Genomic DNA, 41,403 nt, shown 5'->3' with positions numbered 1-41,403 from the left:
CGGGACGGGGGCTGACGCGACCGTTGCGCGATCTGGACCTGCAGACGCGCACTTTCGCGCGAAACCAGGAGGAGCCGACCCCGGAAATCGTGCCCACGGACGACGAGATCGGCGTGCTCGTCCACTCGACCATCGTGATGCGCGACGAGATCCGCGCGGTCCAGGCGCAGCTTCGGGTGACGGAGCGCCGTGCCGCGACGGTCGAGCTCCTCGCGGGCGTCGCCCACGAGGTGCGCAACCCGCTCTTTGGGATCACGTCGGCCGCAGCTGCCCTCGAGCAACTCCTCGCCGGGGATGCGCGGGTGGCGGTGCACCTCGAGCTGATCTCACGCCAAAGCCGCCGCCTCGCACGGATCATGGAGGAGATGCTCGTCCTGCAGCGCGTTCCCCGCCGGATCGCCAGCGCACTTCCCCTCCGTCCGGTTCTCGAATCGGCCGCCGCCGCCGTTCGTGCGCGCCTGCCGCGGCGGGAACCGAGAATCGAGGTTTCACCTTCGACCGAGGTTTCCCTGGCGGATGCCGACCCGGACAGGATCGAGAGCGTGTTCTCGAATCTCTTCGAGAACGCCATCCTCTCCTCGGATGCCCCGGTCCGAATCTGCTGCCGGGCCCGGCGTGACGAAGGCGAGGGAGTGTTCGCCGTGATCGAGGTGGAAGACGACGGTCCGGGCATCAACCCGGAGATCCACGGGCGGGTGTTCGAGCCCTTTGTCAGCTCGCGGCCGGGAGGCACGGGGATCGGGCTTGCCCTGTGTCGGCAGATCGTCGCCGAACACGGAGGTACGATCCGCATGAGTTCCCGACCCGGTTCGACGGTGTTCTCGGTTCGTCTCCCCGCCGTGTAATTTCTGCGCACTCCGGGTGTGGAGAAACTGCGCAGTGCTTTTTCGGTTCTCCCTGACGGATGAGGCATTTGAAAACAATCACTTTGGTATGAATACTTTGATAAGCGGTTCGAATGGCCCGGCCGGCGGCATGCCGGATGCTCTTCCTCCCTTCGTCGATGTTCGTGAAAACGGAGCCTTCTCCTCGCCGCCGTCCGCGGGGCTTCAGCCTCGTCGAGCTCCTAGTCGTGATTGCGATCATGGGGTTGGTGCTGGCGATCGGAATCCCGTTTTTCGCGACCGTGATGCATCGCAGCCGTGTGGACGGTCTTGCGCGGGAGGTCGACATGACCGTGCTTGCGGCGCGGCTGCAATCGATCAAGCGCGGCTCGAGCGTGGGCGTCGTCATCTCGACGGACCCTTCCGCACCCTACGGCGAATACAACGCCGCGGTGACCTTCCTGGATGCGGATTCGAACGGAGTTCTCGATACCACCACGACGCCCGCAGATGTCATCCTGCACACCGACCCGCTCGATCCTCCCGGACACCGGGTGGAGCTCCGCATCGACAATCCGAATCAGTCTTCTCCTTCCACCTCGACCGCGACTGCCTATTTCGTCTTCACGTCGTTCGGGTCGGTGGGAAGCGGCGGCGACAAGGGCGTCTACGTCCTCGACACGCACGGTAACGTCCTGCAGATCGCGGTTGGAACCGCCGCGACCGGTAAGGTCCTGCTGACCAAACTCGTGACGGGCGGGACGCCGTTGTACCAGACGCCGCCCTGGAAGTGGTACTGAGATGAACTTCCTGCCGAAGCGCCGCAGCCGAGGATTCACGCTCGTCGAAGTCATCGTGGCGATGGGCCTCATGGCCCTCGCCATGCTCGCGATCGCGCCGCTTTTCGCGAACTCGATGAAGAGTAACGCCGTCGGGTGGGATTACTCGAGCCTGAACGCGCTCGCCAAAAGGCAGCTCGAGGAGATTCTCCAGTATTCGTTCACGGACGCTCGCCTCGCGGTTCCCGCCGGCGCGACTTTCAACGGCCACGCGGGGCAGGCGTACCGGCGGCCGCTCGTCGGTCCCTACGAGCTGGTGTATGTCGTCCGCGATTTTCCGAATACCGCCATTCCCGCTCCCGGAGCGGCCCCCGACGAGGCGAACGCGGTCGATGACAGCAATGCGGCGTGGACCCTCTCGCCCGGTGTCAAGATGATCACCGTTTACGTCGCTTCCGCGCGGAGCAGCCTGTCTGGCTCGACCTACGCCGAGGGCTCCAACACGATCGCCGGTCTCTTTCCCGCCGGTTATACGGGAAAGCAGATCCGCATGACCGCATACAAGGCGCAGTGACGCGATGAGAAAATCGGGACGCATCCACGGCTTCTCGCTGGTCGAACTCATCGTCTCGCTCGCGATCGTCGTGATCGTGATCCTCGCGATGTCCACGCTGTTCGACAAGAGCAACCGCATGGCGAAGGCCGAGAATTCCGTCACGGACGCTCAGCAGAGTGCGCGGTACGGTTCGTACCAGCTCGTCCGCGAGGCGCGGATGGCGGGAGCGGGGGGAATTGCCGCCAGTGTCGCCGACGGCGGGAATTTCCGGCAGCTCGCGGTCTCGCTGAATCTCGGCTCGTCGCATTGGGGAACGAGCGCCGACTTCGATTCGAACAACGTCAATTCCGTCAACGACACCGTCTGCATCGGCGGGACATGCGGAACCGCCGGCGCACACCACGTTCGCGCAGGCACCGATCTCCTGCACGTTCGGGGCGTTCTCCTGAACTCGGTTTACGACCTCGGTTCGGGGTCCTGGGCAGGTCCCGGGGGGAGCGGCTCGACGGGAACGCTCGTCATCCAGCCGTGCACGAAGTACCAGGACGCCGCGGCCGACCCCTCGAGCCTGTGCTACCCGTACGGCACCAACGATATGTCGCTCTTCCCGATCGGTGTTCCATCGGCCTCGCAGCCGACGAACGGTCGCCTGTTCGTGATGACCGACCTCCTCGGCAATTCCGGCGTCGGGAAGATCACCGATGTCTTGCCGTCGACCGTGACTGTCGGCGCAGGAACGGGGACGAAGGTGACCCTGACGATCGACGTGGGGAGTTCGGCGTCGCCGGACACGGCGTACTGGCAGACGATCAGCCCCGGCGGCGCATTTCCGACCGGTTTGAGCACGCCGTCCCGCGGCGGGGTGCTCGACGACCGGGTCTTCTTCGTCGACGACGGCACGACGGCGGGTCAGAGCTGCACGCCCGCCAACGCGACGATCTCGCCCGGCCCCTGCCATCCCCAGCTCGCCGTAGCGGACTGGGTGGACGGCGATGCGGCCGGGACGCCGTTCTCCACGGCGACGGTGACACCGGTTGCGGACGACGTCGAGGACCTTCAGGTGGCATACGGGATGGATTTCTACGACGCCGTCGCCGGAACGGGAACGTTTACGAGTCCGGCGCCGACCCGGAACGATCCCGTCACGGGCTTGCCTCTGGGGTATCCCTCGGACGGATCGATCTCGATCACCGACCAGACCGCGTTCAACAACGCCGTGACGGCGGCTCGGGGCTCCTCGATTCCTGCGGCCGGCTCGGACGCTTCCGAGTCCGCAACGGCCGACGCCGACGAATGGATCTGGAACGTCGGGGGCGAGCCCGGCGGCGCGACGTTCAACCGCGCATCCGACCTCTCGCGCCTGAAGGCGCTCGAAGTGACGATCCTCGCGAAGGGGCAGAATCCCGATCCGCAGTACGGAGGTCCGAATGCGCTCGACTTCCCGCTCTTCGACAGCGCGGCGCTCACGGTCTCGCGGATGACGAAGAACGCGGCCCTTTCCACGGTGGCGATGCCGTACCACCGGCGCGCGGTGACGGTGCGCCTCCAGCTCCGAAACTTTGCCCTTCAATAGGAAGAAGACGATGCGAAGGTTTTCCGCTGCTGTCAGACGTCGCCGCTCCGAGCGCGGTGCCGCGTTCATCCTTTCGGTACTCGTGATGTTCATCCTGACGATCCTGGGCCTCGCCCTCCTCTTTTCGACGACGACGGAATTCCAGATCGCGGGCGCCGAAGCGACCGTCAACAAGACGTTCTACGCCGCCGACTCCGGGATCCAGTATGCGTTCCTCCAGGGGAAACACGCCGTCTACAGCGGCACGGGAACGACCAACAGTTGCGGCGGGTCGAAGTCGCAGTTCTGGTGTTTCGATCTTCCGGATCTGATGCCCGGGAGCACGACGCACACGCTCTCCGTCCAGGTCTCGCCGTATCGTCTCAACGACTTCAAGCTCGACCCCGGGAGCCAGATCAATGTCGACTCGACGCCGCTCTACGACAAGGGATACAGCCTCTCGAGCGTCGCGACGGACTCTTTCCTCAAATCGCAGAAGCAGATCACCGTCGACTTCGTGATCGGGCCGGTTCCGCTCAGCGTCGAAGACGTCGGTCAGTAAGGAGAAAGGGCGCGCCATGGCCAGATCGAGATTTCGGGTCCTCTCCACGTTCGCCGCCGCGGCTCTCCTCGCCGCCGCGAGCTCCCGCGGCGACGACCGGCAGCTCCTGATCGAGAAGAAGCCGGCGCCACCGAACGTCATGCTGATCATCTCGAACACGACGACGATGGCGAACCTGCCGGGAACGACGACGCTCGATCCCCTCGGGGGAGTGGACGGCACGAACTCGAAGATGGGGCAGGGCAAGTACGCGATCACCAAAGTCGTCGAGAACATCGCCGCGGGATGCGCGGCCGGCACCGGCGGCTGCATCAACTGGGGGCTTTCGTCGTTCTCTTACACGCGCGCGGATCTCGCCGGCGGGACGAAGCACTTCGTCTTCGAGCCGAACGCGGACGTCGCCCTGACCTATTCCGGATTCACGTTCACGATTCCGGCGCACACGAAGTTCAACTTCGGCGGCGGCACGTTCCCTTCCTCCCAGAAGAAGACGTACAGCGGCAATTCGTATTCCGTGCTCGCCTGGAGCGGCACGAACCTCACGAATGGCACCGGGACGATCACCGATCCTTCCTTGACGACGCGGACCTATTTCTATCCGTCGGCTCCGCAGACGACGAGCGACACGGCCCACCTCCCTTTCGGCGGCTCGGACGGTACGAAGAAGATACTGATCACCGGGGTTCCCTCGAGTTCGAACTCGAGCGGGGATCCCGCCGCGGAGATGACGATCGCGATCACCGGCACGAATCCTTCCGGGATCATGCCGTATTCGATCCTTCAGAGCGGGCAGTCGTTCACGGTCACTTTCACGATCGGCAGGTGCACGGGTGGGGGCAATCCGACGGCGCCGTGCGATCCGGCGAGCCTGGGAAGCGCGCAGAGTTACAACGCGACATTCGTCGTCCCGCCGGAATACTGCTCGGAGACCACATCGACGTGCGCGTTTCCGCAGATCTTCGGCTACGGCGTCGACGTCGGGCGCGAGATCGGCTGGGTTTCGGTGCCGAAGGTCGACAATAACCAGACCGTGCTCGACTGGAACGGAAACAACAGCTCGGGCAACGCCTCGGGCTGGATGCAGCAGTCGAACGTCAATCCGCAGCCGATCGTCCTGATCCCGCACGACTACCAGCCGTGGCTCCCGTACATCAGCGGTCCAAAGGGGAAACCGTCGAGCGCATCCCAGACCTACATCCAGAGCCCGAACCCCTGCATCCTGCGCGCGCTTCGACCGACGGCCTCGGTCGTCCACATCGGCTCGCCCTCCGCGACGTACACGGAGTCGGACGACTATCCGGTGTGGGACATCACCAAGACGCCGGATCACAACTACAGCAAGCTACCGAACACTATTGCCTGCGATCTCGAGAGCGACGGCTACTACCAGACCGGCGTCCACATCATCGGAAATCCGGACAGCAGCACGAACACGTCGAACTTCGTCTACCAGAACAGCAGCAACAACCGGATGATCGCGCCGATCTTCCCGACGCAGAACGGCAACGTCGCGCCGCTCCAGGGTGTCATGACCAACGTGTTCCAGTACTTCAACGGCGCGAACAAGCCGAACGTGTCCGGCACCGGCTGCGCGACCAACAGCATGGTCGACAACTTCTGCGGCGCCAAACGCATCGACGATCCACGCAAAGACTGCCGGAACGCGGCCGTGATCCTGATCACCGATTCCTACCAGGCGCAATCCGCGGTGACGCAGGCGGACGTCTCGCCGCTCGCCGCGATCAACGTCCCCGTCTACGTGGTCGGGTTCGGGATCAATTCGGGCGATCTCGGGCCCACGAACGTCTGCACGATCCCGGACGGTAACGGGGGAACGACCGGCGGGAACCGGGGGCAGTGCATCGCGCTCTGGTCCGGTGCGACGATCGTGTCGTCGGACGGCGTCACGATCGAGCGGCAGGGCTACTACACGGCGAGCAGCGCGAGCGACCTCATCGCCGCGCTCACGTCGATCGCGAATCTGCTGAACGAGGAGACTCGCGATTTCGCGACGGCGACGATTCCGTCGGTGTCGGCCACGTCCGAAGGGCTCGCGTACCTCTCCGAGTTCAATCCCCAGAACGAGCACTCGATCTGGTCCGGCCACCTGCGGGCGTTTGCCCTCGACCCGACGAGCGGTCTCGTCCAGTCAACGGGCGGCGGATACCCGCTTCTGACCGCGTACCATTTCGGGAGTGGTGCGATCGCCCCCTCGGGGAGCCTCGTCTGGGACGCGGGCAACACGGGGCAGGACACGAGACCGACCACCAACGACATCGGCGTCATCGGCCGACTGGACAGGAACAAGTTCATCGACCCGACCCAGACGTTGACCCATGGCGCCCAGTGGAGCGACACCACGAACGACCAGGCCGTGACGACGCCGAAATTCGGCCGGAATCTCTTCTTCGGCCTCAGGGCCGGCGAGGGCGGGTGCAACTCAGCCACGTACGAGTGCCTTGTGCAGATCCCGTCCGGGACGACGGGCCCGTCGAAGACCTGCACTCTCCCGATGACCGGATGCCAATCGAATTACCCGCCGACCGCGGATTCGAGCCCGTCCTGGTGGTCGATCGTTCGCGACAACAGCAATCCGGCGACGCAGACGATCTACGCGAACATCCCGAACCCGCTCGTATACCCGAGCGGGACCTCGCCCGCGGGCACGGAAGCTTCCGCAGGTCTGCCGACCTCGGATGCGGCGAGGAACCAGGCGCTCCAGAACTCGTTCTCGTTCATTCGCGGGAACCGCGACGTCGTCGTGGAGGATCTCCACATCAGCTCGACGTTCGGCAACCCCCAGACGAAAAGCTGCACTCAGCTGAACGGGTTCTCGAGCTCGCCCTGCTACTACGACCAGATCCTCGGCGACGTCTTCCACTCGAACCCGGTCATCGTGTCGTTCCCGAGCAACACGCGGCTCTTCCTGTCGGTCGATCCGGGCGCTTCGAGTCCTGGCGTGTACGGCGACCGGAACGATTCGTACCAGACGTTTTTCGCGAACTACCGGCACCGCCGGAAGGTCCTCTTTGCCGGCGCGGATGACGGATTCCTTCACGCGTTCGACGTCGGCGTCTACAACGGCGACACGTCGACGTACACCCAGGGGACGATCACGGTCTGCCCGCTCTGCAACAAGTACGATCTCGGGTCCGGGCGCGAGATTTTCGGCTATGCGCCCCGCGCGTCGGTGCGGAAGTTCTTCTATCTCGCCCACGCCACGAGCCACGACTGGACGATCGACGGCGCTCCGTCCGTCGACGACATCTACATGGACGTCGCGAGAGTCGGCGGCAATCCGCAGGGAATCGTCTCGAGTGACGCGTGCGGAAACCCGTGCGCGAACATCTCGGGAACGACCCCCGCCTGGCGCACGGTCCTCATCGGGACGGAGCGCGAAGGCGGCGTCAACACCACGCCGAACGGCGGCGGGGGATCGGTCTTCGCTCTGGACATCACGGACCCCGATGAGGCGGCACACATGAAGAACACCTGGACGGGGGTCGCGACCGGGCAGACGCCGACTCGGGGCGTGCCGGAGTGCCTCGTGACCGGCACACCGAATCCTTTCGATCCGTCGAGCGGCTCTCCGAACACCGGCTGCAACGCGCCCTACCCGCGTATTCTGTGGGAATTCCGCGACGACCAGGCGACGAGCGCGAACCCGGGGACGCCGACGGAAGGCGGCGCCGAATCGTCAGTGTGGGATCTCGGGTACACCTGGTCGAAGCCCGTCATCGGGCGCATCAAGGTGAACGACGTGGCGAGCGGCAACCACCACGACATGTTCGTGGCGATCTTTGGCGCGGGCTTCCGGCACAACACCACCACGATCGCGGGGACGAACACGTCCGGCGACACGGCCAACTATCTGTACATGCTCGACATCGAGACCGGGAAGATCCTCTACAAGAGGAACATCGGCGTCTGGTCGTCGGGTGCCAGCTCGACCGACACGACCGGCAACCTCGAGGCGGGAGTCCCGGGGGAGGCGGCGGTCGTCGACGTCAACTTCGACGGGTACCTCGACCGCATCTACTTCGGCGACACGCAGGGACGGCTCTGGAAGATCGACATGACGTCGCCCGCCGACCTCTGTTCGGCGGCCGGCACGAACTGCACCTCCGCCGACTATCGGATCGCGTCCACGCAGTGGAGCCCGTCGCTCCTCTTCGACGAGTTCCAGGACGCCGTTCCGCCGACGGGAACCGGCGTCCGACAGCCGATCTTCACGCGTCCGGCCGTCTTCCTCCTCGGTACGACCGGTTCCGGCCAGCCCCGCCTTGGTATCGCCTTCGGGACGGGAGACCGGGACAACATGCCGGCCCTCCGCGACTCGAACCCGAACTATTTCTTCGTCGTTCTCGACGATCCGAGCGCGACCTATCCGGTGTTCAAGACGCCGAGCTCGGGAAGCACGGCGTCGACGCTGACACAGGCGTCCCTGACCTCGAACGCCTGCGACCCGACCGTCGTCCCGAACGGATGCTTCAACGGAACGGGCGTCGGATACTACCTGAGTCTCCCGGTCGATACGGTCTACGGCGGGGACCAGATCGCCGAGATCATGAACGCGAATCCACTCGTCTTCTCGGGCGCGATCTTCTTCAATACGTTCCTCAACAACACCCAGCAGATCACCAACGCGGACGGCAGCGTGACGCAGGTGGGCCAGGGCGTGTGCGGCGAAGTGGGCCAGGCGCATCTCTACGAAGTGAACTATCTGACCGGCGTGAGCCTCTACACGGACGCGAACGGAAACATCGTGCCGAGCGAGGCGCCGTCCGGCGGGCAGGTCGCATCCGATCCGATCGTGTACCAGGCCCCGAACGGCGAGACGATCGTCGTTTCGGCGACCGACGATCTCAAGGTGCCGAAGGTCGGCGGCGGGGGGCTCGCGAACGTGAACATCAAGAGCTGGAAAGAGAACTAGAACCGGGTTTCTTCGATATCGAAACGGCGGCGAGCGATCGCCGCCTTTTTTTGCGCCCGGCGCGTCCCGGGGAACCCGCGCGATTGATGCAAACGCACTGCTTGTGAAAAATTTCTCGCACGCGATAAGATCGAGCACCGGGAAAAAAGGAGCGGCGAATGCAGCACAAAGTGACCGTGATCGGCGGCGGAAACGTGGGTGCGACGGCCGCCCAGCGCCTCGTCGAGCGCGAAATCGCGGACGTCTGCCTGATCGACGTGATCGAGGGCCTTCCTCAGGGAAAGTCGCTCGACATGATGGAATCGGCGCCCGTCGAGAAATTCGACGCGAAGATCAACGGATCCAACGCTTACGAGATTTCCGCCGGGTCCGACGTGATCGTCGTGACCGCGGGGCTCGCCCGCAAGCCCGGGATGTCCCGCGACGACCTCCTCCACAAGAACACCGAGATCGTCGGCGCCGTCTGCCGGGAGGCCTTCCGCCACTCGCGGGACGCCATCTTCATCGTCGTTTCCAACCCCCTCGACGCCATGTGCGAGGTCGCGATGCGCGTCACCGGCCTCCCGCGCGAGCGGGTGATCGGAATGGCCGGAATCCTCGATTCGGCGCGAATGCGCTGGTTCATCGCGGAAGCGCTGAACGTCTCCGTCGAGAACACGCACGCGTTCGTCCTGGGCGGCCACGGCGACTCGATGGTCCCGCTGCCGCGCTACTCGACGGTCGCCGGCGTCCCGATCACCGAGCTCCTCCCGAAGGAGAAGATCGACGAGATCGTCACGAGGACGCGGAACGGCGGAATCGAGATCGTCAACCTGCTGAAGTCGGGCTCGGCGTACTACGCGCCGTCCTCGGCCGTGGTCGAAATGGTCGACGCCATCCTGAAGGACAAGAAGAAGATCCTCCCGTGCGCCGTGAGGCTCGCGGGCGAATACGGCATCCGAGACCTCTTCATCGGGGTGCCGGTGAAGCTCGGCCGGAAGGGCGTCGAGAAGGTGATGGAAATCGAGCTGTCGGCCGACGAGAAGGCGGGGCTCCAGAAGTCGGCCGCGGCGGTGAAAGAGCTGTGCGACCTGCTGAAAGTATGATCGGCGGCGAGCGATGCTGACGAAGGCCGAAGAACGGAATTTCTGGCTTCACCGCATCCATTCGCTCACGGGGATCGTCCCGATCGGCGGGTTCCTCGCGTTCCACCTCTACGAGAACTATTCGGCGCTCCGCGGCGCGGAACACTACAACGAAGTCTCGCTCGCTCTGCAGCGCCTTCCCTTCGCGCTCGCCCTCGAGATCGCGGTCATCATGGTGCCGATCTTCTTCCACGGGATCTATGGCCTGTTCATCACGTCGACCGCCGCTCCCAACTACCTGTCGTACCGCCGGAACTGGATGTACACCCTCCAGCGGTTCACGGGCGTCATCCTGTTCGCGTACATCCTCTTCCACCTCTGGACCACCCGCTTCGTCAACGTCGCGCATCACGAGGACGTGAATCTCTTCGCGACGATGCAGGGGGTCGTGCACAACCCCTGGCTCCTGGCGTTCACGATCCTCGGGATCCTGTCCGCCACCTTCCATCTCGCCAACGGCATCTGGTCCTTCTCGATCGTGTGGGGGATCACGCAGTCGCCGCGCTCGCAGCGGCTGATGGAATACGTCTCCGTCGTCGTGTTCGTCGTCCTCTCGCTGATCGGCGTGCGGGCGATCTTCGCCTTCGTGTGACGAGATAATGCACGAAAACCGTAGTTCGGCAACGACGAGCAAGGCAGGAATGACCCATGGCTGAGCGTCTCGCGATCGTCGGCGGCGGACTCGCCGGGCTGATGACCGCCATCAAGGCGGCCGAGGCCGGCGTTCCGGTCGATCTCTTCTCGATCGTGCCCGTCAAGCGCTCGCACTCCGTGTGCGCGCAGGGCGGCATCAACGGCGCGGTGAACACCAAGGGGGAGGGGGACTCGCCCCAGATCCACTTCGACGACACCGTCTACGGCGGCGACTTCCTCGCCGACCAGCCGCCGGTGAAATCGATGTGCTACGCGGCCCCGCAGGTCATCAACCTGCTCGACCGGATGGGGGTGATGTTCAACCGCACTCCGGAAGGCCTCCTCGATTTCCGCCGGTTCGGCGGCACGAAGCACCACCGCACGGCCTTCGCGGGCGCGACGACGGGGCAGCAGCTCCTGTACGCCCTGGACGAGCAGGTGCGGCGGCACGAGGTCGCCGGGCTGGTGCGAAAGTTCGAATACTGGGAGTTCCTCGGTCTCGTGCGGGACGCGGACGGCAACTGCCGCGGCCTCGTCGCGCTCGACTGGGAGTCGATGAAGATCGACGCCTTCCCGGCGGGCGCCGTGATGATGGCGACCGGCGGACCCGGCATCGTCTTCGGAAAGTCGACGAATTCCGTGATCAACACCGGCTCCGCCGCGGGCGCCTGCTACCGCGAGGGGGCGTGGTACGCCAACGGCGAGTTCATCCAGGTCCACCCGACGAGCATCCCCGGCGCCGACAAGCTGCGGCTGATGTCGGAGTCCGCGCGAGGCGAAGGGGGCCGGATGTGGGTGCCGCGGACGGTCGGCGACAAGCGGGAGCCGAAGGCGATCCCGGAGAGCGAGCGCTGGTACTTCCTCGAGGAGAAATATCCCGCCTACGGAAACCTCGTGCCGCGCGACATCGCGACGCGCGAGATCTTCAAGATCTGCCTCGAAGGGAAGGGCATCGACGGGAAGCGCGAGGTCTATCTCGATCTCACCCACATTCCCCGGGAGGAGCTCGACCGCAAGCTCGGGGGGATCCTCGAGATCTACGAGAAATTCGTCGGCGTCGATCCCCGCGAGGAACCGATGAAGGTCTTTCCCGGGATGCACTACTCGATGGGCGGCCTCTGGACCACGTACGAAAAGGACGAGAAGACGGGCGGCATCGTCGAAGGGTCCGCCCGGAACCAGGCGACGAACGTGCCGGGCCTGTACGCGGCGGGAGAAGTCGATTTCGCCTACCACGGCGCGAACCGGCTCGGCGCGAACTCCCTCCTTTCGTGCATCTGGTCGGGGCGAATCGGCGGTCCCGCGATGGTCCGGTACGCCCGCGAGACCGGCGCGAAGCTTCCTTCCGCCGAGTCGGCGCTCGCCTCCGCCCGGTCGGACTGGGAGGCGCGGTTCAAGAAGCTCGCCGCGATGAACGGTCCGGAGAACCCCCACGTCCTGACCGACGAGCTCGGCGAGTGGATGACCGACAACGTCACCGTCGTCCGCCAGAACGACCGGCTCCGGCAGACGATCGACAAGATCGAGGAGCTGGCCGACCGCTGGACGCGCTGCGGTCTCACCGACTCGTCGTCGTTCGCCAACCGCGAGCTGTCGTATCTGAACCAGTTCCAGAACATGATCGACCTCGCCCGCGTGATGACGAAGGGCGCGCTGCTCCGCGACGAATCCCGCGGCGCGCACTTCAAGGTCAAGGACCTGAACGCTCCGCTCGAGGGGGACAACGCGATGCCCCGCGACGACGCGAATTTCCTGAAGACGACGATCGCGGAATACACTCCCGAAGGGCCGAAGATCTCGTACCGTCCGGTGGACGTTTCGGAGATCCCGCCGCGGCAGAGGAAGTACTGACGATGGCCGGAAGCACAGGAAGAACCGTCCGACTCCGCGTCAAGCGCCAGGCGGCGCCGAACGCTTCTCCGTTCTGGGAGGATCTCGAGGTCCCGTATCTCCCGAAGATGAACGTCCTCGCGTGCCTGATGGAATACGCGAAGAAGCCGGTCACCGTGGACGGGAAGAAGTCCTCGCCGGTCTGCTACGACTCGGCGTGCCTCGAGGAGGTCTGCGGCTCCTGCGCGATGCGGATCAACGGCGTCTCCCGCATGGGGTGCACCGCGCTCGTCGATACGCTCGAGCAGCCGATCGTGATCGAGCCGCTCGCGAAGTTCCCGGTCGTCCGCGATCTCGCGGTCGACCGCTCCCGGATGTTCGGGGCGTTGAAGCGCATCAAGGGATGGATCCCGATCGACGGGACGTACGATCTCGGGCCCGGACCCCGGATGGCGGAGAACGAGCGCGAGTGGGCCTACACGCTCTCCAAGTGCATCACGTGCGGCAACTGCCTCGACGTCTGCCCGCAGGTCAACGAGCGGTCGGATTTCATCGGCGCGGCGGCGATCTCGCAGGTCGCGCTCTTCAACGCGCACCCGACCGGGAAGATGAACGCCGCCGAGCGCCTCGAGGCGATCATGGGCGAGGGCGGCGTCAACGACTGCGGCAACGCCCAGAACTGCGTGCGCGCCTGTCCGAAGTCGATCCCGCTCACGACCTCGATCGCCGCGATGTACCGCGCGACGACGGCGCAGGCGATCAAGAACATCTTCTCGAAGTGATTCGTGCGCTCTCGCACGCGTCATCCCGCGAAGTCACTGGGCGCGGGAGCGCGAAGGATCTCATTCGTTTGAGCTGATAGGATCAACGACGATGAAAGTCCACGAGTACCAGGCCAAATCCCTGCTCCAGAAATTCGGCGTCACGATCCCGCGCGGCGAGGTCACCGACAACGCGGACGAGGTTCGCGACATCGCCAAGCGGCTCGGCGGACGCTGCGTCGTGAAGGCCCAGATCCACGCCGGCGGCCGCGGCAAGGGGGGCGGCGTGAAGGTCGCGAAGGACGCCGACGACGCCTACGCGCTCGCGAAGAGGATCCTCGGAATGACGCTGGTCACCCATCAGACGGGACCCGAGGGGAGGGAAGTCCGGAAGGTCCTGGTCGAGGAAGCGCTCGACATCGAGCGCGAGCTCTACCTCGGCATCACGCTCGATCGCGGGATCTCCCGGCCGGTCATGATGGTGTCGCGCTCCGGCGGGATGGAGATCGAGGAGGTCGCCGCCAAGGACCCGAACGCGATCGTCAAGGAGCCGCTCGACCCGTCGTTCGGCATGTTCCCTTTCCAGGCGCGCAAGCTGGCGTTCGCCCTGGGGCTCTCCGGCGAAGCCTACAAGAAGGCGCTCCAGTTCCTTCCGGCGCTCTTCCGGGCGTACGTCGAGACGGACGCCTCTCTCGCCGAGATCAACCCGCTGGTCGTCACGAAGTCGGGGAACGTCCTGGCCCTGGACGCCAAGATGAACTTCGACGACAACGCGCTCTTCCGCCACCCCGAGATCAAGGAGATGCGGGACGTCACGGAGGAGGACCCGCTCGAGGTCGAGGCGTCGAAGTTCGGGCTCAACTACATCAAGCTCGACGGCAACGTCGGGTGCATGGTCAACGGCGCGGGCCTCGCGATGGGAACGATGGACATCATCAAGCTCTACGGCGGCGAGCCGGCGAACTTCCTCGACGTGGGGGGCGGCGCTTCGGAGGAGCAGGTCAAGAACGCGTTCCGGATCATCCTCTCGGACAAGAACGTCCGCGCGGTCCTCATCAACATCTTCGGCGGCATCATGCGCTGCGACATCATCGCCAACGGCGTCGTGGCCGCGGTGAAGGAGATGGGGCTCGAGATCCCCGTCGTCGTCCGCCTCGAGGGGACGAACGTCGACGAAGGGAAGAAGATCCTGCGGGAGTCGAATCTCAAGATCACCCCGGCCGAGGACCTCGCCGACGCCGCGGAAAAGGTGACGAAGGTGGTCGCGGCATGAGCCGCGCGGGCGGGAGGGCGTAATGGCGATCTGGGTCGGAAGAGACACGAAGCTTCTCGTCCAGGGACTGACCGGCCGGGAAGGCTCGTTCCATGCGCTCGCCTGCCGCGAATACGGCACGTCGGTCGTCGCCGGGGTCACGCCCGGAAAGGGGGGCACCGTCCACGAGGGCATCCCGGTGTTCGACACCGTGGAGCAGGCGGTGGCCGCGACGGGGGCCAACGCGTCGATGATCTTCGTCCCGCCGCCTTTCGCGGCCGATGCGATCGTCGAGGCGGCCGCGGCGGGCGTCGCGCTCGTCGTCGCCATCACCGAGGGCATCCCCGTCAACGACATGATCCGCGTGAAGGACTTCCTCGCCGAGGCGAAATCGGAAGGCGGAAAGCCGGTCCGCCTGATCGGCCCGAACTGCCCGGGCATCATCACGCCGGGACAGTGCAAGATCGGGATCATGCCGGGAAGGATCCATCGGCCGGGGCGCGTGGGCGTGATCTCGCGCTCGGGCACGCTGACCTACGAGGCCGTCTATCAGCTCACGCAGCTCGGGCTCGGGCAATCGACGTGCGTCGGAATCGGCGGCGACCCGGTCAACGGCACGAATTTCATCGACGTCCTCGCCGCGTTCCGCGAGGATCCGGAAACCGACGCGGTGATCCTGATCGGCGAGATCGGGGGGATGGCCGAGGAAGAAGCGGCCTGCTGGATCGCCGGGAATCTGCGGGACAAGCCGGTGGTCGCGTTCATCGCCGGACAGACGGCGCCTCCCGGGCGCCGGATGGGCCACGCGGGCGCCATCATCTCGGGCGGTCGGGGCACCGCGGCCGACAAGATGAAGGCGCTTGAAGGGGCGGGGATCACGGTCGTGAAGAGCCCGGCGGAGCTCGGCCGGACTCTGCAGGCCCGCCTCTCGCGCTGAGCCGGCGCGGCGATGCATCGGGCCGGGCGGGCGCGTGCCGCCGGCCGGCCGCTCGACGTACGGCTTTCGGTACGCCTTCACGGCCGGCCGACGACCCGCATCCTGCCGGGCTCGCGCCTCGCCGCGCTTTCATCGGATGGTCGACTGAGGGGGCGGGTCTCCTGGCTCTCGCGCTGAGCCGGCGCGGCGATGCATCGAGCCGGGCGGGCGCGTGCCGCTGGCCGGCCGCTCGACGTACGGCTTTCGGTACGTTCGCTGCCTGTTCGGGCTAACGCATTACGCCCGTGAGGGTTAAGGATCACCGATTGTTTGGGCTAAGATCGCACGCTTTGGCGCGGTCCAGTTCGGCCCGCGAAACGGGGAAGGGCGGATCCCGCCGCGATCCGGAGAGGAGAAACCGACGTTGACCCAGCGAACCCTGACGATCGTCAAGCCCGACGCGGTGAAGGCCGGGAAGGCGGGGGCGATCCTCGCCCATCTGGAAAAGGAAGGATTCCGGCTTCTCGCCGGGAAGAAGATCACGCTCTCGCCGGCGCAGGCGCGCGCGTTCTACGCCGTTCATCAGGCGCGGCCGTTCTTCGAAGGACTCGTCCGATTCATGACCGAGGGACCGGTGTGGGTCGTCGCCCTCGAGCGCGCGGACGCCGTGACGGGTCTGCGTGGCGTGATGGGAGCGACGGATTCGAAGAAGGCGGAAGCGGGCACGATCCGGAACCTGTACGGGACGGACATCGAGCGCAACGCCATCCACGGGTCCGATTCGCCGGAGAACGCCGCCCGGGAGATCGGGTTCTTCTTCGCCGAGAGCGAGCTGCTCTAAAAGGGCGCCTCCCATGCGGTTCCGGAAGGTTCCGGTTCTCCTCGCGCTCCTCGCCGCGTCCATGCCGGCGACCGGCGGCCCCGTCCAGGACGCGCCGGTCGGCCATTTCACGGCTTCGGCGGGAACCGAGTACGTGCAGCTCCCGGTGGTCGTCCGCGACCGCAAGGGGGGCTTCGTCGACACGCTGAAGGGGGAAGACTTCCACCTGTGGGTGGACGGCAAGCCCGTCGCGATCGAATCGTTCGAGAAGAGCGACCGCGCGCCCGTATCCTTCGCGATCCTCCTCGACGTGTCGGGCTCGATGAAGGTCGCCGACAAACTCGATCGTGCCCGGGAAATGATCCAGCGCCTCGTGGAGCTGCGGCAGCCGGACGACGACTTCGCGCTCTTCACCTTCTCGGAAGACGAGGTGCGGGTCGTCGCGAAGTTCGACAAGGATCCTTCGGCTCTGCTGCGCCAGCTGTTCTTCCTGAAGCCCGTCGGGAAGACCGCTCTCTACGACGCGGTCATCCAGACGAGCAACGAGCTCCTCTCCGGAACGAACATGAAGAAGGCGATCCTCCTCTTCACCGACGGCGTCGACAATGCGAGCCAGCTCACGACGAAGGACATCGAGCGGGTGATGGAGAACGAGAGCGTGCCCGTGTACGCCATCGGCATGAAAAATGCTTCGTACACCGTCCTGAACGAGGAAGAGCGCAAGGAACTGTCTTTGTCCGCCCTCGAGCTCCTGGCGCAGGCTTCCGGGGGGCGTATGTTCCTCGTTTCCGGAGACGAAGACCTCCGGCCGATCGCCAACGCGATCGAGAACGAGCTTCGCCGGCAGTACCTGCTCGGTTTCGAGCCGTCGGGAGAAGGAGAGGTAAGATACTGGCCGATCGTGGTCACGGTCAGGGGAGGCGGCACCCGGGTTGTCCGAGCGCGCCGCGGCTATCGAGGGACCGCCCCCCGTCCGCTGGCCCTGAAACGGTGATTTCCGCATTCCGCGGAAATGCAAGGAGGGAAAAGAGATGGTGAAACTTCGATCCTGGAGCGTGGGACTGGGGGCCGCCGCGGCGCTGGCGCTCCTCCCGGCCTGCGCGACGAAGAAATACGTGTCCGGAGAAGTCGAGAAGAGCAGCGCGGCCGCGGAAAAGCACATCGCGGACGTGGAGAGCCAGGTCGAGCAGACGCAGTCGAAGGTCGGACAGCACGAGCAACGCATCACGGAGCTCGACAAGGCCACCCAGGACGCTCTGAACCGGGCCAACGAGGCGGGCAAGCTCGCGCAGGGAAAGTTCAACTACTCGGTGGTTCTTTCGGACGACAACTCGCACTTTCCGCTGAACCGGCACGAGCTCTCCGCCGAGGCCAAGCAGCAGCTCGACGAGTTCGTCGACCACCTCAAGTCGGAGGACAAGAACGTCTATCTCGAGATCCAGGGACACACGGATGCTACGGGACCCCGCGAATACAACATGCGGCTCGGCGAGGAACGCGCCGAGGCCGTGCGGCTGTACCTCAACGAAAAGGGAGTGGCCCTCAACCGGATGGCGACGATTTCCTACGGCGAAACCCAGCCCGTGGATTCCAACAAGACACGGGAAGGGCGAGCGAAGAATCGCCGGGTCGTCATCATCGTCCTGAGCTAGCCGTACGACCTCGGGGCGGTCCCGATTTTCCGGCAAAGGGGGGCGGCGCGGCCCCCCTTTCCTTTTCGGTTGGCGGGGGCGATTTCTCCGGCCTTGCGCTATCATCCGGAGCACTGGATCTCCGGCGATCCCCGCGGCCCCTTCGGCCGGCGGCGGAACCGGACCGAATCGAAGGAGGATGATGATGCGGAGGGAGTTTCGTCTCGCGGGAATCGCCGTGGCGTTCGCCGGCCTGGCATTCCTGCCGGGCTGCGCGACGAAGAAGTACGTTTCCGGAGAGGTCGAAAAGAGCAGCGCGAAGTCGGAAAAGCACATCTCGGACGTGGAATCGCAGGTCGAACAGACGCAGTCGAAGGTCAACGAGCACGAGCAGCGCCTCAACACGCTCGACAAATCGACGAAGGACGCGATCGCCCGGGCGAACGAGGCGGGAAAGCTCGCTCAGGGGAAGTTCAACTACGCGGTGGTCCTTTCCGACGACACGGCCCATTTTCCGGTCAACGGCCACGAGCTCTCTCCGGAAGCCCGGCAACAGCTCGACGACTTCGTCGAGAAGCTCAAGACCGACGACAAGAACGTCTATCTCGAGATCCAGGGACATACCGACTCGACGGGCTCCCCGGAGCGCAACATGCAGCTCGGCCAGGAGCGCGCCGACGCCGTCCGGCTGTACCTCAACCAGAAGGGCGTCGCGCTGAACCGGATGAGCACGATCTCCTACGGCGAGACCCAGCCGATCGACTCGAACAAGACGAGAGAGGGACGGTCCAAGAATCGGAGAGTCGTCATCGTCGTTCTCTCGTAGGCAGAGCTCGATCGGTTCGAGCATGGACGTCGCCGAGTCGAAGACGGTCGTGTCCCGGTAACCGTCCGCGCCGGCAAGACGACAGTAAAGCTGTCGACCGTGGACGTCGCCGAGTTGAAGCGGTCGCTTTGCGCCGCTTAACTCGGCGCCGGGCGGCAAGCGAAAGGGTATGAGCGGGCAGGGTGCGCCGCCCTCGTCGCTTTGAGCTGATCGCGCCCGTCCAGCCGTCGCAAGTCACGAGCCCCTGTACCGACTCGGCACTCGCGACCCGGGACTGGCCGCCGGTGCGGTAAGATCGATCCGTCATGGAGATTCGCAACTACTCCGAAGTTTCCGACAGCCGGCGCGTGTTCGAGATCGAGATTCCGCCGGAAGAGGTCGACCGCGCCCGCCGCGGCATCACGCGAAACTACGCGCGGCGCGCCTCGATTCCCGGTTTCCGCAAGGGGAAGGTCCCCGAATCGGTCGTCGCCCGCAAGTTCGCCGACGAGATCCGGGAGGAGCTCCTCGAGAGCCTGATCCCCGACGCGCTCGGACACGCGATCGCGGAGAAGGGAATCCAGCCCATCGGGCGCCCGCGGATCGACGATCTGAAGTTCGAGGAGGGCCAGCCCCTGGCCTTTCGGGCGAACGTGGACGTCCGTCCCCCGATCGATCCGGGCGATTACTCGGGGCTCCGAGTCGTCGACGTCGAGGTCGAGCCGAAGGCCGAGGAGATCGACGGCGCTCTCTCGCGCATCCGGGAATCGCACGCCGAATTCCTTCCGGTCGAGGGACGCCCGGCGCAGGACGGCGACTACGCGATCGCGGACATCGCGGACCGGTTCGTCGAGGTGGAGAGCCCCGTTCTCTACACGGCGGAGGGAAGCGCGATCGCGGAAGAGAAAGCCGGAGAGTGGCACCGCGACGAGAAGGTGACGCTCGAGGTCGGGCACCCGGAATCGATGCCCGAGATCAACGAGGCGCTCCGCGGCGCTTCGCCGGGAGAGACCCGCTCGTTCCGGAAGACTTTCCCGCCCGATTTCCCCAACGCGCGATACGCCGGACGGACGCTCGACTACGAGGTGACCCTCGCGGCCGTGAAGCGGAAGAAACTCCCCGAGCTCGACGACGCGTTCGCGTCGCACGTGGGAGAAGGGCTCACGCTCGAATCGCTCCGCGCGAAGATCGCCGAGAACCTGGGTGCGGAAAAGCAGGCGGCCCGGCGGCGGAAGTTCCAGCGCGAGATCCTCGACCAGCTCGTCGCGCGCATCTCGATCGCGCCTCCGGAAGCGCTGGTGGAGGCGGAGACGGAGTCGGCGCTCGAGGAATACGCGAGCTACCTGTCGGGGAACGGAATGGATCCGAAAGAGGCCGACTGGGACAAGCTCGCCCGCGATGCCCGGCCGGGAGCCGAACGGCGCGTGAAGGAATACCTGGTGCTCGACGAGATCGCCCGCCGGGAAAACCTCACGGCTTCCGACACGGAGGTCGACGCCGAGATCCGGGCGAGCGCGGCGCGGCGCGGGCTCGAGTTCGACGCGCTCCGCGGCCGGCTCGAGAAGGAAGGGCGGCTCGGCTCGGTCCGCCAGGAGATCCGGCTCCAGAAGGCGATCGGCTGGCTCATCGACCACGCGAACGTGGAGAAATAGTTCCGGGTGCGGCGATGTTGACGGATTCCGTGCACCCGTTCCGATCCGAGGAAGAAGAAGGAGGAGGTGGCTCCGTGCTCGTACCCATGGTGATCGAACAGACCAGTCGCGGCGAACGCGCCTACGACATCTACTCACGGCTGCTGAGGGACAACGTGATCATCCTCGGGACGCCGATCGACGACAACATCGCGAGCCTCGTGATCGCGCAGATGCTCTTCCTGGAAGCGGAAAACCCGGAGAAGGACATCATGCTCTACATCAACTCGCCGGGAGGGTCCGTCACCGCCGGCCTCGCGATCTACGACACGATGCAGTACGTCAAGCCGGACGTGCAGACGATCTGCATGGGACAGGCGGCGTCGATGGCCTCGGTCCTGATGGCGGCCGGCGCTGCCGGGAAGCGCCACGCCCTTCCGAACGCCCGTTTCCTCCTGCACCAGCCCTGGACCTCCGGAATGCAGGGCCAGGCTTCCGACATCGAGATCCACGCCAAGGATCTGATCCGTCTGAAGCACAAGATCAGCGAGATCTACGTGAAGCACACGGGCCAGGTGCTCGAGAAGGTCGAGCGGGACACGGACCGCGACTTCATCCTCGAGGCGGACGAAGCGAAGAAGTACGGTCTGATCGACCACGTGTTCACCTCCCGCGACGACACGGCGCTCAAGGCGGCCGGGTAGTCGCGGGGGATTGGCGCGCGGCGATGCATCGAGCCGGGCGGGCGCGTCCGGCCCGCCGGCGGGCTCAACGTACGCGCCGGTACGCCTCGCCCGCCGGCCGAGCCGGCCGCATCCCGCCGGGCTCGCGCCTCTCCGCGCTTTCGGGATGACTGAAGATTGACCCGGCAAGGATCAGCGCCGCTTCGAGCGCGAGCCGAGGCTGGCGGCGGCCCTCGCGAGTTTTCGCGACGTCTACCGAGGAATTTCCCTTGTAGAGACGGGCGTTACGATAGTCGGAGGCCCCGGTTATGGTAGGATGAGGGCCTAGCAAGAGGGGCTGGGCGGTCCTGCCGGAGGTTAAATGTCCAAGAAAACAGGGAACGGCGACGTCCTGCGCTGCTCCTTCTGCAACAAGAGCCAGCGCGACGTCAAGAAGCTCATCGCGGGGCCGACGGTCTACATCTGCGACGAATGCGTCGACATCTGCCTCGACATCATCGCCGAAGACCGGGTCCTCGAGACGACGACTCCCGAGACGAAGCTTCCGAAGCCGAAGGAAATCAAGGAGTTCCTCGATTCCTACGTGATCGGCCAGGAGCAGGCGAAGAAGAAGCTCGCGGTGGCGGTGTACAACCACTACAAGCGGATCGATTACTTCGAGCGGAATCGGAAGCTCGACGTCGAGCTCCAGAAGTCCAACATCCTCCTCATCGGGCCGACCGGAACCGGGAAGACCCTCCTCGCCCAGACGCTGGCGAAGATGCTCTCCGTTCCCTTCACGATCGTCGACGCGACCACCCTGACCGAGGCGGGATACGTCGGCGAAGACGTCGAGAACATCATCCTGAAGCTCTACCAGGTCGCGGGCTCCGACAAGGAGAAGACGGAGCGCGGAATCGTCTACATCGACGAGGTGGACAAGATCGCCCGCAAGGGGGAGAACCCGTCGATCACCCGCGACGTGTCGGGAGAGGGTGTCCAGCAGGCGCTCCTCAAGATCCTCGAGGGTACGGTCGCCAACGTCCCGCCCCAGGGAGGACGCAAGCACCCGCACCAGGAGTTCATCCAGATCGACACGACGAACATCCTCTTCATCTGCGGAGGCGCGTTCGTCGGCCTCGAGGACGTGATCGCCCGCCGCCAGACCGAGAAGACGATGGGCTTCGGCGCGAAGATCCAGACGAAGAAGGAGAAGCGCACCGGCGCGCTCCTCGAGAAGATCCACCCGGAGGATCTGATCAAGTTCGGGATGATCCCCGAGTTCGTCGGACGGCTTCCCGTCGTCGCGACGCTCTCGGAGCTCGACAAGGACGCGTTGATCGAGATCCTGAAGGAGCCGAAGAACTCGCTCGTCAAGCAGTACCAGACGATGCTCGAGTTCGAGAACGTCAGCCTGAAATTCACCGACGACGCGCTCGATGCAATCGCCGAGGAGGCGCTCGCGCGGAACGTCGGAGCCCGCGGCCTCAAGATCATCATCGAAGAGCTGATGCTCGACGTGATGTACCAGGTCCCCTCCGACGAGGAGATCGAGGAGTGCGTCGTCACCCGGGAGACGGTGAAGAACCGCACCAAGCCGATCACGATCCTCCGCAAGGCGGGGTGAGGATGGCCGAACCCTTCGAAGTGCTCCCGCTGGTTCCCCTGCGGGAGCTCGTGGTCTTTCCGTACCAGATGGCTCCGTTCGTCGTCGGCCGCGACTCGTCCATCCGCGCGCTCGAACGGGCGCTCGCGACGCCCGAGAAGCGGATCTTCCTCTCGGCGCAAAAGAATCCGAAGATCGACGAGCCGCAGGCCGCGGACATCCACGCGATCGGCGTCGTCGCGCAGGTCCTGCAGTCGCAGAAGCTCCCGAACGGCCACATCAAGGTGATGGTCGAAGGGCTCCGGCGCGGCGCGATCCGTTCGTTCGTCTTCGAGCGCGAGGCCTACTTCGTCGAGGTCGGGGCGGTGCCCGTCAAGACCGCGGTCTCGGACGACCTGCGCGACTACATGGGGAAGGTGCTCACGACCTTCGAGCAGTATGCGCGGCTCTCCCACCACCTCGCGTTCGACGGCATCGCGGCCCAGCTGAAGATCGACGATCCGGACCGCTTCGCCGACACGCTGGCCGCCCATCTGAACGTCACGACGGCGGAGAAGCAGGAGCTCCTCGAGCTCGCCAAGCCCTCCGAGCGCCTGGCCCGCCTCTCCGACCTGCTGGAAGCCGAGATCGAGAAGATCAACCTCGAGCGCCGGATCAACAACAAGGTCAAGAAGCAGATGGAGAAGGCGCAGCGCGAGTATTACCTGAACGAGAAGATCAAGGCGATCCATCAGGAGCTCGGACGCGGCGACGACCGGACCGACGAAAACGGGGAGCTCAAGAAGAAGATCGAAGAAGCCGAGATGCCGAAGGAAGTCGCCGAGAAGGCGATGGCCGAGCTCAAGCGCCTCGAGGCGATGCCGGGCGTCTCGGCCGAGGCGACGGTCTCCCGCAACTACATCGACTGGCTGATCTCGGTGCCGTGGAAGAAGTACGCGAAGGAGTCGAAGGACATCGCCCACGCCGAGAAGGTCCTGAACGACGACCACTACGGCCTCGAGAAGATCAAGGAACGCATCCTCGAATTCCTCGCCGTCCGCCAGCTTTCGAAGAAGGCGCGCGGCTCGATCATCTGCTTCGTCGGGCCTCCGGGCGTGGGAAAGACGTCGCTCGCGCGGTCGATCGCGAAGTCGATGAACCGCCCGTTCGTGCGGTTGTCGCTCGGCGGCGTGCGCGACGAGGCGGAGATCCGCGGCCATCGGCGGACCTACATCGGGGCGTTCCCCGGACAGATCATCCAGATGATGAAGAAGGCGGGCGTCGTCAATCCCGTCTTTCTCCTCGACGAGGTCGACAAGATGTCGATGGATTTCCGCGGCGACCCGTCGTCGGCGCTCCTCGAGGTCCTCGACCCGGAGCAGAACCACGCCTTCGTGGACCACTATCTCGACGTCGAATACGACCTGTCGAAGGTCATGTTCATCGCGACCGCGAACGTCGCGCACCCGATCCCGGCGGCCCTGAAGGACCGGATGGAACTCCTGGCGCTCTCCGGGTACACGCACCAGGAGAAGATGGAGATCGCGAAGCGTTTCCTCGTGCCGAAGCAGCTCGAGGAGCACGGCCTCGAGCCGAATGCGGTCGCGCTTCCCGACGAGACGATCCTCGCGATCATCTCCGAGCACACGCGCGAAGCGGGAGTCCGGAACCTCGAGCGCGAGATCGCGAGCATCTGCCGGAAGGTCGCCCGAAAGGTCGTCGCCGGCCAGGTGGCGCCTCCCGTGACGGTGACGCCGGAAGACGTCAAGGAGTATCTCGGCAAGCCCAAGTTCCGCAGCCGCAAGAAGGGCGAAGTCTCCGAAGTCGGCATGGCGACGGGTCTCGCGTGGACGGAAGTCGGCGGGGAGATCCTGACGATCGAGACCAGCCTCCTCAAGGGCAAGGGCGCGCTCACGCTCACCGGCTCGCTCGGCGACGTGATGCAGGAATCCGCCCGCGCCGCCGTCTCGTACGTCCGCAGCCGCGCCGAGATATACGACGCCGACCCCGACTTCCACGAGAAGAAGGACATCCACATCCACGTTCCGGAGGGCGCGATCCCGAAGGACGGCCCCTCGGCGGGCATCGCTCTCGCGACGTCGCTCTTTTCCGCCGTCACCCGGATTCCGGTCCTCAAAGACGTCGCCATGACGGGGGAGATCACGCTGCGCGGGAAGGTCCTGCCGGTCGGCGGAATCAAGGACAAGGTCCTCGCGGCGTTTCGGGCGGGCATCCGGACGATCGTGCTGCCGGCCGAGAACGAGAAGGACCTCGAGGAGATCCCGAAGGAAGTCCGGGAGGCGATCGAAGTGCATCCCGTCGAGAACATGGACGAGGTGATCAAGGTCGCGCTCGACCACGCCGCCGCGCCGGCGCCGAAGCCGCCGGAGGTGGAGGGGACCGCGCTTCCGCCGCCCGGATTGCCCCACTAGCGGGTTCGGCGACACGGGTCGTCGAGCGGGTCCTCCGGCCTGCCGCCGCCCTCGACGTCGTTTGCTTTCGACTCGTCCGCGAAATTCGTCCCGAGGAGCCGCAAGTCACGATCCCGTCACCCGAGGTGTTCGATCGCCATCGATCCTGGAAGCCGCCGCCGATGAAACGCCCGGACTCCGCCGGGGCCGGCACCCTCCTCGCCGCCGTCCACCGGCCGGAGGACTGGCCCGCGCGGATGGCGCCGTCGGTCGCCTTCGGCGGGCGGAGCAACGTCGGGAAATCGACCCTCCTGAACCGGCTGATCGGCGCCTCCGCGGCCCGGACGTCGAAGACGCCGGGGCGGACGCAGGGGATCTATCTCTATGATTCCGGAGAAGGGTGGATCGCGGCGGATCTGCCTGGCTTCGGTTTTGCAAAAGCGTCCCGCGAAGCCCGGTCCGCCTGGAGCGAGCTCGCCGGGTCCTTTTTCCATGAACATCCGCCCCACTTGACGGTGCAATTGATCGACCCTAAAATACCCACTTCCGACTACGATCTCGAATTTCGGGATTACCTCCACGATCTGCGGATCGCTTCGGTCGTCGTCGCGACGAAAGCCGACCGGTTGAGTCAGTCGGACCGGTCCCGATCCCGAAAGCAGATGGAGAGCGATTTCGGCCCGCTCCTGTTCGTCTCCGCCAAAACCGGTGAAGGGATCGAGATCTTGAAAAAGCAGATTCGACAAGCGCTCGCGGATCGCGGGCGAGAATGAGGAAGGAATGGCAAGGCGTTCAAAGAATGGTACGGATTCTCCGGTCGATACCCTCGAGCCGCCCGTGATGCCGGAAGACCCGGCGGTCGAGGAAGGCGCGGCGGCGGAGCCCGAGGCGGGCGACACCCTCGACATCCGAAGCCTCCACGAGATGAACATGGCGCAGCTGACGAAGATCGCGCGGGATCTCGAGGTCGAGAATCCCGCGGGCATGCGCAAGCAGGACCTGATCTTCAAGATCCTGCAGGTCCAGACCGAGCGCAAGGGTCTGATCTTTTCCGAGGGAGTGCTCGAGTGCCTCCCCGACGGGTTCGGCTTCCTCCGCGCGCCCGAATACAACTACCTCCCCGGTCCCGACGACATCTACGTTTCGCCGTCGCAGATTCGCAAGTTCGACCTGCGCACCGGCGACACGGTTTCGGGCCAGATCCGGCCCCCCAAGGAAGGGGAGCGCTATTTCGCCCTGATCAAGGTCGAGGCGGTCAACTTCGAGCACCCCGACGTCGCCCGCGAGAAGATCTTCTTCGACAATCTGACGCCTCTCTACCCGCAGGAGCGGATCAAGCTCGAGGTGCCGACGAATCTCTCGTCGCGCGTCCTCGACATCATCTGCCCGATCGGCAAGGGGCAGCGCGGCCTGATCGTCGCTCCGCCCCGGACCGGCAAGACGATGCTCCTGCAGTCCCTCGCCAATTCGATCTCGACGAACCACCCGGAGGTCACGCTCATCGTGCTTCTCATCGACGAGCGGCCCGAGGAAGTCACCGACATGCAGCGGACCGTCAAGGGCGAGGTCATCTCCTCGACGTTCGACGAACCCGCCCAGCGTCACGTCCAGGTCGCCGAGATGGTGATCGAGAAGGCGAAGCGCCTCGTCGAGCACAAGCGGGACGTCGTGATCCTCCTCGATTCGATCACGCGCCTCGCCCGCGCCTACAACACGATCGTCCCGCCGTCGGGCAAGGTGCTGTCGGGCGGCGTCGATTCGAATGCGCTGCAGCGGCCGAAGCGGTTCTTCGGCGCCGCGCGGAACATCGAGGAGGGCGGTTCGCTGACGATCATGGCGACGGCCCTGATCGACACGGGCTCCCGAATGGACGACGTGATCTTCGAGGAGTTCAAGGGAACGGGCAACATGGAAGTCCACCTCGACCGGAAGCTTTCCGACAAGCGCGTCTTCCCGGCGATCGATCTCAACAAGTCGGGCACGCGAAAGGAAGAGCTGCTCCTCGAGAAGAACGAGCTCAACCGCGTCTGGGTGCTTCGCAAGGTGCTGACGCCGCTCTCGACGGTCGAAGCGATGGAGCTCCTGATCGACAAGCTGGACAAGACGAAGACGAACGCGGACTTTCTGAACATGATGTCCCAGGGGTAAGGGGAGCGGGCGCGGACGATACATCGAGCGAATACGGGCGCGTGCAGCCCGCCCGCGGGCGCGACGTACGCGCCGGTACGCCTTGCCCGCGGGCCGGACCGCCCGCATCCCGTCTCGCTCGCGTCTCGCCGCGCCTCGAGGCCGGTGAATCGAAATCCGAATCCCACCGCGCCTGCCGCTCGCGACTCGGGACTTTCCGATTCGTGACCGGCGCGTAGCGCCGATGCGCATTTCCGTCGTCGATTTCCTGAACGCCCGCCCTCTCACATGGGGGCTGCTGACGAACGCTCCCGCCGGCGTCGAGGTCTCGCGCGACATGCCGTCCGTCTGCGCGGACAAGCTCCGCGACGGCCGGGCGGATGCCGGGCTCATCCCGTCGATCGAGTATCGGAGGATCCCGGATCTCGTCCGTGTCGAAGGCCTGGGCATCGCGGCCGAGTCCGAGGTCCGTTCGGTGCTCCTCGTCTCGAAGGTTTCGAGAGAGAAGATCCGGCGGCTGAAGCTCGATCCCGCCTCGCGCACCTCCGCGGCCCTCGTCCGGATCCTGCTCAAACGGCGTTACGGGATCGTCCCGGAGATCGTCCCGGGAGACGCCGACGCCGAGCTCGTGATCGGGGACCCGGCGCTGAAGGCGAGCCAGGTCGGGCGCGTCGTCGTCGATCTCGCCGCCGAATGGCGGACCCTGACCGGTTTTCCGTTCGTGTTCGCCTTCTGGGCGGTGCGTCGGGAGGCGTGGTCGCCGGCGCTGGAGAACGTGCTGCGGGAATCGCACCGGGCCTCGGAGGCCGGATTCGACGCGATGGTCGACGCGGAGGTGGCCGACGCCCGGGCGGCAGGGAACGAAGCGCTTTCGCGCGCGATGATCGAAGACTACCTTCGCCATTGCCTCCACTACGGGCTCACCTCCGCGGACGTGGCGGGGCTCGACCGCTTCTACGAGCTCGCCCGGGAGGACCGCGTTCTCTGACCGGCTCCGCCGTATGGCATCATCTTCGCTGAACGCCGTTTCGGGAGGATCGCATGCGCTGGATGGGAGGACGGGAAAGCGACGAGGTCGAGGACCAACGCGGGATCGGTCCGGTGCACATCGCCGGGGGAGGAATCGGCGTCGTCGTCATCGCGATCGTGATCGGCCTGCTCACGGGGCACAACCCTCTCCAGATCCTGCAGCTCCTCACGTCGTCTTCGCCGGCGCAGGCGCCTGCGAGCCGCGCCGCGGAGCCCGGGCCGGGAGGGGCCCCCGTCGCCGAGGACCAGGACACGAAATTCGTGCGCGTGATCCTCGCCGACACCGAGGACACCTGGACGCAGGTCTTCCGGGAGCACGGCCGGCAGTACCGTCTCCCGAAGCTCGTTCTCTTCGACGGCGAGGTCGATTCCGCCTGCGGGATGACGTCCGCGGCGGTCGGCCCGTTCTACTGTCCCCGCGACGCGAAGGTGTATCTCGACCTCTCGTTCTTCCGGGAGCTCGCGCAGCGCTTCGGCGCGCCCGGCGATTTCGCCCGCGCGTACGTCATCGCGCACGAGGTCGGCCACCATGTGCAGAACCTGCTCGGCCTCATGCCGGAGGGACAGGGCCGGAACGCGTCGATCGCCGTCGAGCTCCAGGCGGACTGCTTCGCCGGGGTCTGGGGGAACCGCGGCGCCCGGCGCGGGCTCCTCGAGCCGGGAGACGCCGAGGCGGGACTCCGCGCCGCCGCCGCGATCGGAGACGACCGCCTTCAGCGAATGTCGACCGGGCGCGTGCAGCCGGAGTCGTGGACGCACGGTTCGTCGGCGCAGCGCACCGAGGCGCTGAAGCGCGGCCTCGATTCGGGAGACCCGGGCGTCTGCCGGATGACGGGAGCGGGCGTCTTCTAGCCGGGGCGGGTCAGCGCGGCCCGCGGAAGACGGGCGTCGGCGCGGCGAACCGTTCGGGGGCGAGGAGCGACTTGGGCATTCGCCACAGCGCGCCCTCCGCGCCCGTCACCGCGACGAAGTAGACGTCTTCGCCGGCCTGCGTGAAATCCGCGACGAGATTCCAGGCCGCTCCCGCGTGAGCATCGGGCACCTTCCACGTCCCCGGGGACGTTCCGTCGGTCCGCCAGATGCCGGTTCCGGAGCCGTCGTCGGCGGAGAAGAGAACGAGGTCGGCGATCTTCGCGAAGGAGGAAGGGTTCGATCCCGATGCGCCGGGGACGACGTCCGCCAGCATCCTCGTCGTTTCCGGGGTGCCTTCCGTGACCCACGGCTCGCGTCCGTGGACGCCGTCGTCGGCGACGAAGAGGATCGAGTTGCCGAGAGCCGCCGACCACCAGGCCGCGACCGAAGAAACGCGGGAGGTCCCCGCGGCGGTCCCGTCGGTCGTCCAGAGCTCGTCCTGGCCGTCGTTCTCGGCGTTCGAAGAAAAGAAGTAGGCGCGGTCGCCCGCGGACGGAGCCCAACCGACCGATTGGGGGAAATAGACCTGGTCGAATACCTCCGTCCCGGCCGCGGTCCCGTCGCTCCGCCAGAAATTCTGGCCCGCGAGATATCCGAGGAGAAGGAGCGTATCGCCGGCGCGGGCGAAGCTGCTCTCGCCATACCGGCTGATTCCCGTTCTCACCGGAGTGGTTCCCTCGGGAGTCCCGTCCGTGCGCCAGAGGTCCACGCGCAGGTCGGGCTGGACGAGGCTGAAGTAGGTGAACCCGCCGAGGGGAGCCGAATCGATTCGCCAGACTCCCGCATACCCGAACGCGCGGAGGAGCGTCGTCGTCGCCGCGGTCCCGGCGGTCGACCAGAGCTCGAATCCGCTGCCGCCGCGATCCACGCTGAGCAGGGCTCCGGAGGGGGCCGGCGACGCCCATGGGATTCCGCTCCCGGCCGGGAATTCCCATCCCGGAATCGGGCCGGTTCCCGCGGCGGTCCCGTCGCTCGTCCAGAACGCGAACGAGCCGTCGTGGCGCCCGACCGTGAACAGCAGGCGATCTCCCGCCGCGAGGAGGATCGTCACGAACGGCGCGTCGGCGGGATCGACGTCCGGTCCCGAGAAATCGGCGACGATCCGCGGCGTCGAATCGCCGTGCGACACGGCGAGGAGCCGCGGCGCCAGCCATTTCGGAACCTCTCCGAGATCGTCGACACCCGGGGGAGCGGCGGTCCGCGGCGAGAAGAACAGGGTCCCGCCGGCCGCGGTCATCGGCAGCGAACCGTCGGCTCCGGCGATCCGCGTCGCGGCCTGGAACGAGAAATCCGGGGCGGCGATCCGGCGCGGAGAAGCTCCGGCGACGACGGCGCCGGCCAGCACGATTCCCGGGATCATCCAGTTCCGCCGGGACGGTCTCATGGAAACCCTCCGGACGATGAGTATCTTCCGGATCCGTCGCGACCCGCTATCGCCATATTGATCAGAAGAGCGATATGAGCGTTTCCCCCTTCAGCCGGAGAGCCGGTTGCAGCGCCCTCCGCTCGAACCCGGCGATCCACCGCCGTTCGGGCGGAGCCAGGCGCAGCCTCAGGGCCTCTCCGGCGGGCATCGGCGGGGGAGGGCCCGCCGCACCGAGGATCTCCGCCCACGCGGCGGGTCGCATCGACCGCCGGATGTGGATTGGATCCATACCGTACCAGCGCAAGCGGGGTTCGACGATCGCGGCGCCCGCTCCGGAGGCGAGGCGGCGGAGCCCCGCGTCGACCTCCTCGACGGCGCGGACCGCCGCCCTCCGGGAGACCCGCGAGCCGGGATAGAAGATCGTCCGGAACAAGAGGAATTCGGCCGCGGCGACGCGCCGGATGCGGTCCACCGGGGCGGCGACGACCCGGAGGGCGGCGCCCCCCCGTGCGAGCCGCGCGAGGCATTCGGCGACCCAGCCGAGGATGGTCTCGGCGGTCTCGCCGTAGAGGATGTCGTTGCCGACGTCCATCACGACGGCCGAAGTCGCGCCTCCCCCCGCCGCGAGTGCCTCCCAGAGCCCGCACTCGAGGATCCCCGGAAGACAGCGGAACGGGATGCAGCTTCGCGTGCCGTAGGAGCGCCCGTGTCCGAAGGCGCCGAAGATCTCGAGGTCCGGACCGATCGCCGCGCGGGCCGATTCGACGACGACCGGGAGCCCGCGTCGGACGTTGCTCGCGCCGAGCAGCACGAGCCGCGCCGTCACTCGAGGTTCATCCGCCGGAGAATCGCGAGGAACCGGGGGTGGGAACGCAGGGCGTCGAACCGCGGGTGGACCTTCAGCCAGACCAGCGGCGGGTCGTGCTCGGCGTAGGCGAGCTCGAGCCAGGAGAGGGCCTCCTCGGGCTCTCCGAGCCTCGCGTAGATCGAGGCGATTCCCCACGGCGACGTGAACCGCTCCGCTCTCCGCCGTTGAAGCTGGTCGAGGATGGCGAGCGCCTCCTCCCGGTTGCCGGCGACGGCGAGCGCGTTGGCCCGCCCGACGGACGCGTCGGCCGCGGTGGCTCCCGACAGCCGGATCGCGGCCTCGTATTCGCGGATCGCCTCGTCGATCTCTCCCGAGAACTCGAGCGCCCGCGCGAGGTCGCTGTGGCCGGCCTGGAAATCGGGGTCCATCTCGAGCGACTTCCGGTAGAACTCGATCGACTCCCGGTAACGCCGGGCGTAGAACAGGGCGTCCCCGACCGCCGTGTGGATGATGAGCGAGAGGGGATCGAGATCGAGCGCCCGGCGGACCTCCTCCAGCGCCTCCTCGCCGCGGCCCAATCCCGACAGGAACTGCCCGTACCAGCGATGTCCGGTCGCGTAGCTGGGGTTCAGCCGCAGGGATTCCCGGAACGAAGCCTCGGCGGCCGGCCAGTCCCAGTCGTGCAGCCAGTGGACGTAGGCGAGCGACGCGTGGGCGTCGGCGAGCCGCGGGTCGATCTCGAGGGCCCGGAGGGCGGCGGCCCTTGCTTTCGGAAACGCCTGATCCGGGGCCGTGATCTTCATGCTGCCCATGATCCCGTAGGCGTCGGCCATCCCGCCCCAGGCGAGCGCGTACGCGGGATCGATCTCGATCGCGCGCTCGTACAGCTCGATCGCGCTCTTGACACCCTCGGTCGTCCACTTGTTCCAGAAGTAGCGGCCCTTCAGGTACGCCTGGTACGCCTGCGCGTTGCGCGTCGGGGCCTTCGCGACGCGCCGCCGCTCCGCGCCGGAGAGCTTGAAGCGAAGGTGATCGCAGATCTCCCGCGCGATCTCGTCCTGGACCTCCAGCAGGTCCGCCATCGGCCGGTCGTACGCTTCGCCCCAGATCCGGAATCCGGTCTGCGCGTCGACGAGCTCCGCCTGCACGCGCAGCCTTTCGGCGGTTCCGGTGAGCTTGCCCGTGAGCACCGCGCGGACCCCCAGCGCCCGTCCCGCCTCGAGCGGGTCGCGCCCGCGGAAGCGGGAGACCGTCGAGAGCGCCATCACCTGGAGCTTCGGGAGCTCCGACAGGCCGTGGATGATCGATTCGGTGACGCCGTCGGTCAGGTATTCGTGTGCGGGGTCGCCCCCCACGTTGATCAGGGGGAGGACGGCGACCGAGTCGATCGCCTTCCGCCGGACTCGCGACGCCGAGGAACGCGTCCGCAGAGTGGGAGCGGCGGGCACGGCGAGGTCGCGAAGCTGAAGGGAGAGATCGTGGGCGGAGGAGAGGCGGCGCTCGGGGTCCTTCTCGAGGCAGCGGCGGACGATCCGGGCGAGCCCGGGAGGCGTGCCGTCGGGAATCCCGGACAGGTCCGGGGGGCCGGGCGCGAGGATCGCCGAGAGAGCGGCGACCGTGCCTCCGGGAAACGCCGGGCGGCCCGCGAGCATCTCGTAAAGCAGGGCGCCGAACGCGAAGAGGTCGGTCCGCGCATCCGTCGGAGCGCCCCGAGCCTGCTCCGGCGACATGTAGCCGACGGTCCCGAGAATCGCGCCGGCGCCGGTGGGAGACGTGCGCGTCGGCGCGGAAGAGGGCGTCGAGGTCACGCGTTCGGCTTCGATGCGGGCGAGCCCGAAATCGAGGATCTTGACGAGCCCGCCGGGAGCGATCATGACGTTCTCGGGCTTCAGGTCCCGATGGACGATCCCGGCGGCGTGGGCCCGGGCGAGGCCGGCGGCGATCTGCGCGGCGATCGCGGCGGACTCCGCGGGGGGGAAGGCACCGCGCGAGATCCGTTCGCGGATCGACTCTCCCTCGACGAGCTCCATCGCGATGAACGCGATTCCCCCCTCGTTTCCGATGTCGTGGATCGTGACGATGTTCGGGTGATTCAGGCGGGAGGCCATCCGGGCCTCTTCCTCGAAGCGCCGCATCCGCTCCGGCTGCTCGGCGAACGCCGCGGGGAGGATCTTCAGGGCGATCTCGCGCCCGAGGCGCACGTCGCGCGCCCGATAGACCTCGCCCATCCCCCCGGCTCCGAGGAGAGCCGAGACCTCGTAGGGGCCGAACCGGGTTCCCGGGGCGAGCGCCACGGGAACGAGTTTATCGCTCGTCGGAGCACGGGCGCCCGCCCCTCGTTTTTCCCTTGACACCGGGGATGTGATCAATAAAAATTCGTGTTGGTGAATACTTATTCGATCGGCGCCACGATGCGCCGCCGCGACGAGATGCTCCGGATCATCCGGGAAGCGACGATCCGCTCCCAGGACGAGCTGCAGCGCCTCCTCCGCCACCGCGGATATCCGGCGGCCCAGCCGACCGTCTCCCGCGATCTTCGCGAGCTCGGGGTCGCCAAGGGCCCAGCCGGCTACGTGCTCCCGGTCGCCGCCGCGCGGGCCGAGGCGTCCTCGCCGTCCGCGGCGGAGGAGCCGGCGCGCCCGGAAAGACGGGAGGAGAAGCTCAGCCGCGTCGTCCGCGAGTTCGTCCTCCGGGTCGAGACGGCCTCGTCGCTCGTCGTTCTCCGGACGCCGCCGGCGGACGCGTCGCCGGTGGCCCGCGCCCTCGACGAGGCGGCTCTGCCCGAGGTGGTCGGGACGGTCTCGGGCGACGACACGATTTTCCTGGCAACCCGCTCGGCGGCTGCCGCGGCCCGCCTCACCCATCGTCTGCGGTCCCTGATCTCGACCGACGCCAAGCCTCGAATCCGGTCGGCGCAGCCGCGCCGATCGAAGCGTTCCTGAACCGGCGTTCCTCGAAAGGATGCCGGATTGAAAGAGCTGCAGGGCAAACGTGTATCGATCGTCGGGGCGACCGGCTACGCCGGGGGGGAGCTCGCGGCGATTCTCGCCCGCCATCGGGGCGTCCGGTGGGGCGGCATCTTCTCGGGCGCCGGCGGCGGCGCCGTGCCGTTCGGAGGCCTCCATCCGGCGCTCGCGGGCGCGCCGGGGCCGGACGCGGCGCCGTTCACGGTCGACGCGCTCCTCGCGGGCGAACCCGACTTCGTGTTTCTCGCCACGCCCCACGAAATTTCCGCGGAAGTCGTTCCGGAGATCCTCGACCGTCTGCCGGGCGTCCGGGTGGTGGATCTGTCGGGCGCCTTTCGTCTCCCGGCCGCCGAGTACCCCCGCTGGTACGGTTTCGCGCACCCGGTCCCCGGCCTGCTGCCGGGTGCGGTCTACGGCCTGACGGAATGGTGCGATGGCGAGCTCGAGACGGCCCGGCTCGTCGCGAACCCCGGGTGCTATGCGACGTCCGCTCTTCTCGCTCTCAAACCGGTTCTCCGCTTTCTCGACCGCGCCCAGCCCGTCGTCTGCGACAGCAAGAGCGGCGTTTCGGGGGCCGGCAAGAAGGCCGACTTCGCCTGGTCGTTCACGGAGCTCTTCGGAAACGCGAAGGCCTACGCCGCGGGAACGCACCGCCACGAACCGGAAATCCGGAGGCACCTCGGCACCGAGCCGGTCGATCTCTGTTTCGTTCCGCACCTGCTCCCGGTCCCCCGCGGAATCCTCTCGACGCTCCACCTGGGCTTTGCCGGGGAGACGTCGGCCGAGGAGCTCGCCGCCGCTTTCGGCGCCGCGTACGCCCGCAGCCGCTTCGTGCGGGTCCTGCCGGCGGGGGAGCTTCCGGAGCTGAAGGCGGTCGTCGGAACGCCCCGCGCCGAGATCGGCTTCGCCGTCTTCGCGGGGGGCCGGCGCGGCGTCGTGGTCAGCGTTCTCGACAACCTGCTGAAGGGCGCCGCGTCGCAGGCGGTTCAGAACTTCAACCGGATGGCGGGATTTCCCGAAGAGGAGGGACTGGCATGAACGTCGGGGAACGTCCGTGGGTCGTCAAGCTCGGTGGCAGCCTGCTCGAGAACGCGGCCCTTCGCCGCCGAGCGATCGGCGCGGTCGCGCGCGCGTGGGAAGCGGGGACACCCGTCGTCGTCGTGCACGGCGGGGGAAAGAAGATCGACGAGCACCTTTCGGCCCTGGGACTGACGCGGAGCGTCCATCGCGGCCTGCGGGTCACCGGTCCCGCCACGCTGGAGGCGGTCGTCGCCGTCCTCGCCGGAATCGTCAACAAGGGTCTCGTCGACGAGCTCCGCTCGCTCGGCATCGCGGCCGCGGGTCTTTCCGGCGTGGATGGGGGAACGCTCGTGGCGGAGCTCCATCCGCCGGTCGACGGCGTCGAGCTGGGCCTCGTCGGAACCGCGCCGCGGGCGTGGCCGGGCGCGCTCCGGGCGCTGCTGGATGCGGGACTCCTGCCGGTCCTCGCTCCGCTGGCCGCCGGCCGCGAAGGAGGGATCCTGAACCTGAACGCCGACACGGCTGCGGCCGCCGTTGCGGCGGCTCTGGGCTCGGCGCGTCTCATCTTCTTCACGGACGTCGAAGGAGTGCGCGACGGATCCGGGCGGACGCTGCCGCGTCTCACGGCGGCCGCCGCGCAGCAGCTGCTGGTCTCCGGAGCCGCCTCGGGGGGGATGAGGCCGAAGCTCGCGGCCGCGCTCGACGCGATCGCCCAGGGAGTCGAAGAGATCGTGATCGCCGGTCCGGACCGGCATGCCGACGTCCTCGACGGACGGACGGGAGGGACTTCTCTTGTCGCGGCCTGACGCCGTGCAGCCGGAGCCGCCTGACGCCGCCGCGGCCGCGTCGGACTCCGCGGAAGCGCCCGCCGAGGTCGAGGCCCGCGATCGCGGGTTCGTGCTGGGAACGTACGCTCGTACTCCGTTTCATCCGCGGTCGGGGCGGGGCGCCCGGCTCGTCGACGCCGCCGGAAAGGAATACTGGGATCTCCTGGCCGGGATCGCGGTCAACGCTCTGGGCTCGCGCCATCCGAGGCTCGTCCGCGCTCTCGCGGAAGGCTCGCGCGGCGTCTGGCATCTCTCGAATCTCTACTACCACCCGGCGCAGGGGTTGCTCGCCGAGCGTCTCGTGCGCGCGTCGGGCCTCTCGAAGGCGTTCTTCTGCAACAGCGGCACCGAAGCCATCGAAGCCGCGCTGAAGCTCGCCCGCCTCGCCAACCCCGGCCGCGCCGGGGTCGTCGCCGTCGAGGAAAGCTTCCACGGGCGAACCTTCGGCGCGCTCTCCGTGACCGGTCACGAGGATTACCGGCGGCCGTTCGTTCCCCTCGTGCCGGGGGCCCGATTCGTTCCACCGAACGATCCGGAGGCGCTGCGGCGCGCCGTTTCGGAAGAAACATCGGCGATCCTCCTCGAGCCGGTCATGGGCGAGGCGGGGATCGTCCCCCTCACCGACGCGTTCCTGCGCTCGGCCCGGGAGGCCGCCGACCGGACCGGCGCCGTGCTGATCTTCGACGAAATCCAGTGCGGGCTCGGACGGACGGGGACGCTCTTCGCGTTCGAGCGGGCCGGCGTGCTGCCGGATGCCGTCACCCTCGCGAAGGCGCTCGGCGGCGGGCTCCCGCTGGGCGCGGTCGTCGTCGGCGAGAGGCTCGCGGGCGCCGTGCGGCCGGGGCATCACGGAACGACGTTCGGCGGAAACCCGCTCGCCTGCCGGCTGGGGCTCGCGTTCCTCGACGAGATCGAGGAGCGGGAACTGCTCGCCCGCATCCGCGGCCTCGGCCGCTTCCTCGGAGCGGCGCTGTCGCGGCTCGCGCGCCGGAACCGGTCCGTCCGCGAGGTGCGCGGAGCGGGCTTGATGTGGGGAATCGAGCTCGACCGCCCTTCGGGACCGGTCGCCCGCCGTTTGCTCGATCGCGGCTTCGTGGTCGGAACCGCGCGCGAGCGCGTGCTCCGGCTCCTGCCGCCGTACGTCGTTCCCAGAACGGCGCTCGCCGCCTTCGTGCGGGCGCTCGACGAAACCCTTCTCGAGGAGGTTCCCGCATGAAGACGTCCGTTCGCCGCGCCGCGCTCGCCTATTCGGGAGGGCTCGACACCTCGATCATCATTCCCTGGCTCAAGGAGAACTACGGCTGCGAGGTCGTCGCGGTCGCCGTCGACGTCGGCCAGCAGGAGGAGACCCGCGGCCTCGCCGAGAAGGCGCGGCGCACGGGGGCCGCGGACTTCCGGCTCGTCGACGCGCGGGAGGAGTTCGCCCGCGAGTATCTCTTTCCGCTCCTCCGGTCGGGCGCGATCTACGAGCGCGAATACCTCCTCGGGACCGCGGCGGCCCGCCCGCTCATCGCGTTGAAGCAGGTCGAGGCCGCGCTCGAGACCGGGTGCGACGCGCTCGCTCACGGGTGCACCGGCAAGGGGAACGACCAGGTCCGCTTCGAGCTCGCCTACCAGGCGCTCGCTCCCGAGCTCTCGGTGATCGCACCCTGGCGAGAGTGGTCGATCGGATCGCGCGAGGACGCCATCGAGTTCGCGGCGTCGCGCGGGATCCCCGTCCCCGTCACCCGGAAGGACCCGTATTCCCGCGACCGGAACCTCTGGCACATCTCCCACGAAGGGGGCCGCCTGGAGGATCCGTCGTGGGAGCCGGAGCCCGGGATCTACCGTCTGACGGTCGCGCCGGAGGACGCTCCCGGAGTTCCCGAGCGGGTCGAGATCGCGTTCGAAGAGGGATTTCCGGTGGCGGTCGACGGCGAGGCCCTGTCTCCGGCCGCGCTGATCGAGCGGCTGAACGCGGTCGGGGGGCGGCACGGCGTCGGACGCGTCGACCTCGTCGAGAACCGGCTCGTGGGCATCAAGTCCCGCGGCGTCTACGAGACGCCGGGCGGGACGATCCTCGTCGCGGCGCTCCGGGCGCTGGAGTCGATCACGCTCGACCGCGACTCCGCGCACGAGAAGGACCGGCTCGCGATGCGCTACGCGGAAATCGTGTATTACGGCCAGTGGTTCTCGCCCCTGCGGGAGTCGCTCGACGCGTTCTTCGAGTCACTCGCCGCCAACGTCAACGGCCGCGTCGTGGTGAAGCTCTTCAAGGGATCGGCGTCGGTCGTGAGCCGGGCGTCGGCCTCTTCGCTCTACAACCCGGCTCTGGCGTCGTTCGACATGGCGGGCTACACCCCCGCCGACGCCGCGGGATTCATCCGGCTCTTCGGGCTCCCGACGCGCGGCCGGCGGCGACTCGCGCCGATCGAGGTCCCGGAGCCCCGGCGCGCCGGCGGAGAACGCTGATGGCGAAAGACCGTCGCGGACGAAAGGCGCCGCGATCTCCCGTCCCCCGAGCAAGCGCGGAGCGACGGGACCTCTGGGGTGGCCGCTTCGCCGATCGCCCGTCGGAGGAGCTCCGCCGCTTCAACGACTCGTTCGCCTTCGACCGCGAGCTCCTCGCGCACGACGTGCGGGGCTCGATCGCATGGGCCGGGGCGCTCCGGAGAGCGGGCGCGATCACCCGGGCCGAACAGACGCGCCTCGCCCGCGCGCTCGAGCGGGTGGCGCGCGCCGGCGCCCCGGCGGCGCCCGCGGACCACGAGGACGTGCACGCCTTCGTCGAGGCGTCGATCGCGAAGACGTCGGGGAAGGCGGCCGGCAAGCTCCACACGGGCCGTTCGCGCAACGACCAGGTCGCGACCGACCTGCGGCTCTGGCTGCGCGAGGCGTTCCGCGAGGCGCGCGCGCACGTTCTCTCGATCGCCGCCGTCCTCGCGCGCCGCGGCGAGGAGGAGGCGGCGACGGCGATGCCCGGATATACGCACGCGAAGCGCGCGGAACCGGTGACGTTCGGCCACTGGTGCCTGGCGTACGTCGAGATGCTGCTCCGGGACGCCTCTCGTCTTCGGGAGGCGGCGGCGCGCGCCGACGAATGCCCCCTCGGATCCGGGGCGCTCTCGGGGTCGCCGGTCGCCGTGGACCGGGCGACGCTCGCGCGGGAGCTCGAATTCGCGCGGCCGACGGCGAACTCGCTCGACGCGGTTTCCGACCGGGACGGAGCGGCGGATTATCTCTATGCGGGAGCGCTGCTCCTCTCGCACCTCTCCCGGCTGGCCGAGGATCTGATCTTCTTCTCCTCCGACGAGGCCGGATTCGTCGAGCTGCCCGACGCGCTCGCGACCGGGTCGTCGAGGCTCCCGCACAAGAAGAATCCCGACGTCCTCGAGCTCGTGCGGGGCCACGCGGGGCGCGCGGTCGGCGAGCTCGCCGGGTTCCTGGCGGTTCTCAAGGGCCTTCCGCTCGCGTACGACAAGGACCTCCAGCTCGACAAGGAGCCGCTCTTCCGGATGCGCGCGGTGCTCGGCGCCGCTCTCCCCGCGCTCGCCGCGCTCGTCGGCGGGCTCGCGCTCGACCGGCCGAGGATGCGGGCGGCCGCGGAAGGGGGAGCCATTCTCGCGGCCGAGCTCGCCGACGCCCTCGCGGCGCGGGGCGTGCCGTTCCGGGAAGCGCACGCGCGGGTCGGCCGCCACGTCGCGGAGGCACTGGCGTCCGGACGCGGGCTGGCGGAGATCCCGCCTTCTCCCGGCATCCTGCCGCGTGATCTCGCGGCTCTCGACCTGGATCGGTCGCTCGCGAAGCGCCGCGTCCTGGGAGGCGCGTCCCCGGCGCGGGTGCGGCAGGCCGCGCGCGCGGCCCGGCGGAGGATCGGGAAGGAGGAGGGACGATGAGGCTGCCGAAGGGGTTCCTCGCGAGCGGAGTCCGGAGCGGCATCCGGAAGAAGCGTCCCGACCTGGCGCTCATCGTCTCCGAGGGGGGCGCGTCGGCGGCGGCGGCCGTCTTCACGAAGAACCGCTTCTCGGCCGCGCCCGTCGAGCTCTCGCGGACGGCGCTCCGCCGGAGTGGCGGCCGCGTCCGCGCGGTCGTCGTCAACTCCGGCTGCGCGAACGCGATCACGGGAGCGGAAGGAACCCGGGCCGCGGCGCGAGTCCGCCAGCGGACGGCCGCCCTCCTCGGCTGTCCGCCTTCCGAAGTCTTTCTCGCCTCCACCGGCGTGATCGGCGTCCTCCTCCCGGACGAGAAGATCCGGGCGGCGCTGCCGGACGCGGTGGCCCGGCTCTCTTCCGGAGGCATCGACGCCGCCTCGCTCGCGATCCTGACGACCGACACCGGACCGAAGGTCGCGTCGGCGACGTTCCGGCTGGGGCCCCGGCGCGGCCGCATCGTCGGCTTCGCGAAGGGCGCGGGGATGATCCATCCGAACCTCGCGACCATGCTCGGGTTCGTGATGACGGACGTCGCGGCCACGCCGGAATACCTGCGCCGGGCGCTCCGGGAAGCGGTCGATTCGACGTTCAACGCGATTTCCGTGGACGGCGACACGTCCACCAACGACAGCGTTCTCCTCATGGCCTCCGGGCGCCTCGGGAACGAGCCGCTCGCAGGCGAAGACGGCGACGACTTCCGCCGGGCGCTCGCGACCGTCTGCGGGGAGCTCGCGTGGCGGATCGTGCGGGACGGCGAGGGGGCGACGCGCGTGATGGAGATCACGGTTCGCGGCGCCGCGACGGCGAAAGAGGCGAAGCTCGCGGCCAACGCGATCGCGACGTCGCCCCTCGTGAAGACCGCGCTCCACGGCGGCGACCCGAACTGGGGGCGCATCCTCGCGGCGATCGGCCGGAGCGGCGCCCGGGTCTCGACGGGCCGAGTGGAGCTCTCCGCCGGGCCGGTTCGCCTCGTCGTGGAAGGCGCCGCGGCTTCCTACCGGGAACGGGATGCCGCCCGGGTCTTCGCGAGGGAACGGGTGCCGGTCCTCGCCGACCTCGGGGCGGGAAAGGCGTCGGCGACCGTGCTGGCCAGCGACCTGGGGCACGACTACGTTTCCCTCAACGCGGACTACAGATCGTAGGTGGGCGCGACGATGCATCGAGCCGGAC

General features: G+C 67.4%; 34 protein-coding genes. 31 read left to right on the top strand and 3 right to left on the bottom strand.

The window, feature by feature from the left end; genetic code table 11:
- From VFS34_08105 to VFS34_07990, 24 genes are all read left to right on the top strand, one after another.
- The coding region (locus VFS34_08105) for a HAMP domain-containing sensor histidine kinase (GenBank protein HET9794411.1) at positions 1–845 on the top strand (845 nt) is incomplete at its 5' end.
- Between the two features lie 113 nt (positions 846–958).
- Positions 959–1,624, top strand: a complete 666-nt coding sequence (locus VFS34_08100) for a prepilin-type N-terminal cleavage/methylation domain-containing protein (protein ID HET9794410.1) — start codon at positions 959–961, stop codon at positions 1,622–1,624.
- Between the two features lies 1 nt (position 1,625).
- Positions 1,626–2,177: a type II secretion system protein gene (locus VFS34_08095; protein HET9794409.1), complete on the top strand. Its 552-nt coding sequence runs from the start codon at positions 1,626–1,628 to the stop codon at positions 2,175–2,177.
- A gap of 4 nt (positions 2,178–2,181) precedes the next feature.
- The gene (locus VFS34_08090) at positions 2,182–3,732 is read left to right on the top strand and encodes a prepilin-type N-terminal cleavage/methylation domain-containing protein (protein ID HET9794408.1); all 1,551 of its coding nucleotides are present in this window, start codon (positions 2,182–2,184) and stop codon (positions 3,730–3,732) included.
- A 10-nt stretch (positions 3,733–3,742) separates the two neighbouring features.
- Positions 3,743–4,273 (top strand): pilus assembly PilX N-terminal domain-containing protein, encoded by a 531-nt coding sequence (locus VFS34_08085; protein ID HET9794407.1) that lies wholly within the window; start codon positions 3,743–3,745, stop codon positions 4,271–4,273.
- Between the two features lie 16 nt (positions 4,274–4,289).
- Positions 4,290–9,206, top strand: coding sequence for a PilC/PilY family type IV pilus protein (locus tag VFS34_08080; GenBank protein HET9794406.1), 4,917 nt, complete (start codon positions 4,290–4,292; stop codon positions 9,204–9,206).
- Between the two features lie 158 nt (positions 9,207–9,364).
- Positions 9,365–10,291, top strand: coding sequence for a malate dehydrogenase (gene mdh, locus VFS34_08075; GenBank protein HET9794405.1), 927 nt, complete (start codon positions 9,365–9,367; stop codon positions 10,289–10,291).
- Positions 10,292–10,304: 13 nt separating this feature from the next.
- Complete coding sequence (locus tag VFS34_08070) at positions 10,305–10,922, top strand: succinate dehydrogenase (GenBank protein HET9794404.1); 618 nt, start codon at positions 10,305–10,307, stop codon at positions 10,920–10,922.
- Positions 10,923–10,978: 56 nt separating this feature from the next.
- Positions 10,979–12,814 carry a succinate dehydrogenase flavoprotein subunit gene (gene sdhA / locus VFS34_08065; protein ID HET9794403.1) on the top strand — a complete coding sequence of 612 codons (1,836 nt, stop codon included), beginning with the start codon at positions 10,979–10,981 and terminating at the stop codon, positions 12,812–12,814.
- Positions 12,815–12,816: 2 nt separating this feature from the next.
- Positions 12,817–13,575 carry a succinate dehydrogenase iron-sulfur subunit gene (sdhB, locus tag VFS34_08060; protein HET9794402.1) on the top strand — a complete coding sequence of 253 codons (759 nt, stop codon included), beginning with the start codon at positions 12,817–12,819 and terminating at the stop codon, positions 13,573–13,575.
- 91 nt (positions 13,576–13,666) lie between these two features.
- Positions 13,667–14,827, top strand: coding sequence for an ADP-forming succinate--CoA ligase subunit beta (gene sucC / locus VFS34_08055; GenBank protein ID HET9794401.1), 1,161 nt, complete (start codon positions 13,667–13,669; stop codon positions 14,825–14,827).
- Positions 14,828–14,849: 22 nt separating this feature from the next.
- The gene (gene sucD, locus VFS34_08050) at positions 14,850–15,743 is read left to right on the top strand and encodes a succinate--CoA ligase subunit alpha (protein ID HET9794400.1); all 894 of its coding nucleotides are present in this window, start codon (positions 14,850–14,852) and stop codon (positions 15,741–15,743) included.
- A gap of 403 nt (positions 15,744–16,146) precedes the next feature.
- The gene (gene ndk, locus VFS34_08045; protein ID HET9794399.1) at positions 16,147–16,563 is read left to right on the top strand and encodes a nucleoside-diphosphate kinase; all 417 of its coding nucleotides are present in this window, start codon (positions 16,147–16,149) and stop codon (positions 16,561–16,563) included.
- Between the two features lie 13 nt (positions 16,564–16,576).
- Complete coding sequence (locus VFS34_08040) at positions 16,577–17,536, top strand: VWA domain-containing protein (GenBank protein ID HET9794398.1); 960 nt, start codon at positions 16,577–16,579, stop codon at positions 17,534–17,536.
- 37 nt (positions 17,537–17,573) lie between these two features.
- Positions 17,574–18,194 carry an OmpA family protein gene (locus tag VFS34_08035; GenBank protein ID HET9794397.1) on the top strand — a complete coding sequence of 207 codons (621 nt, stop codon included), beginning with the start codon at positions 17,574–17,576 and terminating at the stop codon, positions 18,192–18,194.
- Between the two features lie 184 nt (positions 18,195–18,378).
- The gene (locus tag VFS34_08030) at positions 18,379–18,999 is read left to right on the top strand and encodes an OmpA family protein (GenBank protein HET9794396.1); all 621 of its coding nucleotides are present in this window, start codon (positions 18,379–18,381) and stop codon (positions 18,997–18,999) included.
- A gap of 305 nt (positions 19,000–19,304) precedes the next feature.
- On the top strand, positions 19,305–20,630 hold the full coding sequence (gene tig, locus VFS34_08025) for a trigger factor (GenBank protein ID HET9794395.1): 1,326 nt from the start codon (positions 19,305–19,307) through the stop codon (positions 20,628–20,630).
- 86 nt (positions 20,631–20,716) lie between these two features.
- Positions 20,717–21,313: an ATP-dependent Clp protease proteolytic subunit gene (locus VFS34_08020; protein ID HET9794394.1), complete on the top strand. Its 597-nt coding sequence runs from the start codon at positions 20,717–20,719 to the stop codon at positions 21,311–21,313.
- A 340-nt stretch (positions 21,314–21,653) separates the two neighbouring features.
- Positions 21,654–22,898: an ATP-dependent Clp protease ATP-binding subunit ClpX gene (gene clpX / locus VFS34_08015; GenBank protein ID HET9794393.1), complete on the top strand. Its 1,245-nt coding sequence runs from the start codon at positions 21,654–21,656 to the stop codon at positions 22,896–22,898.
- A gap of 2 nt (positions 22,899–22,900) precedes the next feature.
- Positions 22,901–25,288: an endopeptidase La gene (gene lon, locus VFS34_08010; protein HET9794392.1), complete on the top strand. Its 2,388-nt coding sequence runs from the start codon at positions 22,901–22,903 to the stop codon at positions 25,286–25,288.
- Between the two features lie 161 nt (positions 25,289–25,449).
- Positions 25,450–26,040 (top strand): ribosome biogenesis GTP-binding protein YihA/YsxC, encoded by a 591-nt coding sequence (yihA, locus tag VFS34_08005; GenBank protein ID HET9794391.1) that lies wholly within the window; start codon positions 25,450–25,452, stop codon positions 26,038–26,040.
- Positions 26,041–26,107: 67 nt separating this feature from the next.
- A complete protein-coding gene (gene rho, locus VFS34_08000) occupies positions 26,108–27,415 on the top strand; it encodes a transcription termination factor Rho (GenBank protein ID HET9794390.1) in 1,308 nt (435 codons plus the stop codon).
- Between the two features lie 223 nt (positions 27,416–27,638).
- Positions 27,639–28,382, top strand: coding sequence for a menaquinone biosynthesis protein (locus tag VFS34_07995; GenBank protein ID HET9794389.1), 744 nt, complete (start codon positions 27,639–27,641; stop codon positions 28,380–28,382).
- Positions 28,383–28,435: 53 nt separating this feature from the next.
- Positions 28,436–29,275: a neutral zinc metallopeptidase gene (locus VFS34_07990; GenBank protein ID HET9794388.1), complete on the top strand. Its 840-nt coding sequence runs from the start codon at positions 28,436–28,438 to the stop codon at positions 29,273–29,275.
- A 10-nt stretch (positions 29,276–29,285) separates the two neighbouring features.
- On the opposite strand, the gene VFS34_07985 is transcribed toward VFS34_07990, so the two are convergent.
- The 3 genes from VFS34_07985 to VFS34_07975 form a co-directional block, all read right to left on the bottom strand.
- Positions 29,286–30,719, bottom strand: a complete 1,434-nt coding sequence (locus VFS34_07985) for a hypothetical protein (GenBank protein ID HET9794387.1) — start codon at positions 30,717–30,719, stop codon at positions 29,286–29,288.
- A gap of 61 nt (positions 30,720–30,780) precedes the next feature.
- Complete coding sequence (locus VFS34_07980; protein ID HET9794386.1) at positions 30,781–31,527, bottom strand: hypothetical protein; 747 nt, start codon at positions 31,525–31,527, stop codon at positions 30,781–30,783.
- Positions 31,524–33,803 carry a protein kinase gene (locus VFS34_07975; GenBank protein HET9794385.1) on the bottom strand — a complete coding sequence of 760 codons (2,280 nt, stop codon included), beginning with the start codon at positions 33,801–33,803 and terminating at the stop codon, positions 31,524–31,526. The genes VFS34_07980 and VFS34_07975 overlap by 4 nt, the downstream gene beginning before the upstream one ends.
- Positions 33,804–33,887: 84 nt before the next feature.
- Here VFS34_07975 and VFS34_07970 point away from each other — a divergent pair, with 84 nt between their 5' ends.
- Genes VFS34_07970 through argJ form a run of 7 tightly spaced genes read left to right on the top strand, consistent with a single transcriptional unit; the run spans position 33,888 to position 41,375 of the window.
- Entirely contained in the window at positions 33,888–34,451 is a 564-nt protein-coding gene (locus VFS34_07970) for an arginine repressor (GenBank protein HET9794384.1), read from the top strand.
- A gap of 27 nt (positions 34,452–34,478) precedes the next feature.
- Positions 34,479–35,513 (top strand): N-acetyl-gamma-glutamyl-phosphate reductase, encoded by a 1,035-nt coding sequence (gene argC, locus VFS34_07965; protein ID HET9794383.1) that lies wholly within the window; start codon positions 34,479–34,481, stop codon positions 35,511–35,513.
- The gene (gene argB, locus VFS34_07960; protein HET9794382.1) at positions 35,510–36,301 is read left to right on the top strand and encodes an acetylglutamate kinase; all 792 of its coding nucleotides are present in this window, start codon (positions 35,510–35,512) and stop codon (positions 36,299–36,301) included. Before argC ends, argB begins: the two co-directional genes overlap by 4 nt.
- On the top strand, positions 36,288–37,538 hold the full coding sequence (locus VFS34_07955) for an acetylornithine/succinylornithine family transaminase (protein HET9794381.1): 1,251 nt from the start codon (positions 36,288–36,290) through the stop codon (positions 37,536–37,538). Before argB ends, VFS34_07955 begins: the two co-directional genes overlap by 14 nt.
- On the top strand, positions 37,535–38,773 hold the full coding sequence (locus VFS34_07950; protein HET9794380.1) for an argininosuccinate synthase: 1,239 nt from the start codon (positions 37,535–37,537) through the stop codon (positions 38,771–38,773). Before VFS34_07955 ends, VFS34_07950 begins: the two co-directional genes overlap by 4 nt.
- On the top strand, positions 38,773–40,197 hold the full coding sequence (argH, locus tag VFS34_07945) for an argininosuccinate lyase (GenBank protein ID HET9794379.1): 1,425 nt from the start codon (positions 38,773–38,775) through the stop codon (positions 40,195–40,197). Before VFS34_07950 ends, argH begins: the two co-directional genes overlap by 1 nt.
- Complete coding sequence (gene argJ, locus VFS34_07940) at positions 40,194–41,375, top strand: bifunctional glutamate N-acetyltransferase/amino-acid acetyltransferase ArgJ (protein ID HET9794378.1); 1,182 nt, start codon at positions 40,194–40,196, stop codon at positions 41,373–41,375. The genes argH and argJ overlap by 4 nt, the downstream gene beginning before the upstream one ends.
- The last annotated feature ends 28 nt before the right edge of the window (positions 41,376–41,403 follow it).

Source organism: Thermoanaerobaculia bacterium (assembly GCA_035717485.1).
Lineage (GTDB): Bacteria > Acidobacteriota > Thermoanaerobaculia > UBA5066 > DATFVB01 > DATFVB01.
The sequence above is the reverse complement of the archived record's forward strand: the minus strand, read 5'-3'. Positions and strand labels throughout refer to the sequence as shown.

Coding starts and splice junctions, on each gene's coding strand:
- VFS34_08100 (HET9794410.1), top strand. CDS start 959: ATGGCCCGGCCGGCGGCATGCCGGATGCTCTTCCTCCCTTCGTCGATG.
- VFS34_08095 (HET9794409.1), top strand. CDS start 1,626: ATGAACTTCCTGCCGAAGCGCCGCAGCCGAGGATTCACGCTCGTCGAA.
- VFS34_08090 (HET9794408.1), top strand. CDS start 2,182: ATGAGAAAATCGGGACGCATCCACGGCTTCTCGCTGGTCGAACTCATC.
- VFS34_08085 (HET9794407.1), top strand. CDS start 3,743: ATGCGAAGGTTTTCCGCTGCTGTCAGACGTCGCCGCTCCGAGCGCGGT.
- VFS34_08080 (HET9794406.1), top strand. CDS start 4,290: ATGGCCAGATCGAGATTTCGGGTCCTCTCCACGTTCGCCGCCGCGGCT.
- mdh (HET9794405.1), top strand. CDS start 9,365: ATGCAGCACAAAGTGACCGTGATCGGCGGCGGAAACGTGGGTGCGACG.
- VFS34_08070 (HET9794404.1), top strand. CDS start 10,305: ATGCTGACGAAGGCCGAAGAACGGAATTTCTGGCTTCACCGCATCCAT.
- sdhA (HET9794403.1), top strand. CDS start 10,979: ATGGCTGAGCGTCTCGCGATCGTCGGCGGCGGACTCGCCGGGCTGATG.
- sdhB (HET9794402.1), top strand. CDS start 12,817: ATGGCCGGAAGCACAGGAAGAACCGTCCGACTCCGCGTCAAGCGCCAG.
- sucC (HET9794401.1), top strand. CDS start 13,667: ATGAAAGTCCACGAGTACCAGGCCAAATCCCTGCTCCAGAAATTCGGC.
- sucD (HET9794400.1), top strand. CDS start 14,850: ATGGCGATCTGGGTCGGAAGAGACACGAAGCTTCTCGTCCAGGGACTG.
- VFS34_08040 (HET9794398.1), top strand. CDS start 16,577: ATGCGGTTCCGGAAGGTTCCGGTTCTCCTCGCGCTCCTCGCCGCGTCC.
- VFS34_08035 (HET9794397.1), top strand. CDS start 17,574: ATGGTGAAACTTCGATCCTGGAGCGTGGGACTGGGGGCCGCCGCGGCG.
- VFS34_08030 (HET9794396.1), top strand. CDS start 18,379: ATGCGGAGGGAGTTTCGTCTCGCGGGAATCGCCGTGGCGTTCGCCGGC.
- tig (HET9794395.1), top strand. CDS start 19,305: ATGGAGATTCGCAACTACTCCGAAGTTTCCGACAGCCGGCGCGTGTTC.
- VFS34_08020 (HET9794394.1), top strand. CDS start 20,717: ATGGTGATCGAACAGACCAGTCGCGGCGAACGCGCCTACGACATCTAC.
- clpX (HET9794393.1), top strand. CDS start 21,654: ATGTCCAAGAAAACAGGGAACGGCGACGTCCTGCGCTGCTCCTTCTGC.
- lon (HET9794392.1), top strand. CDS start 22,901: ATGGCCGAACCCTTCGAAGTGCTCCCGCTGGTTCCCCTGCGGGAGCTC.
- yihA (HET9794391.1), top strand. CDS start 25,450: ATGAAACGCCCGGACTCCGCCGGGGCCGGCACCCTCCTCGCCGCCGTC.
- rho (HET9794390.1), top strand. CDS start 26,108: ATGCCGGAAGACCCGGCGGTCGAGGAAGGCGCGGCGGCGGAGCCCGAG.
- VFS34_07995 (HET9794389.1), top strand. CDS start 27,639: ATGCGCATTTCCGTCGTCGATTTCCTGAACGCCCGCCCTCTCACATGG.
- VFS34_07990 (HET9794388.1), top strand. CDS start 28,436: ATGCGCTGGATGGGAGGACGGGAAAGCGACGAGGTCGAGGACCAACGC.
- VFS34_07985 (HET9794387.1), bottom strand. CDS start 30,719: ATGAGACCGTCCCGGCGGAACTGGATGATCCCGGGAATCGTGCTGGCC.
- argB (HET9794382.1), top strand. CDS start 35,510: ATGAACGTCGGGGAACGTCCGTGGGTCGTCAAGCTCGGTGGCAGCCTG.
- VFS34_07950 (HET9794380.1), top strand. CDS start 37,535: ATGAAGACGTCCGTTCGCCGCGCCGCGCTCGCCTATTCGGGAGGGCTC.
- argH (HET9794379.1), top strand. CDS start 38,773: ATGGCGAAAGACCGTCGCGGACGAAAGGCGCCGCGATCTCCCGTCCCC.
- argJ (HET9794378.1), top strand. CDS start 40,194: ATGAGGCTGCCGAAGGGGTTCCTCGCGAGCGGAGTCCGGAGCGGCATC.